The sequence below is a fragment of the Lentzea kentuckyensis genome, assembly GCF_002150765.1.
GTDB classification, from domain to species: Bacteria; Actinomycetota; Actinomycetes; order Mycobacteriales; family Pseudonocardiaceae; genus Lentzea; species Lentzea kentuckyensis.
Window position 1 is genome coordinate 1 of record NZ_MUYM01000080.1, and the last position, 42,007, is coordinate 42,007.

The following is a 42,007-nucleotide window of genomic DNA, read 5'->3' on the forward strand; positions in this document are numbered from 1 at the left end:
CCGCTCCCGCACTGCGGAGGAGGTGACGGGCATCAGAACCCCGGCGCCCCGGCCGCCTTGGCCAGCTGGGCGAACTGGTCCTGGGTCGCCTTCGCGGCCTGCTCCGGCGTCATCGTCCCGACGATCATGTCGGCGAGGTTGATGTACAGGTCCGGGTTCGCGACCGCCAGCGCCTGCATGGAGCCGACCGCGGTGCCCAGCGACGCGTGCACGTCGAGCAACGCCTTCGGCACGCCGGCCGGGTTGGCGACCGCGGGCTGCAGCGAGACGGTCTTGCGGGCGTTGACGAACTCCTGGTAGCCGGGGCCCATCCAGTACGCCAGCAGCTGCCTGGCCGCGGCCTCGCGCTTGGCGTCCCCCGTGCGGAACGCGACCAGCGCGTTGGACTGGTCCGGGATGAACGTGCCGACGTTGCCGGACGGCGAGATCGGGAAGAACCCGATCTTCTTGTCCAGCGTCGCGGTGTCGGACTTCGCCTGCAGCTGCCCGAAGAACGAGTTGACCTGCACGGCCATCGCGGCCTTGCCGTCGAGCAGCGCGGCGCCCTGGTCCTCGAACTTCGCGGTCTTGATGTCGGAGTTGAACAGTCCCTCGTCGATCAGCGCCTTGTACTTCTTGATCGAGTCGAGCACGACCGGGCTGCTGAAGGTCTCCTTGTTGGTGTTGATCTTCTCCCAGAGCCCGTTCTTGGCGGCGTCCGCGAGCTGGACCTGCACCCACCACTGGGTCGCCCAGCGGTCACCGGCCATCTCGAAGAACGGGGTGACGCCCTTGGCCTTGAGCGACCTGGCCGCGGTGACCATCTCGTCGAAGTTCTTCGGCAGCGCGGTGATCCCGTTGGCCGCGAACACCTCCTTGTTGTAGTAGACGCCCTCGACGGCCGGGCTGGTGACCAGCGCGGCGTACCGGGTGCCGTCGAGCAGGCCGGTGATGTCCTTCAGCTCCGGCGCGAGCTTCGGCAACCAGGGCGCGTCGGTCAGCGGCTGGAGGTTCGACTTGGCGTTGATCGCGGTGAGCATCGACGCGGTGGGCTGCCAGAACGCGAGATCCGGCTTGTCCCCGGTGGCCACCTTGGTCTGCACGCCCTGCTCGTACGGGTCCGGGATGGTCACGACGTCGACGTCGGCACCGGTCGCCTTCTCGAACGCCGCCACCACCTGCTCCGGCACGGTGTTGCTGTTCTGCGCCGCCCAGATCGTCAGCTTGACACCGCTGAGGGACGCGGTGGGGTCGGCCCAGGAGACCGCGCCGCCGGTGCTGGTGCTCGCGCCGGGGTCACTGCACGCCGTGAGTCCTAACAGGAGGGCGGCGGCAACGCTGATCCAACTCTTCATCGGGCGGATCCTTCGGTGGGTGAGGGAATCGGAGATGTGCGAGGGGTGATCCGGAACAGGCGTGCCGAGGCCGGTCGGCGTTCGGCGGTCAGTGTCAGCTCTCCCGTCGGGGCGTGCCAGCCGGACGGCCATTCGGGAAGATCACGTGGATAGAGCACTTCCAGGTCGATGTCGCTGCCGCGCAGGTGTGGCAACGACAACGTGACGCTCGCCTGGTCGCTGTCGCGCTGCCACACTGCCAGGTAGGTGACGTCACCGGACGTCAGGGCGAGGCTCAGCCACTGGTCGCTCCACGAGGGCAAACCCAGTGGCCACAACGGAACCGCGGTGGCGAGGTCGGACCGGATCTCCTGGTGCACGCGCACCGCGGCCCGTACGGACTCGAACTGCGCGGCCGTCATGAGGTCGAGGCGACCGGACAGGTACAGCCGGCCGAGCATGCCGGTGCAGAGCGTGAACGCGATGTCCTCGTCCGACATGTCCGGCTGCGGGTAGGCCCAGCTCGCGGACTGTTCTGGCAGCAGCGACATCGGGGCGGCCACCGCGATCGGCGGGTAGCACAGGTGGTCCTGCTGGTCGCTGGTCGACTGCAGCTGCATCCGGGACAGCAGCGCGTAGTCCATCCGCATGGCGCCCGACGCGCAGTTCTCCAGGATCAGTCCGGGATGCCGGTCCAGGACACCGTCGAGCCACGCGAGGTGCGCCCGGTTGCAGGCGAGCAGACCCGCGCCGGCGCTGTCCGCCGCGACGTCCGTGCCGGGGCCGGCGTCGATGTTGTAGTCCAGCTTGAAATAGCCCACGCCCAGCTCGCCGACCAGCCGGTCGACCACCGCGTCCAGGTGCGCGACGGCCCGCGGGTGGCGCAGGTCCAGGTGGTAGCGGCCGTGCTCGACGAGCCGCACGCCGCCGCGTTGCAGGAACGCCGCCGGTGGCAGCCGGTCGGCCATCGGGCTGCGCACGCCGATCACCTCAGGCTCCAGCCAGAGTCCCGGCACCAGGCCGCGGTCGCGGATGTGCGCGATGACCTCTTCGAGCCCGCCGGGGAACCGGGTCCGCGACGGCTGCCACTCGCCCACGCTGTCCCACCAGCTGGTGCCGTTGTCGTACCAGCCAGCGTCGATGCAGAAGATCTCCGCACCGGCGGCCGCGGCCGCGTCGATCAGCGGCAGCAGCTTCGCCGTGGTCGGATCGCCCATGATCGTGTTCATGTAGTCGTTGAACACCACCGGAAGCGCGGTCCGGTCGTGGTGAGGGCGCACGAGCTCGCGCCGGTGCCGGGTGAGCGCGGCGACCGCGCTGTCCACACCGTCCACACCGGACTGCGACACGGCCACCGACACCGGTACGGAGGTGAACGACTCGCCGGGCAGCAACCGGTGCTGCCACTGGTGGTCGATGTCGGTCGGCCCGAGCAAGGCGACGTAGGCGCCGTCCATCCGTTCGGCGACCTCCCACCGCCAGGCGCCGTTGTGCTCGATCTGCCACAGCCACGCCTGTCCGGTCCGCCGGTCGACCAGGCCACCGGTCGGCAGGACCGTGCCCGTCGACCAGGTACCGGTGCTGACGACGGCGAGCCGGCCGCGGCCGTCCTGGCCGTGCAGCGCGAGGTTGAGGTCGGGCACCGCGTCCGCGCGCAGCGGCCGGCGGGACCACCGGCCCTCGCCGAGCCATTCGCTGTCCCCGCGCAACACGTCGAGGTCCTCGACCCGCGCCCCGCCGAAACTCGCCGCGAACGACGTCAAACCCAGCAGCGTCAACGACTCCTGGCCGTGGTTGGTCGCGGTGGTGGTGATCTGGCAGGCCGCTACGCCGTCGACCGACCGGAACGTCGTGCGCGCGCCCAATCCGGTCCGCTCGTCCCGCAGATCGACGTCCAGCTCACTCCACTTGCCGTCGCTGCGGCGATGGGAACCGGCGTAGACCAGGCGCCGGCCGACGGCGGTCTCGGAGAAGCGGTGCGACATTCGCGCCCTGCCCTCCCCCGCCACCAGCACCTCGACCAGCGGCTGCGCGACCCGAGGGTGCTCGACTGGACCACCACCGGCCGAAAGGGAGCGGACGACGACCGCTCCGTCCGGCGCCACGTCCACCACGAGTTCCAGCGCCGAATGCCCCCAGACCACTCCGGTCGCGGACTCGATGGAGATCAATGTTGCCTCATTCCTGCTGGTCCATGCGGTGTGACCGGTCACATCGTCGCCACAGTGTGAGCGCTAACACAGCGCAGGAAAAGAGTGCGTTACGCAGTTGTTACCGCGGCGGCGCGGTGGACTCCCTGACCACGAGCGACGGCGGCGCGAGTGCCACCACCTGACGGGGCTCGCCCGCCACCTCGGCGGCGATCGCGGCCAGGCACGCCCGTCCGAGTCCCACGAAATCCATCCGCACGGTCGTCAGCGCCGGGGTCCAGTAGGCGGCGCCGGGCACGTCGTCGAAGCCGACGATGCTGACGTCCCCCGGTACGTCCCGGCCAGCCTCGTAGAGCGCCCGGCGCACCGCCAGCGCCGTGTCGTCGTTGCCGCACAACACCGCCGTGACGTCCGGATCGGCCGCCAGCCGGGCACCCGCGAGGTAGGCCGACCGCACGTCCCACCCCGCCGCCAGCACCTCGGGCACGCGCACGTCCGCCGCCTCCAGCGCGGCGCGCCAGCCCGACTGACGGGCGCTCGTGCCGCTCTCCGAGGGGATCGCGACGTGGTGCACCGTGCGATGTCCCAGGTCCAGCAGGTGCCTGGTCGCGTCGACGGCGGCCTGGCGTTCGTCCAGGAACACCATGGAGCGCGAGACTCCCGCGAGTCCGCCGGCCTCCGTGGCGGCCACCGCGGGCACCTTCGCCGGCAACGCCCGCAGCACCTCGGCACCGGCGGTGTCGAACGCGATCACCACCACGCCACCCGCGTTGGGATCGGTCACGTGCTCGACCGCGTGCTGGACGTCGACCGGCCCGTCCGACTCCACCACCCGGACACCGACGGCGAACCCCGCCGACCGCGCGGCCTCCTCGATGCCCTGCAACGTCGCGGCATAGCCGTACAACGTGGTGTTGGCGACCACCACCGTCACCGTGTTCGACAGCCCCGAACCGAGCGCGCGGGCCGCGCGGTTCGGGCGGTACCCCAGCCGTTCGATGACCTCGAGCACGTGCCTGCGGGTGTCGGCGTTGACCCGTGGCGAGTCGTTCAGCACCCGTGACACGGTCTGGTACGAGACGCCGGCGGCCGCCGCGACGTCCCGGATGCTCGGTGTGGTGAAAGATCGTCGTGTCACGCCGACATCGTGATCGCTGCCGGTCGCGGCGTCAAAACACCCGCAGCCGGAACCAGCGATGTGCACGCTCACATGACGGCGTCGCAACGCATCACCTCAGCGCCGGAATCCCTTGCGGGCAAAGAGCTAAAAGTTTAGCCATGTTTCGTTAGCGTTAACATCACTCATTGACACGGTGCGTGTCTGCGTGGCTACATTGGCGGCCACTTCATCGAGATCACTCCCCCTGCCATCAGGAGACCGCGATGACTCACCCCGCAGACAAATCCCTGTCCCGACGCCATTTCGGTCTTCTAGCGGCGACCGGTCTGGCCGCCACGGCGATGCCCGGATCGGTCGCGGCCGCCGCCCGGCGCGATCGCTACGAACCCACCTGGCCGTCGGTCGACCGCCACCAGCCGGCCCCGGAGTGGTTCCAGGACGCCAAGTTCGGCGTCTACTGGCACTGGGGCGCGTTCACCACGCCGGAGTACGGCAACGAGTGGTACGGCCGGAACATGTACCAGTCGGGCAGCAACGAGAACAAACACCACGCGGCGACCTACGGCGACCCGGCGGTCTGGGGCTACGACAAGTTCATCGACGGCGGCACCGACACCGCGGGCAACCACGTCCAGTTCGCGCCGAAACTCGTGGCGCAGGGCGGGAAGTTCGACCCGGACGAGTGGATCCGCCTCGTCAAGGACTCCGGCGCGAAGTTCGCCGGCCCGGTCGCCGAACACCACGACGGATACTCCATGTGGGACAGCCAGGTCAACGAGTGGAACTCGGTGGCGCGCGGGCCGCGGCTCGACCTGCTCGACCTGTTCGCCAAGGCGGTCCGGGCCCAGGGCCTCAAACTGCTGGTGTCGATGCACCACGCGTACAACTTCAACGGTTTTTTCGACTACGCCCCGCGCCAGACGGATCCGAGTCTGCGCAAGCTCTACGGCCAGCTGCCGCGCACCGGGGAGGACGCGCTGTGGCTGGCCAAGCTGAAGGAGGTCGTCGACCGGGCCAAGCCCGACGTCCTGTGGCAGGACTTCTCGCTGAACTCGCCGGGTTACTGCCTGAACGACGGTCCCTGTGCGGTCGGTGAACAACAACGGCTGGAGTTCCTCGCCTACTACTACAACCAGGCGGAGAAGTGGGGCAAAGACGTTGTCGCGACGTACAAACACTTCGACAAGGGCTTCACCAACAAGGGGCAGGTCGAGGACTACGAGCGCGGCGGGCCCGCGGACATCGTCACGCCCTACTGGCTCACCGACGACGCGATCAGCAGCAGCAGTTGGAGCTACACCAAGGGAATCGGCTACTACTCCAGCACGCAGATGATCCACGCGCTGATCGACCGGGTCAGCAAGGGCGGCAACATGCTGCTCAACATCTCGCCCACCCTCGAAGGAACCATTCCCGACGGCCAGCGAGCCGTCCTCGCCGACATGGGCACCTTTCTCCGCCGGCACGGTGAGTCGATCTACGCCACCCGCGCGTGGTCGTTCTACGGCGAGGGTCCGACCAAGATGGGCGGCGGCTCGTTCGTCGCGCCGTTGGTGGGCACGGCCAAGGACATCCGGTTCACCCGCGACAAGGCGGGCCGGGTGCTCTACGCCACCGTGCTCGCCTGGCCCGGCACGGCTCTGAACATCACCACCCTGTCCACCGGCAGGACATCACTCACCGGCCTGCGCAAGGTCGAACTGCTCGGCGCACCGAATCCGTTGACCTACCACCAGGACGCGACCGGCCTGCACGTCACGCTGCCGGAGACGGCGCCCTACGCCTCCCCCGCGTACGTGCTGAAACTGACCTTCGCCGGCAGGATTCCTTTCGTGGCAACGGAATCAGGTGCCACGGTGTGCACCGACCGCGACTACTGCGGCACGACCGCCGGCCTCACCGTCGGCAGCTACACCGCCGCCCAGCTCCGGTCCCGGGAGCTCGCGCCGAAGACCATCTCCTCGCTCTGGCCGGCCGCCGGCTACGAGGTCGTCGGCTACCCGGAGGACAACTTCACCGGCACTTCGGCGCGTTTCGCCACCCCCACCCCGGACCTGCGCACGAGCAAGTTCGACAACACGATCGTGTCGCTGCGCGTGCGGTTCGACCCGGCCAGGCAGTTCCGGATCGTCAACCTCACCAACGGTCTCGCGGTGGACAGCGGCGGATCGGTCGCGCCGGGCAGCAACCTGAAGATCTGGACGCCGGACGACAGCACGAACCTCCAGTTCCGCGCGGAGGAGACGGGCGACGGGTTCTACAAGCTGACCAACCGCACCAACGGCCTGGTCATCGACGGCGCGGGCGCGACACAACAGGGCGGTCGGCCGGTGCAGTCCGCCTTCACCGGGGCCGTGAGCCAGCAGTGGTCGATCACCGACACCGGGCACAACCTGTTCGTGATCGCCAACCGCGAGACCGGCCTGGTGCTCGACGGTGGCGGCAAGGTCGGCTCCGGGTCCCCGCTCAAGGTGTGGACCGAGGACGGAAGCCCCAACCTGCGCTGGCAGTTCTTCGCGGTGTGACGCCCGCTGAGGCATGATCGGCGGACAACGCCGCTACGCTGAGTGCGAGCTGCTTCGCCAGGGGGTGACGGGTGTCCGACCGGCCTGAGGTGAGCAACCAGGTGTCGGGCACCTCCGATCTCGTCATCCAGGCGCACACGATCACCGGCGACATCAGCATCCAGCCCTCGGCCGTGCGGCCCGCGCCACGCGAGCTGCCGGCCGAGGTGTTCGGCTTCGCGGGGCGCACGGAGCAGCTGGCGCGGCTCGACGCGTTGCTGGAGTCGCCGGCGATGCCGCTGACGGTCGTGTCGGGCACGGCGGGTGTGGGCAAGACGGCGTTGGTGGTGCGGTGGGCGCATCGGGCGCGATCGCGGTTCCCGGACGGGCAGCTGTACGTGGACCTGCGCGGTTACGGGCCGGACGCGCCGGTCGAACCCGCGGAGGCGCTCGAGGCGTTCCTGCGGGCGCTCGGGGTGAGCGGCGCCGACATCCCGTTCGACGTGTCCGAGCGCGCGGCCCGGTTCCGCAGTCTGGTCGACGGGCGCCGGATCCTCGTGGTGCTCGACAACGCGCGGGCGCCGGAACAGGTACGACCGCTGTTGCCCGGCAGTTCGTCGTGCGCGGTCGTGGTGACCAGCCGCGCCACGTTGTCCGGTCTGGTGGCGCGCAACGGCGCCCGCGTGCTGGACCTCGACGTGCTCACCGTCGCGGAGGCCACCGACCTGTTGCGGTCGCTGATCGGGGCGCAGGCCGACGACGAGGAACTGACCGCGCTCGCCGGCACGTGCGCACGGCTGCCGCTGGCGTTGCGCATCGCGGCCGAGCTCGTGGTCTCCCGGCCGTGGACGCCGGTGGCCGACCTGCGCGCCGAGCTGGACGACGACAGCCTGGGCGTGCTGGACGCGGGCGGCGATCCCAAGACCGCCGTGCGGGCCGTCTTCTCCTGGTCCTACCAGCACCTCGACCCGCACGTGGCCAGGGCGTTCCGCCGGCTCGGCCGGCATCCGGGGCGCGACCTCGACCTCCACGCCGCGGTCGCGCTCACGGGTGACGACCTGCGCACCACACGGCGGACGCTGGACCAGTTGCTGCAGGCCCACCTGGTGCACGAGACCGAACGCGGCCGGTTCGGCATGCACGACCTGCTGCGGGTGTACGCGGCCGAGCTGGCGCGGCAGAACGGCGACGATCCGCTCACCGCCTTGTTCGACTTCTACCTGCAGTCCGCCGCTCGCGCGATGGATCTGATCGTGCCGGAGGAACGCGCCCGCCGGCCGCGGATCGAGGCCACCGGCGTCATCGCCCCGCTCGCCGACCGCGCGGCGGCCGAGGCGTGGCTCGAGGTCGAACGCCCGACGCTGATGGCGGTCGCCAAGCAGGCGGCCAGGGGGCGGCTTCCCGGTCACGCCATCCTCATGTCGCAGATCCTGTGGCGTTTCCTCGACAACCGGGCGTACCACGACGACACGCTCGCCCTGAACGTCCACGCGCTCAAGGCCGTCCAGCAGCTCGACGACCCCGGCCGGGAAGCGAGCGCCGAGAACAACCTCGGCACCGTCTACTGGCAGCTCGGCCGTTACGACGACGCCCTGCGGCACCTGCGGCGGTCGCTGGAACTCGCGCGTGCCACCGGGAGCCGCGGCGTCGAGGCCAACGCCCTGTGCAACCTCGGTGTCGTGCACCGCCTGGTCGGCGACTACGACAGCGCGCTGGAGGACCTGAACCTCGCCCTCTCGATCGCGGCGGACCGTGCCGACCACACGCTGCTGGCGCGCGTCGGCTACCACCTCGGCAACGTCCACGAACGCCTCGGCAAGTACGAGGACTCCCTCGCCCGTCTCGAAGCGGCGTTGCGCAGCGCCCAGACCAGTGGCAACCGCACGACCGAGGCACGCGTCCAGTGTCACCTCGGCGCCGTCTGCACCGAACTGGGCCGCCACGCCGACGCCAGGCACCACCTCGACCGCGCGCTCGACCTCGCCCACGACAGCAGCGACCGCCACATCGAAGCCCGCACGCTGCGCAACCTCGGTGTCCTGCAACAGAGAACCGGCAACCTCCACGACGCTCTCGCCACCCTCGGCCGGGCTCTGGCGCTGGCGGAGGCCATTCGTGACACGCTGCTGCACGTCGAGATCCTGAACAGCTTCGCGTCCGCCGCGCTGGCCGCCGGCGACACCGAGAACGCCTTCGCCCACCACGACCTGGCGCTCCTGCTGGCGACGCGGATCGGCGACAGCTACGAACAGGCCCGCGCACACCTCGGCCTCGGCGAGGTCCTGGCGGAGCTCGACGACACCGAGCACGCCCGGCGGCATCACCGGCGCGCGCTCGGCCTCTTCGAACGCCTCGGCCTGCCGCCGGTCAGGTGAACTTGCGCGCGACCGTACGCGAACGGCCGGGTGATCCAGGTTGAGTGGTCACGTCCGACAGGGTGATCGAGGGGACCGACATGCATGACGCCGTACACCTGCTGGAGGCGTGGGCGGCGGGGCGATCACGCGGATCGGACGAGCCGGCCGCCATGGTCGCCGCGCTCGTCACGACCGCGTTGGCCGACGACACGGCGGTGCGGCAGTTGCTCGCCGAGGCAGAAGAGAACGCGGTGACCGGGCGGACGCGCTTGCGCGCTCAGCTGGCGTTGGAGGACGAAGCCGAGCGGAATCCGGCGTTCGGCCGCGCGTTGCGGGCCGCGCTCGGGGACGACGGGCCTGCCGTGCCGGTGTCCACGTTCATCGGTGCCCACGACGACACTGTGATCGATGACGACGTCGACGTCGTGCAGCGGTTGTTCTTCGGGCGTGACGACGCCGAGCACGACATGGCGGACGGGTTGCTGCGCCAGGGTTTCCTGCGCACCACGGCGTACTCCGAGGTGGTGTCCGGGCGCAAGACGCTCATCATCGGGCGCAAGGGTTCCGGCAAGAGCGCGATCTGCATGCACCTGGCGGAGAACGGCAGCGATACCGCGGTGATCATCACGCCGGACGACGCCGCCGGTGACGAGCTGCGCCGCTTCGTGCTGGACGGGCTCACCACGGCGTCGGCGAAGGCGTTGTTGTGGCGCTATGTCTTCGCGGTGCAGACCGCCAGGTACCTGGTGCGGCACGCCGCGGGCGACGCGCACCGGCGGACCCCGTCGTCGGTGGGGACGCTGGAACGGTTCCTGCGCGACAACGGTGAGCTCAGCGAGGAAAGCCTCTACCACCGGGTCGTCCGGGCCGGGCGAGGGCTGATGTCGTCGTTCTCGCTGGAGGCCTTCGGGGTCGCGGTGGCGGTCGAGAGGAACGGCACCCCTGACGGTGTCAGCGCGTCCCGGCAACTCGACGTCGTGGAAGCCGGGGTGCGGCGGGCCTTCGAGGACCTCGGTTGTGCCGGCGACCACGGGCCGTTGCTGGTGATGGTCGACCAGCTCGAACAGGTCTGGTCGGACGAGCCGGACACCGAAGCGCTCATCATCGGGTTGCTGCTGGCCGGAAAACACGCGGCGCTCACCTACGGCGGGGCTCTGCGCTGTGTGTTCTTCCTGCGCTCCGACATCTACGACACGCTGGACTTCAGCGACGCGGACAAGTTCCACAGCGACGAGATCCGCCTCAGCTGGACCGTCAACCTGTTGCACGACCTGGCGTTGGTGCGGGCCGGCGTGTCACTCGGGCGCCGGCTCCAGCCGCACGAACTGTGGGGCGAGGTCTTTCCCGCCACGGTGGCCGGCGAGCCCACGGCCGACTACCTGTTCGCGCGCGCCCTCCCGCGCCCGCGCGACGCGATCCAGTTCCTCAACCAGTGCCGCGACACCGCGTTGAGTCGCGGCCACCGGCGGATCTCCGAACGCGACGTCCTGGACGCGACGCTGGTGTTCTCCCGCTGGAAACTGCTCGACCTCGCGAAGGAGTACAGCGTCCGGTTCCCGTTCCTCGGTGCGCTGCTCACCGTGTTCCAGGACGTCGGCCACGAACAGACGCGGACCTCCATCGCCGAGTTGTTCCTGCCGTTCCAGGAGGTTCTGCGGAGCCGGTACGAGGACTACGCGCCGTTCTTCGACCCGGACGTGATCATCGAGCTGTTGTTCTCGGTCGGGTTCCTCGGTGTCCGCCGCGCGGACAGATACGTGTACTGGGGGGCCACGGAGACGCCGGTCATGCCCTACGAGTCGGAGTTCTGCGTGCATCCGTGCTTCCGGCCCGCGCTCGGCGCCACCCAACCGGTCCAGGAGCGGGTGAACAACGTGATCACCGGCGACGTGGTCGGCAGCGCCATGCAGTTCGGCACCGTCAGCGGCAACATCGTTTTCGGCAGCAACACCAACATTGATCCGGTGTTCCGGCGGTGGTGGCGTCGTAAGAAGTAGGTCGTTCAGATGTTGAGAACATTCGAATGATGTGAGTATCCTGATGCCATGGTGAGGCTGACCAGGGTGCAGCAGCAGGAGCGCACGCGTGCGTCCGTGCTGGCAGCGGCGAAAGAAGAGTTCACCGAGCACGGCTATGCCCTGGCGAAGATCGACCGGATCGCCGAGCGTGCCGAGCTCACCCGCGGGGCGGTGTACTCGAACTTCCCCAGCAAACGGGCGCTGTACCTGGCGGTGCTGATCGACCTGGTCGAGGGCACGCCGGCCGGTGAACCGCAGGCGCCCGCGTCGCCGGCGGACGCGCTGGGGGCGTTCGCCAGGACGTGGCTGGAGCGGTTGCCGCTGGCCGGTGAGACGGCTTCGGGTGGACGGCTGCAGCTCCGATCGCTCGCCGGTGTGATCGACGACGACCACGGGCGGGCGGTGCTGGCCCAGGTCGCGGCACTGGAGGCGCTGTTGCTCGGTGCCGCACTGGAGGGCGGCACGGCGGCGCGGCGGGTGCGGCTGGCGTCGCTGGTGCTCACGCTGCTGGGCGGTGCCGGGCAGCTCGCCGAGACCGCGCCGGGGTCCGGTGATCCCTTCGACGTGGCGCTCGCGTGTCAGCACCTGGCCGGCCTCGATCTCGCGGACGTCTGGGCGCCGCCGTACCTGCAGTTCGTCAAGCCCGCGAGGCCCTGCCGGGAGACCTGGGACCCGCCCGCGGATCTCGTCGACCGGGTCGGCGGGGGTCCGGTCGACCTCGCCGCCGACGGCCTGATCGCGGTGCTGGGCGCCGGTCGTCTCGGTGCGGCCGAGGAGGCTTTCCGGTCCGCCCGGACCGGTGAGCAGGTGACGGTGGTCGTCGTCGTGAGCGATGCCGCCGAGACCGGCCGGCTCCTGCGGCTGCGGATCGCCGATCTGACGGGATGTCTGCGGCGCGTGTTTCCGTTGCCGTCACTGCGGATCGTGCTGGACGACGACGCCGTGGTGGCCACCGCGCTCGGGCTCACCGATGCCGGAGACGACACCGAAGCCGCTGTGCGCGTTCAGGGTGGGGCGATCGTCGCTCGTGCGCACGGACGCGGTGCCGCGCACGCCGCGAATGCCGGGGTCAGCGCATGACCGTGCTGCACACCTTGCGCTGCATCGGTTTCGCGGGTTGCCCGCGCATCGCCGGTGCGGTCGGCCTGACCGAGTCCGACGTCGAGTCGGAGCTGATCGACCTGGCGGTGGCCGGTCTCGTCACGCACCTGTCCGGCGAGTTCGGCGGGTGGGGGCTGACGGACGCCGGTCGGATCGCGGACGCCGAGCGGAGCACCGCGGAACTGGAGTCGGCGGGCGCCCGTCCCGCGCTCACCCTGGCGTTCAACGGTTTCCTGGTGCTCAACCCGGAACTGCTCGACCTCTGCACGGCATGGCAGCTGCGTTCCGTCGACGGCGTCATGATCGCCAACGACCACCGCGACCGGTCCTACGACGGTCGTGTCCTCGCGCGGTTCGCCGACTTCCACGAACGCGCTGTTGTGGTCTGCCGCGAGCTTTCCGCTGCCCTGCCCCGTTTCGACCGCTACCGGATCCGGCTCGCCGAAGCCCTGAAACGCGCCGAGGCGGGCGAACTGGGTTACGTGGCCGACGACATCGGTTCGTACCACGCCGTGTGGGCCGAACTGCACGAAGATCTGCTCGCCACGCTCGGGATCCCGCGATGAGGTGGATCCGGCCGCTCACAGCTGAGGTCGACGAGAGCGTGGACGTGGTGGGCGGCAAGGCACACGGCCTGCTCGTGTTGCACCGCCTCGGTTTGCCGGTGCCGCCGGGGTTCGTGATCACCACCGAGGCGTGCCGCGCGTTCCTGCGCGACGGGCACTTTCCCGCCGGGCTCAGCGACGAGCTCGCCATCGCCCGCCGCGAACTCGCCGTGCCTACGGTGTCCGTCCGATCCGGCGCCAGTGTCTCGATGCCCGGCATGATGAACACGATCCTGAACGTCGACCGGAACCTCGAACAGACCGTCGCGACAGTCTTCTCGTCGTGGCACACCCCGCGCGCCCGGACCTACCGCGAACTGCACGACATCCCGCACGACCTGGGCACGGCCGTCATCGTCCAGGCGATGGTCCGCGGCGACCGCGACGAGCACAGCGGCACCGGCGTCGCGTTCAGCCGCGACCCCGACACCGGCGCGCCCACGCCGTTCGGCGAAGTCCTTTTCGGACACCAGGGCGACGCCGTCGTCTCCGGCACGATGCTGACCGAACCTCTGGAGCACCTCGACCGGGAACCGTTGGTGTGGAACGGTCTGCTCGACGCATTGCACCGAATCGAGGCCCACTACCGCGACGCCTGCTACGTCGAGTTCACCTATGAGTCAGGCGAACTGTGGCTGTTGCAGGTCCGTCCGGGCCGGTTCACCGGTGCCGCCGCCGTGCGCGTCGCCACCGACCTCGCCGACGAGGGCGTGATCGATCGCCGGGCAGCGCTGCTCAGGGTGTCCCCGCACCATCTCCGGCCCATCCCGCGGATGGCAGCGGAACACGTCCTGGCCAGAGGGCTCGGCGCCTGTCCAGGCGTCGCGACGGGCCGGATCGCCACCACGACCGACAGCGCGGTACGCATGGCCACGAACGGCCCAGTCGTCCTCGTGCGCCCGGAAACCTCACCGCACGACATGCGCGGACTCGCGGCCGCCACCGGCATCGTCACCGCCCGCGGCGGTCCCGCCAGCCACGCCGCGGTGGTGGCACGTTCAATGGGAAAGCCCGCCGTGGTAGGCATCTCCGATCTGGCCGTACACGCAGGTTCGATCAACGTCAACGGAAACGCCATCGACGAAGGCACGCTCATCACCATCGACGGCACCAGCGGCGAGGTGGCCCTGGGCGGCCAGCGCGTCGTCACCACGACGACGAACGCCCACCGGTTGCTCGCCTGGGCGGACGAAGTGTCCGGCGACCACACCGAACGCGACGACGCAGCACGCCTCAGCGCGGCCCACACAGCCCTGCGCGACTAAGGCCGCACACCCGCTTGCCAGCGCGCACGCGGGGCCCTTCCGTCCGCTCTAGTAGGTTGTCGCGGCTTGGTTGTGCTCCCGGTTGTGGATGAAGGGACCCTTCATCCACCTCAGGTCGATGAAGGGTCCCTTCATCCACGGGGCAAGCGCGAGTGGGGTTCGTGTGAGTGAACGTTGAGATGGGTGTCAGGGACGCACGCCCACGCCGAACCCGGTCCACCGCAGTTCCGCCGGAAGGTGGCCCATGTCGTTGTACAGCACCAATGTCGGCGCCAGCCCGGCGCGGTGCTCGATCACCGTCAACGCCGCGTTCCCACAGCTCAACTCCAGCCACCGCACCGGCGGGGCGTCGAGCGCGTGCCGCACCAGCCAGGCCACCGGATAGGCGTGCGTCACCAGCACCTCGTGCGTCTCGACCTCGGCCGGTCGGGCGAACCTGCCGATCAACGCCTCGGCACTGCGCTCGCCGGCCGCGGCCTCCGCGGCGTCGTACCCGTCGAAGAACCCTGCCCAAGCGGCGGGCGGATGCTCCGGCACGTACGGCACGTGATCGACGAGCTCGGCCGCCTCCCGCACCGGCACGCCCGGCAGCCGCTCGCCGATCACCTGCGCCGACCGCGCGGCCCGTGGCAGGGGCGAGTGCCAGACGGCGTCGATCGGCAGCCCCGCCAGTCGTTCGCCGAGGAGCTGCGACTGCCGCTGCCCGACCTCGGTCAGCTCGCCGAACGGGTCCGCCGCGCCGTGCCGCACCACGTACAGGTGCCGAGTCGCCATGCGTCAGGATACTAACATCATCCAGATGTTCGTAACATCTGATCAACCCGCGTGCTTCTCGAAGAGCGCTTCGAAGGCGTCCAGCACAGCGGGGACGCTGAACTTCGCCGCGGCTGTGCCGTCGGACGTCGGAGGCTCGTCGCGCAGTGATCGCAGGCCGACGGTGATGGCGGCCGCGTCACCGGGCGGCACGACGAGCCCGAAACCCGTCTCCCGCACGGGAACGCGCACGCCGGGCAGATCGCTCGCCAGCACCGGCACCCCCGCCAGCATGGCGACGACCTGCACGATGCCGAACGCTTCGAAGGCGTTCACCGAGGGCAGCGCGAACACGTCGAGGGAGGCGTAGAAGTCGCCGAGGTCCTCGTCGGGCACGAAGCCCAGCAGCTTGATCCGCGAGTCACCGTCGACATGCGCACGCACGCGGTCGATGACACTGCCTCCCGCGACGTTGCCGAAGTCGCCGCCGATCAGCAGCCGCGCGGACGGGTCGTCGAGTGCGCGAAAGCCGTCGACCAGGTGCTCGACGCCCTTCTCCTCGACGATCCGGCCGAGGAACCCCACGTGCAGGCCGTCGCCCTCGCGGAACCGCGGCGCGCCCTCGGGCACCGGGCGGCAGGGCGGCGGCACGGCGGCCATGTGCGGCCGGATCGACGACCACAGCCGGCTCTCCCGCGCGTAGTCCTCGCTCGTCACCGCGATGGCGGCCGCACGGCGCATCGCCAACCGGCTGGACGCGTCGATCGCCTTGCGCTGCACCGAGTTCACCAGGCCGGGTGGCAGGCTGACGTCGCAGTGGTAGGTCACCACGACCGGGCACTTCGCCAGTGCCGCCACCGGGCCCGCCTCCAGCATCGGCAGGTGGAGGTTGAGCACACGTGCGTTCGCCGACGCCTCGCGCACCATCGCGGTGAACGCCGGACTGATCACTCCCTTGCCGAAGCGGGCGAGCACCGGTGCGCGGCTCACCCGCACACCGTTGATCGTCTCCTCGTGCGGCAGCAACGGGTCGTGCCGGGTGGTGATCACGCGGACGCGTTTCCCGCGCTCGGCGAGTCCCTCCGCGACGTCCCGCGCGAAGTTGGTCAGGCCCGACACGTACGGCGTGTAGTAGGTCAGGGCGATGACGAGGTCGTCGCGCACAGTTCGTTCTCCTGTCGTGGGGTGATGAGCAGCAGCCGGACTCCGGCGAGCAGGCCTGCCGCGGAACCGGCGAGGAACGCGATCTCCGCGCGCAGCAACAGGTCTGGGATCAGGGCGAACGTCACCGCCGCCGTCACGACACCGGTCAGCCAGCTCCACGCGACCCGGCTGTGCAGCGCGCCCGCGACCAGCGCCTGCGTGGTGACGATCAACCCGAGGTGGGCGACGACACCGAGCGCGATGAGCGCCAGGTCCACGGAGGACACCGCGTACAGGTGCCCGAACACGAGCCGCACCAGCCACGGTCCGACGGTGAACGCCGTGGCGACGCCCGCCGCACCGGCCAGCGCGAGCACGACGGCCAGGCGTGTCACGACCGCGCGCATCGGTTTCCCGGTGATCACCGGGAGCAACGCCGTCTGCAGCGGAACCGCGACGAAGAGCGGGACCCTGGCGAGCAGGAAAGCCGCGAGGAACACACCGGCCCTGGCGCGTTCGCCGGGAGCCGCGATCGCCGTCACGACCACCGGGATGCCGTTGAGCAGCAGCTGCGCGCACAACGACCCGACGAGCAACGGTGCGACCGCGCGCGCGATGTCGCGCACGGGCACCTCGCCGTCTCCTTGCCACCAGATGCCGGCCAGCACGGGCAGGTGTGCCACCGCGATCGCCGCGACGAGCGTCCACTCGAACTGCGCGCTCGTCCTGGCCCCCAGCCACGCGGCGAGGAGCGCGAACACCACGCGCAAAGCGGTGTCGATCACCAGCAGCCCGCCGTGCCACGCCAGCTTGCCGCTGCCGATCAACCAGCCCCGCACCAGGAACTGCCCTGCGGACAGGACGCACAGCACCGCCACCGCGGGCGACACGAACGCGGCCAGCGCGGCCTCGACGGCCGCCATGGCGAGCGCGACCACGGCGGCCGAACGCAGCGCGCGAGGACCGAGGCGCGCCAGTTCCTGTTCCACCGGAAGGAAAGCACCGAACCCGACGAGCAGCGCGATCGACCAGAACGCGCCGAAGTCGCTGTACTCCGCGGGTGAGACGTTGCGTGCGACAACCGCGAGGTAGGTGTTGACCAGAAGGCCGGAAAGGACGATGCACACCCCGACGAAGCTGAGCGCACGGACCATGGGCGGCACAGTATCGGCCGCGATCTGCCGGTTTTCCCATTCGTAACCGGAATCCGGGGTATGGCAACGCAGACGTAGCAATGCACGGTGCGCTCGGGCCCTCCGCGTAACGGGCGGTGGCTAGCTTCTGACGCCTCGCCCATCCGAACCCCCTAGGACATCGGCGCGTGACAACAGAAACGATTCCGCTCGCTCCCGAAGCGCCCTCCACGACCACCGCCACTCGGCCCGCGCCGAAGAACAGACGGCTGCTGGCCGTCGCGGTCGTGACCGGCGCGCTCACCGTGCTGTTGTCGGCGCTGATGCCGCTCGCGCCCGTGACGATCAACGACCCGACCGTCACCTGGCCGGTGAACGCCTCCGCGCCGCGGTCCACGATGCTCGCGCTCAGCGCCTATCGTCCATTCGAGATGGACGCGCGCTTCGGCTGCGCGACCGTGCGGGCCGCGCAGGCCAGTGGTGGTGGCGTGGTGTTCGCGACGGTCACCCCGTCGGATCCGGCACGCGGCCTCGTCGTGCGGGCGCAGAACGGCCATCTGCTGGTGAGCGGTGTGGCCACGCTGGACGATCCGGTGCCTTCGGGAGACTGCGCGTACCAGATCCGCGGCGACCGCGGCGGGCTGAGCGTCCTGCGCGACGGCGCTGAGATCGGCCGTGCCCCGACCATGCCGGACGTGCACGTGCTGGCGACCTCGATCACCAGCCTGGCGGGCGCCGACCTGTCCGTGCGGGTCAGCGTGGACGACCAGTTCAGCACCAGCCCCGCGCCGCTCAAGATCGCGCTGATGGCGCTGCTCGCACTGTCCGCCGCGACCGCGTTCGCCTGTCTCGTCCTGCTGGATCGCCGGGTGCACCGCGAGCCGGGGCGGTTCCGGTTGCGGCTGAGCCCGGCCGACCTGGTCGTTCCCGCGATCATGCTGGTCTGGTTGTTCCTGGCGCCGATGTCCGACGACGACGGCTACTACAGCGCGATGGCCAAGAACGTGCCGTTCGAGGGCTATGTCGGCAACTACTACCAGATCCTGAACCAGGGCTTCACGCCGTTCTCCTGGTTCTACTACTTCCTGGCCAAGTGGCAGGTTTTCGGTTTCGCTCCCGTGGTTCTGCGCATCCCGGCGTTGCTGTTCGGCCTCGTGACGTGGTTCGCCGCTCGTCGTTACGTGTCGGGCAGGTTCGGCGGAGTCGTGCTGGGCGCGGCGTTCCTGGCCTGGTGGCTGCCGCTGGACATGGGCGTGCGGCCCGAGGGTGTCGTGACCATGTGCGGCATGCTCACCTTGCTGGCGATCACCGTCGCGGTCGAGCGGCAGCGGCTGGCGTTGCTGGGCGCGGCCGTGGGTGTCGCCGGTATCGGGTTTTTCGCGCACCCCACCGGTTTCACGACGCTCGCGCCGCTGCTGGCAGGGCTGCCGTTCGCCTGGAAGCTGCTGAAGAAGGACGCGGGCTGGCGCACCGTCGTGGCGCGGACGCTCGCGGTGCTCTCCCCCGGTGCCGTCGCGGTGATCATGGCGTTCAGCGACGGCAGCCTGCGAGATTTCCTGTACGCGCAGGAGATCTTCAAGAAGATGGCGGGCTCCGACACCTGGTACACGGAGTTCGCCCGGTGGATGTTCCTGCTGAACCAGGGTGACGCCATGGCGAACTACGCCAAGCGGGCCCCGGTGCTCGTCTGCGTCGTGGCGCTGGTCTGGTTCGTCGTGCTGATCACGGCCGCGCGGGCGCGCCGGATCGACGTGCCGCCGCGGCTCGCGCTGGCGGGCTGGTCGACGCTGTTCGCGTTCTTCCTGCTGTGGTTCACGCCCAGCAAGTGGACGCACCACTTCGGCAGTCTCGCCGGGATCGGGTCGGTGTTCCTCGCGCTGATGCTGCTGGGCGCGGTGCCGTTGATCCGCGAACTGACCAGCGACCGCCGCGTTTCGGTACCGGTGCTGCTCGGCGGCGCCGTCAGCGTCGTCGCGATGCTCGGACTGGCCGGGCACGGCGCCAACCTGTGGCCGTACTCGTGGCACCTCGGCCTGCCGTCGGTGGGCGTTCCGCCGCACCTGTCCGTGCTCAAGTTCGACAAACCGTACTGGTGGCTCCTGCTGATCGCGATCGTGGCGTTCGTGCTGTACCGGCGGGGCAAGGGTTCCTACGCCCCGGTCATCGCGATCCCGGTCGTGGTCGTGGTGTTCTTCGCGGCCAACATCACCTACCTGGTGGGCGGTTTCGCGGTCGGGACGGCGCGGACGCTGGACACCTGGTCACCGTGGGCCGCGAGCGTGCGGGACCCGCTCGCCGAACGCTGCGTCGCGGCGGACGCGATCGAGGTGGCGACCCCGCGGGCGCTGACCCCGTTGCCGGACAGGTGGTTCGCGATCCAGAACGACCCGCTCGCGACCGTCGTGACCGGGAAACCGACGCCGGTCACCTACGAGTACGCGACGTCGAACGCGGAGGTGCTCAGCACCGGCGAACTCACCGACAACGTGACCAGCACGCTGCGGCGCACCCTCGTGCTGCCACCGGCTCCGAAGGGCGCGACGCAGGTACGACTCACCGGGGAGGGCGAGTTCGCCCCGCCCGCCGCGCAGAAGTACGTGCCGCTGCGGGAGTTCCTGCCCCGTGAGGCGGCCGTCGGGGTGGCGTGGCAGTTCGCGTTCCTGTTCCCCTGCCAGCGCCAGCCGCGCATCCAGGACGGCGTGATCGAACCGATCTCCTACGCGGTGCAGTGGGGCGACACGCAGTGGCTCGGCCTGAACGACGCGACGTGGCAACCCGTGCGCGGCGCGCTGTTCGGCGACGTCCTCTCCTCGCAGGAGGTCACCGCCTTGCCAGCACGGCTGCGGGACTTCCCCGGCGCCCATCCGATCCAGGTGTACCAGACCAAGCCGCTGTACGAGGCCGGCCAGTACACCATCACCCACGACAGGCAGACCCGCATGGGCTGGGAGGGCGTCCGATGAGTGATCGTGAGGCTGAAGTGCTGGTCGCCGTGCAGTCTGCACTCGCCAAGCGACCAGTGGTGCGCGCGGCCCGGATGCTGTCGTTCTTCGGCGAGCACAGCGCGGGCTGGGTGGCGCTGGGCGTGGTGGGCTGGCTCGTCGACCGCCGGCGCCGTCCGGAGTGGACGGTCGCGGCCACCTCGGTCGTGGCCGCACACGCCACCTCCATCGTGGTCAAGCGAGTGGTCCGCCGCAGGCGCCCGCACCACGCGGCCGTCCAGGTCCTGGCGGGCACCCCGAGCAAGCTGAGCTTCCCCTCGTCGCACGCGACCTCCACCACGACGGCCGCGATCGCCTACGGAGCCCTGACCAACCAGCCGCTGGTGCCGATCCTGGTGCCGCCGATGGTGCTCAGCAGGCTGGTGCTGGGAGTGCACTACCCGACCGACGTGCTGGCCGGCGCCGTGCTGGGCGCGATGGTGGCCCGCGGTGTGCGCCGCGCGGTGTGGGGGCGTCGATGACCGTGGCGACGGAAACCCGGCCGTCGGTGGTCCGCGGACTGGTCAGGACCGCCCGGCCGCACCAGTGGGCGAAGAACGTCCTCGTGCTGGCCGCGCCCTTCGCGTCGAGCAGGATCGCGGAAACCGCTGTGCTGCGTTCGGCGGGGCTGGCGTTCGTGGCGTTCTGCTGCGCGGCGTCGGCGGTGTACCTGATCAACGACGCGAAGGACGTGGAGGCCGACCGGGCTCACCCGAAGAAGCGCGAGCGGCCGATCGCGGCGGGCATCGTGCCCGTGCCGCTCGCGGTCGGCACGGCCGGTGTGCTGATGGCCGCGTCGCTGGCGGTCGGCGCGGTGGCGGGCTGGAAGCTGCTCGTGCTCATGATCGTGTACCTGGCGGTGCAACTGGGCTACTGCTTCGGCCTGAAGCACCAGCCCGTGCTGGAACTGTGCGTGGTCGCGTCGGGTTTCCTGCTGCGCGCCATCGCGGGTGGCCTGGGCGCCGGCATCGCACCCAGCCAGTGGTTCCTGCTCGTCACGGCGTTCGGGTCGCTGTTCATCGTGGCGGGCAAGCGCTATGCCGAGATCAAGCTCTTCCAGGCCACGGGCGCGGCGATTCGTCACTCGTTGACCAAGTACTCCGAGACCTACCTGCGGTTCGTCTGGGCCACCTCGGCCGCGGTCATGAACATGACCTACGGCCTGTGGGCGTTCGAGCTGGGTCAGCGCACCGGCAGCCCGTGGGCGGCCCTGTCCATGGTCCCGTTCGTCATCGCGGTGCTCCGCTACGCGGTCGACGTCGACAGCGGCAAGGCGGGCGCGCCGGACGACCTGGCTCGCTCGGACCGCGTCCTGCAGTCCCTGGGCCTCGCCTGGGTGGTGACCGTGGCCCTGGCCATCTACCTCTGAAGCAGCATCAGTCGAGGTCCGCGACCCGCGCCTGGAGATCGTTCACGAACCGGGTGAGCAGGCGCCCGAACGTTGCCCGGTCCTCCTCGGACCAGTCGGCCACCGCCCCGGTGAACCAGCCGAGGATCGCCTCCAGATAACGCCCCGCCGCCGCCGCGCCGGAGTCCGTCAGCTCGATCAACCGGGCGCGCTGATCGGTCGGATCGGTGACGCGGCGAACCAGACCTGCGCCCTCCAGGTCGTGCAGATGTCGCGTGACGTGCGGACCCACGACCTGCATGCGGGTGGCGATCTCCCCGACCCTCAACGGCTGGCCGGCCATGCGCAGGGTCATGAGCACGGTCATGCCCGGACGGTCGATCGGGAGACCGACGTGGTCCATCGCCCGCTCCACCAGCTGGCTGCGGTTGAGCACGGTGCCCAGTTGCATCAGGTGCGGCAGCACTGCCGCGGGGTCGAGGGCCTCGCTCATCTCACACCTTACTTACCTAACTTAGGTATATTCTGGCCATGGTCTCGCGCAACCGTAGCGATCATCGCGGGCCAAAAAAGGATACCTAAGTTAGTTATCGGAGGAAGTCATGAGCAGTGTCCTGATCTCCGGCGCCAGCATCGCCGGGCCCGCGCTCGCGTTCTGGCTGCGCAGGCGTGGCTTCGACGTCACCGTGGTGGAGAAGTCGCACACCCTGCGCGGTGGCGGCTACCCCATCGACATCCGCGGCACCGCGCTGGACGTGGTCGAGCGGATGGGGCTCCTCCCCCGGTTGCGCGAGGTCCACGTGAACACCCAGCGGCTCACGTTCCTCAACGCCGACGGCAGCCAGGTCGCGTCGATCCGGCCGGAGGCGATCACGCGCAGCGACGGTCGCGACCTGGAAGTGCGGCGCGGCGACCTCGCCGAGATCCTCCACGACACCGTGCGCGACGACGTGGAGTTCCTGTTCGACAACAGCGTTGCCGCTCTCGACGACCACGCCCTCGGCGTCGACGTGACGTTCAAAAGCGGTCTTCAGCGCACCTATGACCATGTGATCGGCGCCGACGGGCTGCACTCCGCGGTGCGGGAGCTGACGTTCGGGCCGGAGGAGCAGTTCCACCGCTACCTCGGCTACTGCTTCGCGGGCTTCACGATGCCCAACGACCTCGGCCTGAGCCACGAGGGCGTGATGTGGAACGAACCCGGCCGCGCCGCCGTGCTGTACGCCGTGGGTGCGGGCGAGAGCATGCACGGGTTCCTGAGCTTTGCCCGGTCCGAGGCGCCGTTCGGTGCGTTCCGCGATCCGCAGGCGCAGCGCGATCTGGTCACGGAGGTGTTCGCCGGCGCCGGCTGGGAGGTGCCGCGGCTGGTCAAGGCGATGCAGGCGGCCGACGACCTGTTCTTCGACACGGTCAGCCAGATCCGCATGCCGCGCTGGTCGTCCGGCCGCGTCGCGCTGGTCGGCGATGCCGCGCACGCCCCGTCGTTCCTGTCCGGGCAGGGGTCGAGCCTCGCTCTCGTCGGTGCCTACGTGCTGGCTGGACACATCGACGACGCGCCGGCGTACGAACGGGAGGTGCGGCCGTTCGTCGAGGCGAACCAGGGTCTGGTCGACGTGGGCAGCGCGGAACTGTTCCCCGCCACCGCCGAGGCGTTGGCCGCGCGCAACGCCGCCCTGCGCGAACGCACGACCATGCCTGCCGAGACCGGCCGGCCCGAGCACTCCGCGTTCACGCTCCCCGACTTCGAATAACGTCGCCCCATGCGGACGTTCAGCCAGGTCGACGTGTTCACCGACGAGTTCACGAAGGGCAACGCGCTCGCGGTCGTGCACGACGCGGAGGGCCTGACGACCGAGGAGATGGCGGCGTTCGCGAACTGGACGAACCTGGCCGAGACCACGTTCCTGCTCCCTCCCGAGAACCCGGCCGCCGACTACCGGGTGCGGATCTTCACGGTGAGCCGCGAGCTGCCGTTCGCGGGACATCCGACACTCGGGTCGGCGTCCGCGTGGCTCGCGGCCGGACACACCCCGCGCGATCCCGGCCGGCTGGTGCAGGAGTGCGGGGCGGGGCTCGTGGAGGTGCGCCGCGACGGCTCGCGGCTGGCGTTCGCCGCGCCGCCGCTGGTGCGCGGCGGTCCGGTCGAGGACCACACCGCCCTGGCCGCGGCGCTGGCGATCACGCCGGAGGAGATCGCCGGCGCGCAGTGGGCCGACAACGGGCCCGGCTGGGTCGCGGTGCTGCTGCACTCCGCCGAGGCGGTGCTGGCGGTGCGGCCCGACTACACGCGGTTCGGCGAGTTCACCGGAGTGGGCGTGGTGGGGCCGCACCGGGACGGCGGTGACGCCGCGTTCGAGGTGCGGGCGTTCATCGACGAGGGCAGCCGGTACGAGGAGGACCCGGTGACGGGCAGCGTCAACGCCGCGATCGCCCAGTGGCTCATCCCCGCCGGCATCGCCCAGCCGCGCTACGTCGCCGCGCAGGGCACCACGTTCGGCCGCCGCGGGCGAATCCACGTCGAACAGGTCGGCGGACGGATCTGGGTGGGCGGGAACACGATCGTCGGCATCACCGGCCAGGTGGCCCTCTGAGCTGTACCCACCGCACGGGTTTTCAAACGTTGTTCTTGATCGGCTTCGGATGACAGACTCGGTGCGTGGTCGCGGTTTCCAACTGGTTGCGGTCGCCGTGCCCCGCACTCGTCGTCGACGCCGCCGGTGCTGTGCACGGCATGAACGACGCAGCCAAATCCCTTTTCCCGCAGCAGGTCTCGCTGCCGCGGTGGCAGGACGGCGAGTCCGTGTCCATCGCGGAGCGCAGCTATGCCACGCACCGGGTCGACAACGAGGACGGCTCGTGCACCTGGTGGTTGCTCGACGACACGGACCTGCGGCTCGAACGGGAGCGGGCCTCGCTGCTGGCCCGGATGTCCAGTGCCCTCATGACATCGCTCAACCCCGAGCGGTGCATGAACGTCGTGGCCGAGCTCGCCGCCACGCACCTCGCGGACGAGGCCGTCATGATCGCGCCGCGGTCGAACCACGGTCACCCCATCACGCGCTGCCTGCGGGGCGGGGTGCCGACGTACGAACTGCAGCACGTCGACGTCGAGGAGGTCATGGGCCTCAGCGAGGCGTTGCGCGGCTTCCCGCCCGTGCCGTCGCGGTGGATCGACCCGGACGCGGCGCCGGAGTGGCTCGCCAAGGACGTGGTGTCGATCGTCGTCACGCCGCTGCCCGGTCACGGCGTGCCGGCGGGTGCGCTGATCCTCATGCGGCGGGACAAGCAGTTCACCGAGAACGAGGAGGCGTTCGCGCGGCTGTTCGCCTCACGTGCGGGCGTGGCGATGTCGGCGGCGCACCTGTTCACCCAGCAGGCCGTGATCACGGAACGGTTGACCAGGGACCTGTTGCCGCCGTCGCTGCGCCGGTACGAGCGCGTCGAACTCGCCGGTCGTTATCGCGCGGCGGCCGACACCGAACGCGTCGGCGGCGACTTCTACGACGTGCACGAACTGCCGGACGACGAACTGTTCGTCGTGCTCGGCGACGTCTGCGGCAAGGGGCTGGACGCCGCCGCGCAGACCGGCAAGGTCCGCACGGCGCTGCATGCGCTGCTGCAGGTGGTGACCGACCACGATCGGATGCTGCGCGCCCTCAACCAGGCCTTGCTCACCTCGGACCACTCCCGCTTCGTCACCGCGGTCGTCGGCACGATCCGCCCGGTCGACGACGGCCTGCGCGTGACGCTCACCTCGGGTGGACACCTGCCGCCGCTGATCGTGCGGGCCGGCGGCGCGGTCGAGGTGGCCAACACCCGCGGCACGCTCGTCGGAATCCTCCCGGACATCACCACGACCACCGACGAGGTGGTGCTCGCGCCGGGCGACTCGTGCCTGCTCTACACCGACGGCATCACCGAGGCCTGCGGCGGCCCGCTGGGCGACGAGGAGTTCGGCGAGGACCGTCTGCGCCGGGCTCTCACCGCGTGCGGCAGCATGCCGGCCGAGGCACTCGTTGAACACGTGCACATGCTTGCGGCGCAATGGGTCGGCGCCGGTGTCCACGACGACATGGCGGTGCTCGCGATCACCGCTCCGCGCCGGAGGTGACCGTGCAGGCCGTCGACTCGTTGTGGGAGGCCGTGCTCGACGGTGACGAGTACCGCGCGACCGGAGTGGTGATCGACGCCGCGGAAGAGCTCGGCCACGAGGTCGTGCTGCTCGACGTGGTCAGCGCGGTGCAGCAGCGCGTCGGCCTGGAGTGGGCCGCGAACCGGATCAGCGTCGCGCAGGAGCACGCGATCACCGCGATCAACGAGCGCGCGGTCACCGCGTTGGCCATCACCCGTCCCCGGCGGGAACCGGTGCACGGGCGCGTGACGGTGGCGTGCGTGGACGGCGAGTGGCACGCGTTGCCCGCGCGGTTGCTGGCGGAAGTGCTGTCGCTGCGCGGTTTCGCCGTCGACTACCTGGGAGCGCAGGTGCCGACACCGCACCTGATCACGTACCTGCACCGCACCAACCCGGACGTGGTGGCGTTGTCCAGTTCCATCGCCACCCGGCTGCCCTCGGCGCACGCCACGATGACGGCGTGCCAGGCAACGGGCGTGCCGGTGATGGTGGGCGGGGCGGCGTTCGGCGCGGACGGCACACACGCGCGTCGGTTCGGCGCGAACGCGTGGGCCGCCGACGCCCGGTCCGCCGCGGACATGTTGCTGTCACGGACTTTGCCGGTGCCGAGCACACCGCACCAGCCGATCGACGACCTGCCGCACCTCGCCGACCAGGAGTACACGCTGGTCAAGCGCAGTGCGGGCGAGCTGGTGCGGTCGACGTACCGCGGGTTGGAAAGCCGCGTGCCCGCCATGCGCAACTACAACGACGAACAACGGCACCACACGGCCGAGGACCTCGCACACATCGTGGAGTTCCTCGCCACCGCGCTGTACGTGGACGACCACGCGTTGTTCCGCTCGTTCCTGTCGTGGACCGGGGAAGTGCTCAACGCGCGCGGTGTGCCCGCACAGGTGTTGGAGCCCGCACTGGACCTGCTCGCCACACAGCTGCGGGACTTCCCACGTGCGCAACGGATGCTGGCCCAAGCGGGCTGACCCACTACGGCTTGTCGCTGACCTTGATCTTGCCCTCGATGATCTGGGTCTTGTAGCCCTCGAGGATGCCCTGCAGCTTCGCGTCGATCTTGCCGCCGGACGTCGCGTACCCGACGCCGTTGACCTTGAGGTCGAACACCTTCGGCAGTGACGCGAGGTCGTTCTTCGCGGCAGCACGGAAGAAGTCGAACACGGCGACGTCGACCCGCTTGAGGCTGGACGCGACGATGACGTCCCTGTTGGCCGCGAGCGCAGGCTGGTTGTACTGGTCGGCGTCACAGCCGATCGCCAGCACACCGGCCTGCTTCACCGCGGCGAACACGCCGATGCCGGACGCGCCCGCGGCGGGGTAGACGACGTCCGCGCCCTTGTCGATCAGACCCTTGGCGGCCTCCTGGCCCTTCGGCGGGTCCTGGAAACCGGTGAAGTCACCGGCCGGGGTGATGTACTTCTTGTCGACCTGGATCTTCGGCGCCGCGGCCTTCGCGCCCTGGACGTAGCCCGCCTCGAACTTCTGGATCAGCGGGATGTCCACGCCACCCACGAAACCGACGTGGCACTTCTTGCTCTGGTACGCGGCCACGACACCGGCCAGGAACGAGCCCTCCTGCTCGGCGAACACCAGCGGCGTGACGTTGGCCGCGCCCTCGACGGCGGAGTCGACCAGGCCGAACTTGACGTTCGGGAACTCCGGCGCGACGACCTTCAGCGACTCGGTGTAGGCGAAACCGACGCCGACGATCGGGTTGAAGCCCTCGGACGCGAGCTGGCGCAACCGGGTCTGCTTGGCCGCCTCGTCCTCGTTCGGCGCCGCGGAGAGCTCGCGGGTGTTCTCCTTCTTGACGCCCATCTCCTTGATCGCCTGGTCGAACCCGGCGGCGGCGAGGTCGTTGAACGACGCGTCACCACGGCCACCGATGTCGTAGGCCAGGCCGATCTTCAGCGCGCTGCCGTCGACCTTGTCACTGGTGGCGGTACTGGTGGTCGTGGCGGCGGGCGCACTGGGCGCCGTCGCGAACTCGCACCCGGCACCGGCGGCGTTGGTCGGGGCGGTGTTGCCGGAGTCTTTCGCACAAGCGCTTACCACCATGAGGCTGGTCAGCGCGATCGCGGCAACAGCGGTGCCACGCATACGACGGCGCACGGCTCGTCTCCTCCCCTAGGGCTTTGTGCGCGGACGGTACCTCTCGCCGTCACCGATTTGATCGAGGGTTCAACTACTGGGAACTGATGCTCGCGACCAGGTTGATCGTCGTGGCCAGCACACCGGTGCCGAAGAGATACGACAGCAACGCGTGCTTGAGCGCCGTACGCCGCATCTCACGCCCGGACAGGCTGGTGTCGGACACCTGGAACGTCATGCCGATGCTGAACGCGACGTACGCGAAGTCGCCGTAGTCCGGAGGTTCCTCCTGGTTGAAGTCAACGCCGCCGTCCGCGCCGTAGTAGTAGAGGCGGGCATAGCGCAACGTGAAGATGGTGTGCACGACCGTCCACGACAACACCACCGACAACAGACCGAGTCCCACGCGCAGGAGTTCGGGGAAGCCGGTGGTGTGCGCGGCGCGGGCCAGCACGAAGCCCACCGACACGAGGCTCGCGATGGCGGCCACGAGCAGCAGCACCTCGGCGACCCGGCGGGTGGGGTCGTTGCGGACGGCGTGCCGCGCGGTCTCCTCCGCGTCCATCGGCCAGATCACCAGCCACGCCCGAACCAGGTACACGAGCGTGGCGACGTCCCACCCGACCAGCGGGCCGAACTCCGCGTGCCCGAGGAGCGTGACGGCCAGCCCGCTGACGACGCCCGCGGCGATGGCGATCACGACCTTCGTCCGGGCCAGGACGAAGGTGTCGGGCACCGGGCGGGACGGAAGATCATCCGACATGACCGGCGAACCTACTCTCACCTGCCGATGAGCGCCTCTGGCAGGCTGAAGTACAGCTCCAGCGTCTCGTTCAGGGTGGTGGCCTTCAGCGCCCGCAGGACACTTCCCGCGGGAGACACCAGCCGCAACGGCGTGCCGCGGTCCTCACCGAGCAGGTGGTACTCCACGAGCACCGAGAGCCCTGACGACGCGAAGAACGCGACCTTGCTGAGGTCCAGCACCACCGGGAGCCCGGCGTCGAACGCCGCGGCCAGCTCGTCGCGCAACAAACCCGCCGAGTAGGAGTCGACCTCGCCCTCCGCACGGAGCACGACGGCGGCCTCGAGTTGCTCGGAGTCCACCTTCAACAGCTCGGCTTCCACCTCACGCCTCCCAGGCTTGTTTGAGCACTTTCTCGAACAACTCGGCCGGCTGCGCACCGGCGACGGCGAGACGGTTGTCTAGGGCCACGAACGGAACGCCGGTGACGCCGAGGTCACGAGCACGCTGCTCGTCCGCGCGCACCTCGTCGGCGTACACCGCGGGATCGTCGAGCACGGCCTTCACGTCGATGGGATCGAGCCCGGCCTCGACGGCGATCTCCGTCAGCGACTCGGCGGTGAACAGCGAGCGCGCCTCGGCGAAGTTGGCGTGCAGCACGGCGTCGAGCACCTCCGCCTGGAGGCCGCGCTCGTGTGCCAGCCGCAGCAGCCGGTGGACGTCGAAGGTGTTGCCCACCTCACGGTCCAGCCGGTAGCCGAGGCCCTCGTCACGCGCGAGCTGCGCGACGGAGTTCTCCATCTCGCCGGCCCGCGGACCGAACTTGGCGGCGAGCATCTCCTGCACCGGCTCGACGGTGGTTCTGCCCGGATCCAGCTCGAAGGCGCGGTGCACCACGGTGATCTCGGCGCGGTGCTCGAACCCGGCCAACGCCTTGTCGAAGCGCGCCTTGCCGATGTAGCACCACGGGCAGATGACGTCAGCCCAGAACTCGACCTGCATCGTTGGATCATCTCATGCCCCGGACTGCCCCAGAAACGATAATCGTTGTCATGTAGGCTCCGGCCCATGGCAGCACGGGTCGTATTGGTAGCCGGGTTCACCCACCACGACGTGGGCGATGAGTTCTGGCGCGCGTCACCGGAGTCGGTGCTGGTCAGGCACGACCTCAGCGGTCTGGCCGACGGCGTTGTGCGGCGTTGGGTGGACGGCCGCCTAACCGTGCTGGAGCTCGCGCACGGCTGTGTGTCATGCACGCTGCGCCTCGACCTCATTCCCCTGCTCGAACAGCTCGACGGTCCGGTGATCGTGCACCTGGACCCGGTGCTCGAACCGGAGGCCGTCTGCTTCGCACTGAGCGAGACCGAAGCCGAGGTCGAAGCCGTCGTCACGGTGATCGACAGCGCGACCTGGCTGACCGACGCGACCGGCACCGACACGCTCGCGGACCGGGGCATGCGGGCGGCCGACGACGACGAGCGGACGGTGGCACAGGTCGTGGTCGGGCAGGCGGAGTTCGCCGACGCGCTGGTGCTGACCGGTCCCGCCGACCCGACGCTGGTGGCGGTGCTCGACCGCCTGGCCCCGCGCGCACCCCGCCGGCAACTGGACTCACTGGACGCCGGCGCGCTGCTCGGCTCGATCCCGCCGGCCGCCCGACGCGGCGAGGTAGACGACGGCTTCGGATCGTTGCTGTACGGACAGCCACCGCTGGAACCGGCGCACGGCGTGTCCGTCGTCCACTTCACCGAACGGCGCCCGTTCCACCCCATGCGGTTGCACGACGCCATCGACGTGCTGCTCGACGGCGTGGTGCGCGCGCGTGGCCGTGTGTGGCTGGCGAGCCAACCCGACGTGGCGCTGTGGCTGGAATCCGCGGGCGGCGGGTTGCGCGTGGGCAACCTCGGCCCCTGGCTGGCGGCGACCGACGACTGGGCGGAAGCAGATGACGACCGGCGCGCGGTCGCGTCGCTGCGGTGGGACCCGTACTACGGCGACCGCGACCAGGAGATCGTCGTGATCACCAGGTCCGCCTCCCCCGCGGAGATCACCGCGGCACTGCGTTCGGCCCTGGTCACCGACGAGGAGCTCGCACTGATCGCCGAACTCGACTTCGCCGACCCGTTCGCCGACTGGCACGAGGAAATGGAACTGTAGATGCGCACCCCGGTAACCGTGCTGTCCGGCTTTCTGGGCGCCGGCAAGACCACCCTGCTCAACCACGTCCTCGCCAACCGCGAGGGCAGGCGCGTGGCCGTGATCGTGAACGACATGAGCGAGGTCAACATCGACGCGGCGCTGGTCGCCGGTCAGGGCACCCTCGACCGCACCACCGAACGACTGGTCGAGCTCACCAACGGCTGCATCTGCTGCACGCTGCGCGAAGACCTGCTCGACAGCGTCGGCGAGCTGGCGCGCTCGGGCCGGTTCGACACGATCCTGATCGAGTCCACCGGCATCTCCGAGCCCATGCCGGTGGCCGCGACGTTCGACTGGACCTTCGAGGACGGCACGAGCCTGTCCGATCACGCCCGGCTGGACACGATGGTGACCCTCGTCGACGCCGCGGGTTTCCTGCGCGAACTCACCCTCGGCGACCGCCTCGACGCCCGCGACCTGGAGGCCGCCGACGGCGACGAGCGCTCGATCTCGGACCTGCTCGTGGACCAGGTGGAGTTCGCCGACGTTCTGGTGGTGAACAAGACGGACCTCGTTCCGGCCGTCGATCTGGCGAGGCTCGACGCCCTGCTGCGGCGGCTCAACCCGTCCGCCCGCCTCCTGCACACGCGTCAGGGCGTAGTGCCGCTGTCCGAGGTGCTCGACACCGGCCGCTACGACCCGATCACCGCCGCGCAGGCACCCGGCTGGGCGGCGGAGCTCGCGGGCGGACACACCCCGGAGACCGAGGAGTACGGGATCAGGTCGGTCACCTACCGCGCCTCCAGGCCGTTCCATCCGCAGCGCCTGATGGAGGCACTCGCGGACTGGGAAGGTGTGTTGCGCAGCAAGGGTTTCTGTCACATCGCCACCCGGCCGGACGTGCTGGCCGTGTGGTCGCAGGCCGGGCCCAACCTGGTGCTGGAGCCTGGTCAGCTGCTCGATGTCCCGCAGGCCCGGCAGGAGCTGGTGTTCATCGGGGTCGACCTCGACGTGACCGAACCGGCGCGCCGCCTGGACGCCGCACTGCTCACCGATGCGGAGCTGGCGGCCGGGCCGGAGGCGTGGCGGACGTTCGAGGACCCGTTGCCGGAATGGGACATCAGCGAACTGCACGACCACTCGACCCCGGGCTGATCCAGCGCGCGAACCGAATCGCGGTCACGTGGAATCGCCGTAGCGAAACCCGGCACTGTGCCGATATCGCCGACAGCGACGATCACGCGAGCGAGGTGCACGTGACCAAGGTCTTCCTCAGCTACGCCGCCGAGGACAACGGCGTGGCCAGGACCCTCGCGGCACTGCTCCGGCGGCAGGGCTTCGATGTGTACTGGTTCGAGCAGACCGACACAAGGCCATTCGCCCAGGCGCTGGCGGACGAACTCGGCGCGGCCGATCGGTTCGTCGTCCTGTTCTCGCGCCACTACCAGCGGTCCAAGTGGCGCATGACCGAGTGGACCGCCGCTTTCCGGCTGTCCACGGGATCGACGCCCAACCGCCCGGTGATCACTGTCTGCGAGGTCGGCGACTTCGACGAACCGGTGCCGGTGTTCCTCGGCAACTACGCGCGGCACGACCTGCGGACGCCGACGGAGGCGAAGCTGCTCGCGCTGCTCAGCACTTTCGGAGTGGAACCCGCGCCGTCCAGGACGGACAAGGGCAGGGGTGGGCCCCGCCGCGTGTTCCTGAGCCACTCGCACGACGACCGGGACCGGTTCGTGCTGGCGCTCGCCAAGTCACTCGACGACAACGACGTGGAGGTCTGGCTGGACCGCGACGACATGCCCCTGGGCCATGACATCGCTGAAGTCGTGTTCGAACAGATCAACAGCGTCGACGCCTTCGTGGTCGTGGTGTCCGACCACACCCGGGACTCGAACTGGGTGCGCATGGAGGTCAACATGGCTGTCCGGCGAGCCCACCGCGACGGGTCCTTCCCCGTGATCTGCGCCAGACTGGACGGAGTCGCCACTCCACCAGCGCTGAGCGGCGTGTCGTCGATCAAGATCAGCGCATCCCTGGACCACACGGCCCACCTGGACAAGATCCTCCAGGCGATCCGCCGGACGTCGTAGGCCAGATCGTTTCCGCACCTATTCGAATATCGAATAGAATTCGTGGTCGATCGGAATACCGCCCGGTGAACCGCTCTGCTCCGGTTCACGTACTCGCCTGCGTACCGGTAAGGTCCGCGACCTGCGAGTCCGGCAAGGCCGAACGGGTGAAAAATGCCGAATTCCCGTCAACCAGGTCAAACAATCGTCGAGGGTGCCGTAGCGAAATTCGGCACGGGGTCGATATCGCGGGCAGCGACCTGGACGGGGGCATCTGCCGGCGGTCGGGTCACGGACGATCGCGGGAACGAGGTGCAGGTGACCAGGGTCTTCCTCAGCTACGCCGAAGAGGACGGCAGCGCGGCCAGGACGCTTGCGGCACTGCTCGGACAGCACGGCTTCGACGTGTTCTGGTACGAGGAGACCAATCGGGGCGAGTGGGTCGCGGCCCTTTCCGACGAACTGCGCAAGGCCGACCGGTTCGTCGTGCTCCTTTCGAGCCACTACCAGCAATCCGAGTGGTGCACGAAGGAGTGGCTCACCGCGTACCGGATGGCCGTCGACCCCAAGATCAAGCGGCCGGTCATCACGGTGTGCGAGGTCGGCGACTTCGACGAGCCGGTGGAACCGTTCCTCGGCAACTACGCGCGGCACGACCTGCGGGCGCTCACGGAGGCGAAGCTGGCCGGGCTGCTCGCGACGTTCGGGGTGCAGGCCGCGCCGCCCGACGGCGGGCGGTTCCGCAACCGCGAGCAGGAGCTGACCAACCTGCTCGACGCGCTGAGCCTGTCGAGCGGGCAGGACCTGTGGGTGGTCGCGGCGCCGCCCCGGATGGGCAAGTCGTGGTTCCTGCGGGAGGTCGAGCGGCGGCTGACGGCCAGGAGCTGGGGTGAGACGCGGTTGCTCGACCTGGCGCGGTGGCCCGAGTTGTGGGGTGCGCCCGCCAAGGTCGTGGTCGAGCTGATGGGCGTGAACGTCGAGCCGGAGGGCGATTCGCTGACCGAGGACGAGGTCGAGGACATCGCCCGCGAGGTCAGCAAACGCGGCAACAACCAGCTGTACCTGCTCGACAGCGCGGAACGACTCGACCGCGCTACGGCGGCAAAGGTGCGGAGTGCGTTGACCGCTGTCTACACGCACCTCGTCGAACGGCGGATGCGCAAGCGGTTCAGCGTGATCATCGGGACGCGCCGGCCCAACGGATGGCACGGGCTCGGGCGGTACGCGCAGTGCCGCTTCATCACCCTGAGCCTGTCGGAGTTCAAGCTCGACGTGATCGAGCAGGCCGTGCGCGACGGCGTGCCCGACGCCGATGACGGTCTGGTCAGGAGGTCCGCCGTCGCACTCCAGCGGGAGAGCGACGGGCTGCCCGCGTTACTCAGTGCCTGGATGGACTGGGCGTACAAGGCGAACCTGATCGGAATCGAGCGGGGCCTGCGCAAGTCGTCGACCTTCGACGCGGTCACCGCGAAGTACGTGCGGACGGACCTCCTGACGCACGACGTGCTCTTCCCGTCCGGCGTCACGAACGCCCCCGCCGCCAAGGAAGCGCTGGACCACGCGCTCAAAGCGCTGGCCCCCTACCGTTTGATCACCCAGTCCCACCTGAAGTTCCACTACGACAGCGACGAAGCGCTGCGCGACGACGCGACCTCGGCCGGCTGGAACATGCGTGAACTGTGGGCCGCCCTCAACTCGACGTCGTTGCTGGAACCCAGGTCCAGTCTGTGGCGCGTGATCAATCCGCCGATCCGGCGAGTGCTGTACCGCTACTACTACCGCACCGACGGCGAACGGGCGTCCGCGCACGAAGGAGCGAAGTGGTGCTACCAGAAGTGGACCGTCAACCAGGCGGGTAGCGAGCAGGTCGTGATGATGGTCGAATGCCTGTGGCACGAGCTGTGCGGCCAGCTGTTGCAACAACCATCGCGGCTGCACGAGACGTTGCCCGAGACGGCCGGACAGTTGGCGAAGGACTTCCTCAACTCCGACCTGTACGACCCGCGCGAGTTCGCGGAGTGCGTGCACGAGCTGCTCATCGACGACCACGAGTTCCAGCTCACCCTGCACGACCACACCGGCCTGTTCCAGGAAGTGCTGTCGGCCATCGACACGGCAGTCTCGGAGGGCACATGACTTGGCGCGGCACCGAGAACGACCACTTCTACATCGGGCGCGCGGAGGAACGCGCGGTCCTCGGTGTCGTCGACGAGGTGCGCGAGGACGGCACCAGCCGGGCGGTGCTGCTGTACGGGCCGGGCGGGGTCGGCAAGACGAGGCTGGTGCGAGAGCTCGCGGACCGCGGGCACGACGGCGTGGTGTGGATGCCGCCGATCGACGTCGACGACTCGGAGTACTGGCTGCTGACCAACCTCGAGCACGACATCGCGGTGCGGCTGGACCCGGAGCACGTGTACTTCGAGAAGTACTTCCACCAGGCGGCGTCGTTCGAGGACGTCACCCGGCAGCGGATCGGGCTGGAGACGATCAAGGGGCATCTCGAACGGCTCAACGAGCAGTTCGTGGACTGCTACCGCGCGTTCGTCACGGCCAGCGGCACCACCGTGGTGATCACACTGGACACCGTCGAGGCCGTGCGCGGCATGTCGTCGTTCCTGGTGAAGCTGACACAGTGGATGAAGGAGCTGCCCTCCACGGCGTTCGTCGTGTCCGGAAGGCCTGCGCGGGAAGAGGATCCGCTGCAGGAACAACTCGGCGGCGTGCACCGGCCGTTGGACACGACGGTCGTCGAACTGGGCGGCTTCAGCGGTGCCGAGATCGCGGCCTACTTCGACGCGGGACCGTTGCGGGGCTCGCTCACCGAGGCCGAGCGCGACCGGCTGGCCGAGCTGACCGAGGGGCATCCGCTCTGGCTCGCGCTGGCCGTCGCCTACCTCGTGCACCAGGACCCGCCGCGGGAGATGACCGAGGACGGCGAGATCACCGACAAGCGGCGTGACCTGTTCCGGCGGCGGCTGATCACACCGTTCCGCGACACCGGGTTCTGGGCGGAGGCGATCAAACGGCTCGCCGTGGTACGACACAGCGTGAACCAGACGATCTGGCAGCAGCTCATGCACGACCGGGGGCTGCCCGCGGACGCCGCGTCGTGGGACGAGGCGTGGGAACTGCTGCTCGCCCGGCCGTGGGTCCGGCCGCGCGCGAACCAGCGTTACGTGACGTTGCACGACGCGCTGGCGGAGGAGCTCGCTCAGCGGCTGATTCCCTTGGAGGACAGGGACGAGACATGGCGGACCGCGCTCTGGGAGAACGCCGTGCGGGCGTACTCGGAACTGCACCGCAAGAAGAGCTCGGAGCAGCAACGCGAGCTGGAGGCGTTGCCCGAACGCATGAACACCATGCCGAACACGGGCGACGAGGCGTTGCGCGAGCTGGTGCGCCTGCCCGCCGACAAGCGTGAGCTGGACCAGATCCGCACCGCCGAACTGCACTACCGGATGCTGCTGTCCTTCGAGGACGGCACCGACCGGTTCATCGAGTTGCACGAGGAAGCCGCGCAGGACAACGATCTGCTGTTCCAGGAACTCATCTGCCACGAACTGGAGCGGTTCCTGCCGCGAGCCAGGTTCACGGCGCCGCTGGACGACGTGCTCGGCGTCGTCGTGCGGAGGTTCCAGCGCTGGCTGACCGACCAGGCACCGGTGCGGTACCTGGAGATCACGCTGATCATCGCGTCGTTCCTGACCCACAACGAACAGCCCGCGGCCGCGATGGAGCTGCTGCAGGACGTGCCGCTGCGGGGCGCGGGGCCGGAGATGCGGTATCGGCTGGCGAACGAGCGCGGCAACGCCTGCATGCGCATCCCGGACCGAATCGCCGACGCGAAGGTGTTCTTCCAGGAAGCGCAACGCCAGGCGGAGGAGCTCCCGTTGCCGGCACAGGCACGGCGGGTCGCGCAGGCGAACAAGGAGCTCGGCTTCTTCTACCGCAACATCGGCCAGTGGCAGGACGCGGACGACTCCTACCGGCGCGCACGAGACACTCTCGCCAAAGTACTCGGCCCCGGCAGCTCGCATGACATCCGCGAGGAGATGGCGTCGATCCAGACGAACTGGGCGTATCTCAAGGCGCTTCGCGGCTCCTACGTCGAGGCCCGCAACCTGGTGGAGAGCGCGATCCGGGTCCGGGAACGGCTCGGCATCAGGCTCGGTGTCGGCATCTCACTCAGCGTGTCCGGTGAGGTGCACCGCTACGAGCGGAACTTCCGCGAGGCGTGGCAGGACTACCGCGATGCCGAGACGATCTTCCAGGCGCACAGCAGCTGGGCGTGGCTGGGGCAGATCTACCAGGAGCAGGCGATCTGCCTGTTCCAGGCCGACCAGGCGGGCATCGTGCTCGCGGAAGACCCGCTGGAGCGGGCGCGGTCGCTGGCGGAGCGCTCCATGGAGATCTGCCGTGACCGTGCGATCCGAGGCTATCCGTCCGCGTTGAACAGGGCCGGCCGGATCGTCGGTACGACCGATGTGGACACCGGGCTCGAGTATCTGCGGTTGTCCATCATCGCGGCGAAACGGATCGCTGACGGCTGGTTCCTCTCCGCGAACATCATCGAGTACGTCGAGCTCGCGTATCGCGCGTGGTACGAGAGCGGGAGACAGACCTATCGCGACAACCTCGAGGCGCTGACCGGTGACGTGCTCGAGGCGATCGCCCGGTACGGGTTCCTCGATCTGCAGGGCAGGTGGGAGCTCATGCGGGGGCACCTGGCCGCGCAGGACGCGTTGCCCAGCCGGGATCTGGTGAGCCTGCACCGAGCCGTCCAGCACTACGGCACGGGGTTCTCCCTCCTCGCCGACCTGCGAGTCGGCTCGCACGGCGCCGCCGCCATCGCCACGGAGTTCGCCAGGTTTCAGCGCGTGTACGACGAGCTTCCGGACGAAGTGAAGATCGAGTGGTATACGGTTCTGCGCCATATGTGGACGGCGGAGAACGAGCAGAAGCAGTTCACGTCATTGCTCGCCCGTCTCGAACAGCTCTACTGATTCCCCGCCGCAGGAGGCAGTGCACCATGAGTTCGACCGGCGTCCGGGCGTTCGCGTTGTCCAGCTACGACGTGCCGCACGGGCACGAGCTGGTCGTGCGCAGTTGCGAGGACTGCGCCTGCCCCACCAGCGGCGCGCGCTCGACGCGTCCGGAGAGGACAGTCCACTCCGGACGCCCACTGGTGCGTTCGCGGGACGTGCTGGAGATGCCGCTGGACTCGGAGCACTGGGTGTTGTTCGCCCCGCAGGGCAACGGCGGCGTGGTGGTGGTGAACGAACGCGGCCTGGACGTCTTCCGGCAGTTCCGCTCCCCCGTCGCGCCGCGGGACCTCGCCGGGCACGACCAGGAGGCCGTCACGCAGGTGGTGCGCCGGCTGGCCGAGCAGGACCTCGTGCACGAACCGGGCAAGCCCGCGGTCGCGTCGTTCACCGAGTCGCGTGAGCTCACGGCGTGGCTGCACGTGACGAACGCCTGCAACCTGCGCTGCACGTACTGCTACGTGCACAAGTCGTCCGACGAGATGGACACCGCGCTCGCGAAGTCCAGTGTGGACGCCCTCGTCGATTCCGCCCTGCGGCACGGTTTCCGCGCGTTGCGGCTGAAGTACGCGGGCGGCGAGGCCAGTCTGAACGCCGCGGTGCTGCTGGAGCTGCACGACCACGCGGTGGCGCGGTGTGCCGAACACGGACTCGACCTGAGCGCGGTGGTGCTGAGCAACGGCGTCGCGCTCCCCCCTCGCTTCACGCGCGACCTGCTGCAGCGGTCGATCAGGGTGATGATCTCGCTGGACAGCCTCGGCGAGACGCACGACGCCCAGCGCCCGACGCTCGGCGGCAAGCCGTCCGCGCACCTGGTGATGCGCACGATCGACCAGTTGATCGAGCGCGGCCTGCCGCCGCACCTGTCGATCACGATCACGTCCGGCAACACCGCGGACATCGCATCGGTCGTCCGGTTCGCGCTGGCCAGGGACCTGACGTTCAGCTTCAACTTCTTCCGCGACAACGCCTGCACGGGCGACGCCTCCGGACTGCGCTACGAGCAGGAGGCGATGGTCGACGGCGTGGCGGACGCGTTCGCGGCGATCGAGGAGGCCATGCCGCCGTGGAGCGTGCTGGGTTCCGTGCTCGACCGCGGCCAGCTGGTCGAGCCGCGCCGCAAGGCGTGCGGGGTGGGCGACGACTACGTGGTGATCGACCAGAGCGGGGCGATCTCCCAGTGCCACATGGAACTCGGCTCCCCGGTCGGGCACGTCGGCGCGGACGACCCGATCACCGCGGTGCGCCGGCCCGGCATCCGCAACCTGCTGGCCGAGGAGAAGGAAGGCTGCCGCGACTGCACGTGGCGCAACTGGTGCTCAGGCGGATGCTCGGTGGCGACGTTCCGCGCGACCGGCCGGTTCGACGTGCGGTCGCCGAACTGCGGTATCTACAAGGCGATCTACCCGGCCGCGCTCCGGCTGGAGGGCCTGCGGGTGCTCCGGTTCGCGGAGTCCGGTTCACCTTCCTGAACAACCGGCAGAACCACCGGCAGAAGTCCTCCAGCCAGCAACGACGCCGTACATAGTGCGACTATCGAATCGTGAGCACCACGTTCGGGGACTTTCTTCGCTTCTACCGTTCGCGCGTCCCGCTGACTCAGGAGGAACTGGCGGAACGCACCGGTCTGAGCATGCGCGCGATCAGCGACATGGAACGCGGCCGCACGCTCACACCGCAGTTCCGCACCGTGCAGCTGCTCGTCGGCGGGCTCGGGCTGGAGGGTGAGGAGGCGGCGGAGTTCACCGCGCTCGCTCGCGCCGGCCGCGTCCGCGCGGCGGAGGAAAGGCCGGAGATGCCCGAGGCGGTGGCGTCCGCCGTGGCGTCGTTCACGCTGCCGCCCGTCCTCACCGAACTCACCGGCCGCAACGCCGAGCGGAGGTTGCTGGACGGGTTCGCGTGCGACGCCGAGTCGTCGTCGCGGCTGCAGATCGCGGTGCTCCACGGCGCGCCCGGCGCGGGCAAGACCGCGCTCGCCATCGACGCCGGCCACCGCCTCGGCAAGCGGTTCGCCGACGGTAGCGTGTTCCTCGACCTGCGCGGCACGGAGAGCGCGCCGGTGTTGCCGGACCGGGCCGTACACCGGCTGTTGCGATCGTTCGGAGTGGACGAACGCGCGATCCCCAACGACCCGGACGACAAGCTGTCGCTCTACCACTCGTTGCTGCGCGAACGCACGGTGTTGCTCGTGCTGGACAACGCCGCCAACGAGGCACAAGTGCGACCGCTGCTCGCCTCCAGCCCCGGCACGTTGGTGCTCGTGACCAGCCGCAGAACCCTGAGCGGTCTGGACGCCCGCCACCGGCTGGCGTTGGGTCTGCTGCCGCTGGACCGGTCGATCGAACTGTTGCGCGTCGTCGCGGGCCCCCGGCGCCTGGCCGCCGAACCGGACGCGGCCGCGCGGGTCGCCGGGCTGTGCGGCGGCATGCCACTGGCGTTGCTGATCGCGGGCAACCGGCTGGCGAGCAGGCCGCAGTGGACGATCGCGCACCTCGCCGACCAGCTGGAGGACGAGCGGCGCCGGCTGTCCGTGCTGCGGGCCGGCGATCTGCAGGTGCGGGCGGCGTTCGAGATCTCCTACCACCAGCTCAGTGCCGGTGCCGCCACGCTGTTCCGCCGCCTGGCGCTGGTGCCGGGCCCGGACATCAGCGCGGACCTCGCCGCGGTGCTCACCCCGTCGGGCGAGGAAGCCCTGGAGGAGCTCGCCGACGCGAGCCTGCTCGGCATCAGCGAGACGCCCGGCCGCTACACGCTCCACGACCTGCTGCGGGTGTTCGCCGGCGAACGGCTCGAGGTCGACGAGGCCCCGGCCGACGTTCGGGAGGTGAGCACCCGGCTGCGGCACTGGCTGCTCGCGACGGCAACGCAGGCGGCGCTCGCGTTCGACCACGACAACCCGGTGCGGTCCAAGGAATCCGCCGGCCGCTGGCTCGCGCTGGAACTGGAGAACTGGCGCGGCGCCTTGCGGTCGGCCGTTGCCGCCGATGAACACGCACGCGTTCTCGCGTTGGCCCAGGCGATGCACTGGTACTCGGACATGCACGGTGTCGGCGAGTTGTGGCGTGAGGTGTTCCGCGCGGGTGCCTCGGCGGCACAGGCGTTGGGCAATGCCCGTGACACCGCAGAACAGCTGAACTATCTCTCGTGGGCGCTCTACGCGCTGTGCGGGCAGCCGCACGAAGCGCTGGCCGTGCACGAGGAGGCCGCGTCCGTTCCTGCTGACGACATTCTGACGGAGGCGTGGACCTGGTACTACGGCTCCGCGATCCGGCGCCGCCTCGGGCAGCTCGACCAGGCCGTGTGGCTGAGCCGTCAGTCCGTGGCGCTGTTCGAACAGGCCGGCTACCTGATCGGCGAGAACCTGGCGCTCTCGCTCCTCGGCCTGATGCTGCACACCGCCGGCTCGAACGACGAGGCCATCGAGGTGCAGCAACGCGGCGTGCTCCAGCACCGCAAGGCCGGCGGTGACGAGGAGCTGCTGTCGATGATGCTCATCCGCCTGGCCACGACCCTGGCCGCCGCGGGTGAGGTGCCGGCGTCGCTGGACCTGCTCGACGAGGCGGAGTCGTTGTTCCTCAGACACGGCACGACGGCCGGGGTCGCTCGGGTGCGGCACAACCGCGGCCTGGTGCTGCTCGACGCGGGACGGCTCGCGGAGGCGCGCTCGCAGTTGCTGGCGGCGCTGGACGAGGCCAGGCTGTCCGATCACCGGGTGGAGATCATGGCTCGGCTGGCGGATCTCGCGGACGCGGCCGGGGAGCCGGGGCAGGCCCGCGCGCTGCGGGTGCGGGCGCTGGCGGAGTGCGACCGGTACGACACACCGGCGGTGCGCGCGATCGCGGCCCGGCTGTCGATGGCCTTGGGCTAGCGGCGGCGTCCTCGGCTCAGCTGGACGCTCCACTCAGCAAGCCGCGGCCTGACATCTCGGCCGTGCGGAAATCACAGCTCGGCCGCTGCTGCGCTCAGCTAAGCAGGCTGCCGGAAGT

General features: G+C 69.7%; 31 protein-coding genes. 20 read left to right on the plus strand and 11 right to left on the minus strand.

Going from position 1 to position 42,007, the window contains the following annotated elements; translation table 11 throughout:
- Positions 1–32 precede the first annotated feature (32 nt).
- The 3 genes from B0F77_RS33465 to B0F77_RS33475 form a co-directional block, all read right to left on the minus strand.
- A complete protein-coding gene (locus tag B0F77_RS33465) occupies positions 33–1,334 on the minus strand; it encodes an ABC transporter substrate-binding protein (protein WP_086667028.1) in 1,302 nt (433 codons plus the stop codon).
- A complete protein-coding gene (locus tag B0F77_RS33470) occupies positions 1,331–3,484 on the minus strand; it encodes a glycoside hydrolase family 36 protein (protein ID WP_211294176.1) in 2,154 nt (717 codons plus the stop codon). Before B0F77_RS33470 ends, B0F77_RS33465 begins: the two co-directional genes overlap by 4 nt.
- 100 nt (positions 3,485–3,584) lie before the next feature.
- On the minus strand, positions 3,585–4,601 hold the full coding sequence (locus B0F77_RS33475; RefSeq protein WP_086667053.1) for a LacI family DNA-binding transcriptional regulator: 1,017 nt from the start codon (positions 4,599–4,601) through the stop codon (positions 3,585–3,587).
- 245 nt (positions 4,602–4,846) lie between these two features.
- Between B0F77_RS33475 and B0F77_RS33480 the strand changes: the two genes are divergently transcribed.
- From B0F77_RS33480 to B0F77_RS33505, 6 genes are all read left to right on the plus strand, one after another.
- Entirely contained in the window at positions 4,847–7,108 is a 2,262-nt protein-coding gene (locus B0F77_RS33480) for an alpha-L-fucosidase (RefSeq protein WP_169731020.1), read from the plus strand.
- A 71-nt stretch (positions 7,109–7,179) separates the two neighbouring features.
- A complete protein-coding gene (locus B0F77_RS33485; RefSeq protein ID WP_086667029.1) occupies positions 7,180–9,462 on the plus strand; it encodes an ATP-binding protein in 2,283 nt (760 codons plus the stop codon).
- An 80-nt stretch (positions 9,463–9,542) separates the two neighbouring features.
- Positions 9,543–11,441 carry a P-loop ATPase, Sll1717 family gene (locus tag B0F77_RS33490; protein WP_143467014.1) on the plus strand — a complete coding sequence of 633 codons (1,899 nt, stop codon included), beginning with the start codon at positions 9,543–9,545 and terminating at the stop codon, positions 11,439–11,441.
- 48 nt (positions 11,442–11,489) lie between these two features.
- The gene (locus tag B0F77_RS33495) at positions 11,490–12,542 is read left to right on the plus strand and encodes a TetR/AcrR family transcriptional regulator (RefSeq protein WP_086667031.1); all 1,053 of its coding nucleotides are present in this window, start codon (positions 11,490–11,492) and stop codon (positions 12,540–12,542) included.
- Positions 12,539–13,129: a transcriptional regulator gene (locus B0F77_RS33500; RefSeq protein WP_086667032.1), complete on the plus strand. Its 591-nt coding sequence runs from the start codon at positions 12,539–12,541 to the stop codon at positions 13,127–13,129. Before B0F77_RS33495 ends, B0F77_RS33500 begins: the two co-directional genes overlap by 4 nt.
- Positions 13,126–14,433, plus strand: a complete 1,308-nt coding sequence (locus B0F77_RS33505) for a PEP/pyruvate-binding domain-containing protein (protein ID WP_086667033.1) — start codon at positions 13,126–13,128, stop codon at positions 14,431–14,433. The genes B0F77_RS33500 and B0F77_RS33505 overlap by 4 nt, the downstream gene beginning before the upstream one ends.
- Before the next feature lie 186 nt (positions 14,434–14,619).
- Here B0F77_RS33505 and B0F77_RS33510 read toward each other — a convergent pair whose 3' ends face one another.
- The 3 genes from B0F77_RS33510 to B0F77_RS50075 are packed head-to-tail and all read right to left on the minus strand — an operon-like array spanning position 14,620 to position 17,483.
- Positions 14,620–15,207: a histidine phosphatase family protein gene (locus tag B0F77_RS33510; protein ID WP_086667034.1), complete on the minus strand. Its 588-nt coding sequence runs from the start codon at positions 15,205–15,207 to the stop codon at positions 14,620–14,622.
- A 42-nt stretch (positions 15,208–15,249) separates the two neighbouring features.
- The gene (locus tag B0F77_RS50070) at positions 15,250–16,350 is read right to left on the minus strand and encodes a glycosyltransferase family 4 protein (RefSeq protein ID WP_245848966.1); all 1,101 of its coding nucleotides are present in this window, start codon (positions 16,348–16,350) and stop codon (positions 15,250–15,252) included.
- On the minus strand, positions 16,323–17,483 hold the full coding sequence (locus B0F77_RS50075) for a lipopolysaccharide biosynthesis protein (protein WP_245848967.1): 1,161 nt from the start codon (positions 17,481–17,483) through the stop codon (positions 16,323–16,325). The genes B0F77_RS50070 and B0F77_RS50075 overlap by 28 nt, the downstream gene beginning before the upstream one ends.
- A 167-nt stretch (positions 17,484–17,650) precedes the next feature.
- Here B0F77_RS50075 and B0F77_RS33520 point away from each other — a divergent pair, with 167 nt between their 5' ends.
- The 3 genes from B0F77_RS33520 to B0F77_RS33530 are packed head-to-tail and all read left to right on the plus strand — an operon-like array spanning position 17,651 to position 21,812.
- Positions 17,651–20,425: an arabinosyltransferase domain-containing protein gene (locus B0F77_RS33520; protein ID WP_086667035.1), complete on the plus strand. Its 2,775-nt coding sequence runs from the start codon at positions 17,651–17,653 to the stop codon at positions 20,423–20,425.
- A complete protein-coding gene (locus B0F77_RS33525) occupies positions 20,422–20,925 on the plus strand; it encodes a phosphatase PAP2 family protein (RefSeq protein WP_086667036.1) in 504 nt (167 codons plus the stop codon). The genes B0F77_RS33520 and B0F77_RS33525 overlap by 4 nt, the downstream gene beginning before the upstream one ends.
- Positions 20,922–21,812, plus strand: a complete 891-nt coding sequence (locus B0F77_RS33530) for a decaprenyl-phosphate phosphoribosyltransferase (RefSeq protein ID WP_086667056.1) — start codon at positions 20,922–20,924, stop codon at positions 21,810–21,812. The genes B0F77_RS33525 and B0F77_RS33530 overlap by 4 nt, the downstream gene beginning before the upstream one ends.
- 7 nt (positions 21,813–21,819) lie before the next feature.
- Here B0F77_RS33530 and B0F77_RS33535 read toward each other — a convergent pair whose 3' ends face one another.
- On the minus strand, positions 21,820–22,284 hold the full coding sequence (locus tag B0F77_RS33535) for a MarR family winged helix-turn-helix transcriptional regulator (RefSeq protein WP_086667037.1): 465 nt from the start codon (positions 22,282–22,284) through the stop codon (positions 21,820–21,822).
- Positions 22,285–22,393: 109 nt separating this feature from the next.
- Here B0F77_RS33535 and B0F77_RS33540 point away from each other — a divergent pair, with 109 nt between their 5' ends.
- The 4 genes from B0F77_RS33540 to B0F77_RS33555 all read left to right on the plus strand — a co-directional run bounded on the left by B0F77_RS33540 (position 22,394) and on the right by B0F77_RS33555 (position 26,903).
- On the plus strand, positions 22,394–23,542 hold the full coding sequence (locus B0F77_RS33540) for an FAD-dependent monooxygenase (protein ID WP_086667038.1): 1,149 nt from the start codon (positions 22,394–22,396) through the stop codon (positions 23,540–23,542).
- A 9-nt stretch (positions 23,543–23,551) separates the two neighbouring features.
- Positions 23,552–24,382 carry a PhzF family phenazine biosynthesis protein gene (locus tag B0F77_RS33545; RefSeq protein ID WP_086667039.1) on the plus strand — a complete coding sequence of 277 codons (831 nt, stop codon included), beginning with the start codon at positions 23,552–23,554 and terminating at the stop codon, positions 24,380–24,382.
- Positions 24,383–24,447: 65 nt separating this feature from the next.
- Positions 24,448–25,902, plus strand: a complete 1,455-nt coding sequence (locus B0F77_RS33550; protein WP_245848968.1) for a PP2C family protein-serine/threonine phosphatase — start codon at positions 24,448–24,450, stop codon at positions 25,900–25,902.
- Positions 25,903–25,904: 2 nt separating this feature from the next.
- Complete coding sequence (locus B0F77_RS33555) at positions 25,905–26,903, plus strand: cobalamin B12-binding domain-containing protein (RefSeq protein WP_342746864.1); 999 nt, start codon at positions 25,905–25,907, stop codon at positions 26,901–26,903.
- 4 nt (positions 26,904–26,907) lie between these two features.
- On the opposite strand, the gene B0F77_RS33560 is transcribed toward B0F77_RS33555, so the two are convergent.
- The 4 genes from B0F77_RS33560 to B0F77_RS33575 all read right to left on the minus strand — a co-directional run bounded on the left by B0F77_RS33560 (position 26,908) and on the right by B0F77_RS33575 (position 29,770).
- Entirely contained in the window at positions 26,908–28,035 is a 1,128-nt protein-coding gene (locus tag B0F77_RS33560; protein WP_086667041.1) for a BMP family lipoprotein, read from the minus strand.
- A gap of 85 nt (positions 28,036–28,120) precedes the next feature.
- The gene (locus B0F77_RS33565) at positions 28,121–28,789 is read right to left on the minus strand and encodes a DUF1345 domain-containing protein (protein ID WP_086667042.1); all 669 of its coding nucleotides are present in this window, start codon (positions 28,787–28,789) and stop codon (positions 28,121–28,123) included.
- A 17-nt stretch (positions 28,790–28,806) separates the two neighbouring features.
- Positions 28,807–29,151: an STAS domain-containing protein gene (locus B0F77_RS33570; RefSeq protein WP_086667043.1), complete on the minus strand. Its 345-nt coding sequence runs from the start codon at positions 29,149–29,151 to the stop codon at positions 28,807–28,809.
- 1 nt (position 29,152) lies between these two features.
- Entirely contained in the window at positions 29,153–29,770 is a 618-nt protein-coding gene (locus B0F77_RS33575; RefSeq protein WP_086667044.1) for a DsbA family oxidoreductase, read from the minus strand.
- 66 nt (positions 29,771–29,836) lie between these two features.
- Here B0F77_RS33575 and mrf point away from each other — a divergent pair, with 66 nt between their 5' ends.
- The 7 genes from mrf (at position 29,837) to B0F77_RS33610 (ending at position 41,889) form a co-directional block, all read left to right on the plus strand.
- The gene (mrf, locus tag B0F77_RS33580) at positions 29,837–30,925 is read left to right on the plus strand and encodes a ribosome hibernation factor-recruiting GTPase MRF (protein ID WP_086667045.1); all 1,089 of its coding nucleotides are present in this window, start codon (positions 29,837–29,839) and stop codon (positions 30,923–30,925) included.
- Positions 30,926–32,062 carry a GTP-binding protein gene (locus B0F77_RS33585; RefSeq protein ID WP_086667046.1) on the plus strand — a complete coding sequence of 379 codons (1,137 nt, stop codon included), beginning with the start codon at positions 30,926–30,928 and terminating at the stop codon, positions 32,060–32,062. It begins immediately after the preceding gene.
- A 101-nt stretch (positions 32,063–32,163) separates the two neighbouring features.
- Positions 32,164–33,000 carry a toll/interleukin-1 receptor domain-containing protein gene (locus B0F77_RS33590; RefSeq protein WP_158102887.1) on the plus strand — a complete coding sequence of 279 codons (837 nt, stop codon included), beginning with the start codon at positions 32,164–32,166 and terminating at the stop codon, positions 32,998–33,000.
- Between the two features lie 297 nt (positions 33,001–33,297).
- A complete protein-coding gene (locus B0F77_RS33595; RefSeq protein ID WP_158102888.1) occupies positions 33,298–35,115 on the plus strand; it encodes a toll/interleukin-1 receptor domain-containing protein in 1,818 nt (605 codons plus the stop codon).
- A complete protein-coding gene (locus B0F77_RS33600; protein WP_158102889.1) occupies positions 35,112–37,982 on the plus strand; it encodes a tetratricopeptide repeat protein in 2,871 nt (956 codons plus the stop codon). Before B0F77_RS33595 ends, B0F77_RS33600 begins: the two co-directional genes overlap by 4 nt.
- Before the next feature lie 26 nt (positions 37,983–38,008).
- Entirely contained in the window at positions 38,009–39,493 is a 1,485-nt protein-coding gene (locus B0F77_RS33605) for a radical SAM/SPASM domain-containing protein (protein ID WP_086667050.1), read from the plus strand.
- A gap of 71 nt (positions 39,494–39,564) precedes the next feature.
- A complete protein-coding gene (locus B0F77_RS33610; RefSeq protein WP_245848972.1) occupies positions 39,565–41,889 on the plus strand; it encodes an ATP-binding protein in 2,325 nt (774 codons plus the stop codon).
- The last annotated feature ends 118 nt before the right edge of the window (positions 41,890–42,007 follow it).

What these genes read in the sequence shown, in the direction of transcription:
- B0F77_RS33545 (WP_086667039.1), top strand. Translation starts at nt 23,552, where the DNA reads ATGCGGACGTTCAGCCAGGTCGACGTGTTCACCGACGAGTTCACGAAG.
- B0F77_RS33540 (WP_086667038.1), top strand. Translation starts at nt 22,394, where the DNA reads ATGAGCAGTGTCCTGATCTCCGGCGCCAGCATCGCCGGGCCCGCGCTC.
- B0F77_RS33490 (WP_143467014.1), top strand. Translation starts at nt 9,543, where the DNA reads ATGCATGACGCCGTACACCTGCTGGAGGCGTGGGCGGCGGGGCGATCA.
- B0F77_RS33565 (WP_086667042.1), bottom strand. Translation starts at nt 28,789, where the DNA reads ATGTCGGATGATCTTCCGTCCCGCCCGGTGCCCGACACCTTCGTCCTG.
- B0F77_RS33575 (WP_086667044.1), bottom strand. Translation starts at nt 29,770, where the DNA reads ATGCAGGTCGAGTTCTGGGCTGACGTCATCTGCCCGTGGTGCTACATC.
- B0F77_RS33535 (WP_086667037.1), bottom strand. Translation starts at nt 22,284, where the DNA reads ATGAGCGAGGCCCTCGACCCCGCGGCAGTGCTGCCGCACCTGATGCAA.
- B0F77_RS33525 (WP_086667036.1), top strand. Translation starts at nt 20,422, where the DNA reads ATGAGTGATCGTGAGGCTGAAGTGCTGGTCGCCGTGCAGTCTGCACTC.
- B0F77_RS33500 (WP_086667032.1), top strand. Translation starts at nt 12,539, where the DNA reads ATGACCGTGCTGCACACCTTGCGCTGCATCGGTTTCGCGGGTTGCCCG.
- mrf (WP_086667045.1), top strand. Translation starts at nt 29,837, where the DNA reads ATGGCAGCACGGGTCGTATTGGTAGCCGGGTTCACCCACCACGACGTG.
- B0F77_RS33465 (WP_086667028.1), bottom strand. Translation starts at nt 1,334, where the DNA reads ATGAAGAGTTGGATCAGCGTTGCCGCCGCCCTCCTGTTAGGACTCACG.
- B0F77_RS33530 (WP_086667056.1), top strand. Translation starts at nt 20,922, where the DNA reads ATGACCGTGGCGACGGAAACCCGGCCGTCGGTGGTCCGCGGACTGGTC.
- B0F77_RS33495 (WP_086667031.1), top strand. Translation starts at nt 11,490, where the DNA reads ATGGTGAGGCTGACCAGGGTGCAGCAGCAGGAGCGCACGCGTGCGTCC.
- B0F77_RS33600 (WP_158102889.1), top strand. Translation starts at nt 35,112, where the DNA reads ATGACTTGGCGCGGCACCGAGAACGACCACTTCTACATCGGGCGCGCG.
- B0F77_RS33505 (WP_086667033.1), top strand. Translation starts at nt 13,126, where the DNA reads ATGAGGTGGATCCGGCCGCTCACAGCTGAGGTCGACGAGAGCGTGGAC.
- B0F77_RS33480 (WP_169731020.1), top strand. Translation starts at nt 4,847, where the DNA reads ATGACTCACCCCGCAGACAAATCCCTGTCCCGACGCCATTTCGGTCTT.
- B0F77_RS33605 (WP_086667050.1), top strand. Translation starts at nt 38,009, where the DNA reads ATGAGTTCGACCGGCGTCCGGGCGTTCGCGTTGTCCAGCTACGACGTG.
- B0F77_RS50075 (WP_245848967.1), bottom strand. Translation starts at nt 17,483, where the DNA reads ATGGTCCGTGCGCTCAGCTTCGTCGGGGTGTGCATCGTCCTTTCCGGC.
- B0F77_RS33510 (WP_086667034.1), bottom strand. Translation starts at nt 15,207, where the DNA reads ATGGCGACTCGGCACCTGTACGTGGTGCGGCACGGCGCGGCGGACCCG.
- B0F77_RS33585 (WP_086667046.1), top strand. Translation starts at nt 30,926, where the DNA reads ATGCGCACCCCGGTAACCGTGCTGTCCGGCTTTCTGGGCGCCGGCAAG.
- B0F77_RS33560 (WP_086667041.1), bottom strand. Translation starts at nt 28,035, where the DNA reads ATGCGTGGCACCGCTGTTGCCGCGATCGCGCTGACCAGCCTCATGGTG.